Below are 49,137 nucleotides of genomic sequence, written 5' to 3' on the forward strand. Positions count from 1 at the left end.
CCATATATCATCAGAGTGATGATGATAATGTTTTGGTAAGGTTTGACCAGGTTTAATAACCCATACTGAACCACCTGTGGAATCAGTTTGATAAAATGGAGTCTTAACAGCTTTCTCTAGACTTTCAACTTTCACAAGTTCCATGTCAAAAACACGTTGATCATTCATAATGCTCACACCTTTCATCAATTACCAACTAGCGAGTGCCCGATGCATATTCGCCCAAATTAATATCTATAACAGTACGAACAGGTTGAATCAAGGAATCCTCATACTGAACCTTCCACTTAATATCTGGATTCAGATCTCCATTTTCTAAGCCGGCAATCGTTTGCCCGTCGTCAATAGGATTATCATGCTCAAAGATATAGTACAACACACTATACGCATGATTTACGATCTCATCGGGATTCATATCGTGAAAGTGGTACTGCAAATCAGGATAGAATAAGGTGCTCATACCTAACGTATCAACCATCATATCATCTGTGCCTTGAATGCTAAAATAACGCACATTTACAGCATAATAAATAAAACGAGTCACATTTTTATCTGGATGATTTTCAATGGTTTCACGACTTAAAAACTTACGAGATAGACCAAAGACAACGGCCTTGCAAGATGGATATAACTCCAACAGCGCATCTACATATTTTACGAGCATATCAGCTCGTTCGTTAGGCTCTAAACCTGAAGCTAACATATCGGTAGCAAATACTCTATATTGGCATTCATCTAATAACTCATCTACATTTGGACAATCCCACACCTGACTACGTTCAAAATCATCTAGTACAGGTTCATCGATTTTCTCACAATTCATCACCATTAAGGTCGGTGGAATATCGGCATCATTATCTTCATAATGAACCTTATAATTTTGAGGTGCGAAACCAGCAGATTCAGCTCCATAACTAAAGCAATCAACAGGGCCTAAATGCTTTGTAAATACCTCTACCATTGTATCGCGGCTAGGCATATCACACTGCTCAGGCATTAATAACTCAACGAAAAACAATCCGCCAGGACGAACAGAGTTATCTGTTAGATCTTGTTTAAATACTTGGCTCATATTCTCTCTCCTAATTTTTACTATTTTTCTGATGAGTGTATTAGTTTATACCATTTTACAATACCCTCAGGGATTAAAAAGCTATTTTTCTCTATTTTTTCTTTTGCCCAACTATAAAGTTCATCAGATGAAATAATATGTATATTATCTATATAGGTCTCCACTACAACTTTATCCTCGGATGAAAATAAATATACCTCTTTATTAGGTTGATCTTTAATCAGCTCTATATAATCATTAGGCTTTAATTCTTTATTCCCTTTTTTCACCTGAGGATATGCAAGCATACCATTTTCCGGATTTACTAATACACATTCATATAGCTCGGTCGCAATTTTATTCGTAGATGGAATTGCAATATAATTCGCCTTATCATATAAATACAAGCAAACCAAATCCTCACAATCTGATGGAGATAGGCAATTATAAAATAATTGTTTTAAAGATGCATTGGACTCAATATTTACCGCTAAAGGTTTTCCATTATAAATAAAAGAAGCATACTCATACATATAATCTTTTCTTACACGTTGAAGAGTTCTACCTTGAATAAATGCTGTGGCAATAACCCCTGGAACTTGACTCTCATCACCAATTGGTTTCCACTCGACATCTTCTATTTGATTTGCTGCATCATGTTCTAGTGCGTCAATACTAGGATTATATACATACCTTAAATTATTTCCAACATAACCTAAGTAATATATACCATTATCACGCATCCAAATATAGTCCCCCGGCTTCACTCGTTCTAAAGTCTCTACGGCAACTATCTTCTTACCAGCTTTAATATTGAATAAATTATACTCTTCAAGAACCTTATAATAAATATCTTTAGATTTAATACTAGCTCTGATAGATTGAATTTTATCAAAAGCTTCTGCATTATACTTTTTTATTTGATCATCATTGATACTCCACCCAACAGCTGCAATAGATTTTTCTCTACAATAAGTAGATATTTTTTTACCATCGTTACTATCTGTTCTTGTTTGTAATCTCCATACAGTCCCCATTGTGTTAACCTCCTAATTAAATAATACAAACTTCACACAATAAATATATTACCTTCTAATTTATAGTATACAGGATGATATTCAGTACTACAAATCGCCATCCATCGTTTTACAAACTTCTCAAAATCAATGTTATAATTACAATTTAATAGAATTTGCATAGAGTTTTGTAATAGATATACTCGTTCAATTTCTAATCTATCTATTAAAGAATTGCTTATGAGTTCACCCTTTACAACTTGTTTAAATCTTGCATATAAATAATCAATACACTGATTTTTATATCCAAGTTTATAATTGCTAGCCACAAATAAACTACGATATGATAATTCACTCGGAAGAAAAGATTCCCATTCTAGTATTTCATGTCCATCTTCAACCATTCTAATATACATATCATTAATATCGATATAATCTCGAATCCAACATTCAACCATTAAGTAAATATTTAATTCTTGCTCCATTAAGTCATCTATATAAAAGTCCTTTAATCCATCTATATCAAATTCTACATTAGCCCTATATTGATACATAGATATCCCCCCTAATATATAATCACATTCTTTTATATAGATATTATAACTTTATGAATGCCCAAATTTTCACCCATAGCATCATATTTAATATATAAAAATCTCACATTATCCCCTCCCTATGGCCCTACAATTCATAAAAATACAAAGACCCGCTCCATGGTCCTCAGACTCATGGAGCGGGTCTTTGTATTAACTCACTAGCATGGGATGGTGAGATGACAGTGGAACCCAAACGGACTCTACCGGACTCCAACCCCTACTCAATTATAGAGGTTTACGAACCACGTCGATGATAGAGCCATCGCGGTATTCTACGATTGCCACGATATCTTCGTCTTTGTCAGACAAAGGAATATCTTGTGGTTTACCAACTAAGTCAAATGCTAATTGTTGTAATTCTTCAATTGTGAAGATAGGCAAATTGCTATCTTTGAAGCGTTCAATCAAATCAGTGCGAGTTGGGTTGATTGCGATACCATATTCAGTAACAAGTACGTCAATGGAGGAGCCTGGTGTAATTACAGTAGCTACTTTATCACGGATCATTGGCAAGCGGCCACGGATCAATGGGCAAGTAATAACTGTGCATTTAGCACCTGCTGCTGTATCGGAGTGACCGCCAGAAGCGCCCATCAATACGCCATTGGAGTCAGTCATTACGTTTACGTTGAAATCAAGGTCGATTTCAGTAGCCCCAAGGAATACTACGTCTAAGTAGTTAGTAGTACAGTCTGTCCAAGGGTTAGCGTACATGGAAGCGGACATTTCGATATGTGCAGAGTTTTTATCCAAAGATGCTGCTGCAGTAGTATCGAATGTTTGAGTATCGTAAATAGCACGAATCAAACCTTCTTCAAGCATACCAGTCAAGATACCAGTAGCACCACCGATAGCAAAGCCAGCTACTTCACCGCGTTTACGAAGCTTTTCACCGATGAATTTCGCCACAGTCAATGGAGCACCACCAGCGCCCAATTGGAATACGAAACCATCTTTAATGATACCAGCTTGGTCAAGGAATTCACCAGCTAATTCAGCAATTTTGATTTGGATAGGATTTTTAGTGAAACCTACCGCACCAGAAGCGATACCTTCTGGATCACCAATGCTTTCAACCTCTACAACATAATCTACGTCAGTTTGAGGAATTGCATAGTTGTGTACATAGTCAACTAAGTTATCAGTGATGATAACAGTTGTATCTGCATAGTGGGAGTCAACTTTAGCATAGCCAAGTGCGCCACATGCGGATTTGCCTGTACGACCAGTAGCATTACCACGTGGATCAGCTGTAGGAGCGCCCATGAAAGCTACGTCAATATGAACTTCGCCACATTCGATAGCACGAGCACGGCCACCATGGGAACGAATGATTACAGGGCGTTTCATTACGCCTGGGTTTTGTGTTAAGAATTTACCAAGACGATCGCGCAAGCCAGATGTTTCGATAGCTGTTACAGTACCATCTTGAATCATTTCTACTAAGAACTCATGGCATGGGGATAAGGAGGAAGACGCAATTGTAATGTCTTTAATACCTTTCGCTTGAACGCGTTCCATAACCATTTTCATTACATAGTCGCCATTGCGCAAGTGATGGTGGAAAGACAATGTCATACCATCTTTTACGCCGGCTTTTTCGATTGCTTCGTCGATAGAAGCAAGAACTTTATTAGTACCCACACGGCTCATGTGTACAGTTTTACCTGCACGATGAGCTTTTGGTTCGATTGCGAATTCACCTTGGTATACTTCGCGACCTTCTAGTGCTGGGATATTTGTTGGGATATCGCGACCTACTTTATTTAACATCGTATTCTGCTCCTTCCTCTAATTCAACTTTAATACCTGCTGCACGTGCTTTATCAACTACGCGTTGTGCACGAACTACGATAGGACCATCGATCATTTTGCCATCTACAGCGATTACGCCTTTATTGTTGCGCAATGCATCTGCATAGCTGTTCAATACCTTAACGGAATGAGCGATTTCTTTTTCGTCAGGAGTGAATACTTCGTGGATAATTTTAATTTGGCTTGGGTGGATACAAGATTTGCCATCGTAACCCAAAGCTTTAATGAATTCAACTTCTTCGCGGAAACCTTGAGGATCTTTCACGTCGGAGAATACAGTATCGATTACGCGGATACCTGCTTCGCGTGCGGCATGAAGGATTGTTTGACGAGCGAACAACAATTCAACAGCTGGTTTGCTTTTACCAGTGCGAAGGTCAGCACGATAGTCTTCAGCGCCAAGAGCGATAGCAACTACGCGAGGGCCATGGCAGATTTCACGAACATTGTACAAGCCACGAACGGATTCGATAGCTACGATAATGTTGATGGTACCTTCTTCCCAACCGTTAGCTTTTTCTACTTCTTCAATTTTCTTCGCTACGATTTCAACTTCGGAAACGTCCTCAGTTTTAGGTAAACGAATCAAATCAGGTTTAGCAGGAACGATTACATCAAGATCATCATAACCATAAGGAGTTTGTGTAGGATGGTTGATACGAACAACTGTTTCACCCCGGAACTTACGGGATTTCAAAGCTTCTGCAGTTAAAAGACGAGCAGTGTCTTTTTCTGTTACAGCAACGGAATCTTCGATGTCGATCATGATGGAGTCAGCACCGTGAATGTCAGCACTGTTAATCATTTTAGGTGTATTACCAGGTACGAACATCATGGAACGAGACAAGCGTTTTTTAGCAGCCTCTGTTAATGGATTTGTTTTAACTTCTGGGAATGTTTTATCGTTAGCCATTATGCTTTGCTCCCCCTTTCCAATGCGCCTAATACGCGAGCTTTAATTGTATAATCCCAAGCATTTTTATCTTGTACGATTACTTTCACGCCGTCAAAACCAGCTTCTTTTACTGTGTTCAAAATAACGGATTTAATTTGGTCGCCGTATTGACGGATAACTTTGGATGTTAATTCGATTTCGATACCGCTAGCAATCGGTTCAACCGTTACTAATGCATCATTTTTTTCGTCGAAGCCTGCTTGAGCAGCTTTTACTAATTGTGCCATGTTGCATCCTTTCCTTGTGAAACATTTATAAAGTTCAAGTCTGTACAGGCTCGTCGCGAGAGCCCAGTACAGACGATGAATACTAACAATTAAATTCTAACACTCCATAGTGAAAGTTTCATATTACATGAAACCTGTGATTTTCCACCAAGGAATACCAATTACGTAGTTCAATACTAAACATACTACTGCAATCATTAAACCAACTGTCCACCAGTCTTTTACATTGTTGTAACCAGCGGAGAAGATGATTGGACCAGGAGCAGCACCGTAGTGAGTTACGGAACCACCATAGGAGTTTGTACCAATCAGAATGAATGCAAGTAATGTAGGATCGATGCCTGCGTTCATACCAACGATCAAGAATACTGGAAGCATCGCGGAGATGTATGCAGTACCAGATGCGAAGAAGTAACGAACAGCAACGGAAATAATGGAGATAAGGATAAGCATCATGAATGGATCTAAACCGAAGTTCATGTGAGCTTCTAAATATTTAGCCAACCATTCGAAGAATTTACCTTTAGACAATGCGGAGGATAAGCCCAGGATACCACCGAACCAAATCAATGTGTTCCAAGCAGCTTTAGTTTTGAGCAAGTCATCCCAAGTAATAATACCACATATAAATGTAGCAATCATCGCTACGATAGCTACAGCTGTAGCGTCAATTTTGATATCAAATGTTGGAAGAATCCAACCAGTGATTGCAAGAAGCGCGATAGCAATAAGACCTTTTTCAGACGCTTTCATAGGTCCCAATTCAGCTAAGCCATCAGCAGCAATTTTCTTGTTGTCGATTTCTTTTACAGTCGGGCGTTCATACATGTAGCCAATAATAGGAACAAGCATTAACATGATAAAGCCAGGTACGAACATTGCTAATGCCCATTGAGCCCAGTTCAAAGATACTCCTGTCAATTTAGTAATAAAGTCAAGAGCTAAATAGTTTGGCGCCATCGCAGTTGCAAAGAAGAAGGATGTTACCTTTGTAGCAAAGTAACCATTCTGTAAGAGGTAAGCGCCTGCTTTTTTTGCAGATTCGCCAGGATAAGAACCAACTGCTTCAGCGATGGACAAGTTGATTGGATATACGATACCAGCCGCACGAGCTGTGTTGGATGGTGTGGCAGGAGATAAGATTAAGTCAAGGAATGCCGTAACATAACCTAAACGAAGTGTAGTACTACCAAAAGCGCGAACCAAGTAGTACGCAATGCGGTGACCAAGGCCAGTTTTACCAAATGCAACGGATAAACCGAAGGCTGCGAAGATCAACCATAATGCTGTATTGCTGTAACCAGTCAATACTTCTTTTGTATTGCTCAATAAAATAGAAGATGTAGCAACACCTAATAATACTGTAATAGGAACTGGGAATGGTTTTAATACCAAGCCCACGATAGTAGCTAAATAAATACCGAATAATTTCCATACTTGCGGTTTGAGGCCTTCTGGTGTGCCACCGAACCACATAAACGCGACGATGGCAGCCATAATGCCAATACGCCATAATTTGTCTTTCATGTGTGTCGTTACCTTTCTTAACTAACTCAGGCATACATAAAATCATCTAGTCTTGAACAACGTAACAGCTCGCGACGTCTGTTACATCGATTAAGTCTACACTCATTATAAATGTTTAAAAGAATTATGAATAATAGATTACCTTTATAGGGGTTATAAAAACTTTTATATCTATCAATCATACTTTTTATGCATTTTGAGCATAGTTTTGCAGTTCCAAATGAAAAAAATGCATGTATACGTCCCCAAAGGGGGTATACATGCACTTACATGGTACTGCCTTGCTCTTTCGAGATATCTTTATTATGGGCTATTATATCGAAAAAGTCCAATACTGAAATAGCATGGATAAACAGTTATAAAAGCTCATAGATATGCTCTATTGCAAAGATTCTTATGCGTTATATTCTCTAAAAATACTATTATCTACTACGGTATGTTCTTTGTAGTAATTGCGAACATACTCAATAAATGTCTTTACTACTACTAGATTTTCCGCATCCTTTGTGTACACCATATTCGTATCACGTGTGATGCATTCACCGTCTTTATTGCGCAACGGACTTACATAAATATCTTTATCCTTGCAAGATCCAAGGCCCATATAGGTCAAAATCGACCAGCCAAGGCCTGCACGAACAAAGTGACGACAGGTACTCATGGAGTTTACATCCATCGCAACACTCGGTGGCTCTTCAAAATGTTCAGCGCACCATGTTTCGATGATGTTGGCTACCGATACATCTGTTTGGTATTTAATGAATGGCACCTTCTCTAATGACTCAGGTGGTACTAACTCTTTATAAACCAAACAATATGGCTCAGCCAGTAACAATTCAGATTTTCCAGATACATCATAGCCACCACGAGCAAAGGCAACCATACAATCGCCTGTATTGAACATTTTTACTACTTGATGGCTGAAAGCAGTCTTTACTTGAATATGAACATCTGGGTATTGTTCGCGGAAGGCTTTCAATAAGGCAGGTAGCTCATAGTCTGCAAAGTTGATAGATGACGCAATTTTCAAGGTCCCTTGAATCTTACCAGACGCAGAGTTCATAGCATTCTCCAATGCCTCTTGATCTTGCATCATTCTTTTACAGTAATCATAGAAAATTTCGCCTTGTGCCGTGAGGGCAATCCCTTCAGCAGTCCGCAACAATAGAGAATGGCCCAAGGCTTTTTCCATATGACGCAACCGATAGCTCAACGCCGGTTGCGATAAAAATAATTTTTCTGCAGCCCTTGTAATATTGCCTTCATCGACAACGGTTACAAAGGTTTGCCATTCTCTATCGTCCATACTATCTCCTTGTTATCGCTTATTACCAAAGATGCGCAATAAGGATAAGAATAAGTTAATGAAATCTAAGTATAGATTTAACGCACCTGTAATTTCGATGCGGTCTAAGATGCTTTCATCCTCCATCAAAGCTACTTCAGTCACATTGTTTTTAATGCGGTTAACGTCAATAGCTGTAAAAATAGAGAATACAACAACGCCTACATAGCCAAGCACGAGGCTCACTGTATCACTGAAAGCACTGAGTACAGCCCAGTTAAAGTAACGAGCCCCTATCATCACAAAAGATACGATAATCATACCAATTAAGGCAGCCATTACATATGGTGTTAGGGATGACAAGTTACGTTTCGTAGTAGCCCCTACCACGGCAAAGCCAATGAAGAATGCCAGTGTGCCTACTAATGCAGGAATGACCACATCAAACACATTATATCGCAACGATATCAAGGTCAATGTAAGACCATTCAATGCACTGTAGAGGAAGAACATACCGCGCAAAGTCATTACGTTTGCCGTATATGCTCGAGCACTAAATAGAACTATAACACCAAGCTCTACTAATAAAATGATATTGAAATTTTGGTACGCGAATCGCAACCAATTTGGATTTGCTAATGCAGCAAAGCCAACACCGATAGTTGTAAGCAAACCTACAACCATCCACAAGAAAGATCCCTTCAAACGTTGGGATACGATACTTTCAACTTGAGCAACTTGAGAGTTGCTAGGTCCTGTTACATTATATGGATTCATAGTCTCTCCTTATATTAAGCATTTATATTTTGACTAGCCTACACTTCGTCACTTAATTCCATCACGAAATTAGGTAGTCCCTATATTATAAAATTATTATCACTAACTATCGAGCATTGGCAATGCCTGCAAACACCTTGCCGCGTTCGCCATCGATAGTTACCTCTTGACCTTCAAGAAGTACGTCATGAGCATTTTTAGCGCCTAAAATTACAGGAATACCATAGGTAATGCCTGCAATAGCACTGTCAGAAGTATAACCATCTTCAACAGCGATAATGCCGCCTGCACGTTTTGCAATAGCCATTAATTCAGGCTCCATTGTGCCCACCACAAGGATGTCGCCGTCTTTGAAGCTTTCATAATTCCCCTTATGATTAGTAGCAATGAATACAGTGCCTGTAACGGATTTACGCAAAATACCATTACCAGATAAGAGTACTTGGCCTGCAATATGAACTCGAATCATATTTGTAGTACCTGTAGCACCAGATGGTACGCCAGCCGTTACCACAACTAAGTCACCAGACTCAATGGCACCTGTGCCAAGAGCACCTGTAATCGCTTGTTTAACCATTTCATCAGAATTAACGATTTCATGACCTTTAATAGCCTCTACCCCCCAGCATAATTGCATGCGGCGAATTGTTTCGTCATGCGGTGTTACAGCAATAATTTTGCAAGCCGGACGATGTCGAGCTGTGCTAATTGCAGTATGACCAGATTCAGTACATGTCAAAATAGCAGCAGCTCCAAGGTTTTGAGCGATACGCACGCTTGCTAAACATACAGCACTGGTAGTCGTCATATCCACATCTTGACGAGCACGACTTTTGCTATCGTAAATAGCCGCTTGTTCTGTTACCTCAGCAATGCGTGTCATAGTCGTAACCGCTTCTACTGGGTAAGCGCCATTTGCTGTTTCACCAGACAACATGATCGCATCCGTACCATCCAAAATGGCATTGGCTACGTCACTTGCTTCCGCACGTGTTGGACGTGGATTTTGAATCATGGACTCCAACATTTGGGTTGCTGTAATAACTGGTTTCCCTAAGTCATTACATTTTTCAATCATCATTTTTTGAAGTACTGGTACCTCTTCGGCAGGGATTTCTACACCGAGGTCACCGCGAGCAACCATAAGACCGTCCGCTACTTCCAAAATTTCATCAATATTTTTAACACCTTCAGCATTTTCAATTTTTGCGATAATCTTGATATCTTTTTTCTCAGACTCAAGGATGCGGCGGATAGCCACCACATCTTTGCCGCGTTGCATGAAGGATGCGGCCACAAAGTCTACACCTTGTTGACAGCCAAAGCGTAAATCTGCTTCGTCCTGTTCAGATACAGGAGGCAAGCTAAGCGCTACCCCTGGCACAGCTACGCGTTTACGGTTACCAATTTCACCACTGTTTTGAACAGTAGTAATGATGTTATTTCCTTCGATGGCATCGATGTTAAGCGTTACAAGGCCATCAGCCAAGAGGATTTTATCCCCAACGGACACGTCGCCTACAAGGCCTTTGTGGTTCACGGAGCTAAGCTCTTTTGTGCCTTCCACATCATCGGTAGTCAATGTAAACTTTTGACCTTCTTCAAGGAATACTTTACCCTCTTTAAATAGGCCAAGACGAACCTCAGGACCTTTCGTATCGAGCAATAGCGCAATTGGTTTATTAACAATCATCGCCGCATCACGCACCATTTGCATGCGTTCTGCTTGCTCTTCGTGAGATCCATGAGAGAAATTAAAACGAGCCACATTCATGCCCGCTCGCATCATATCTTCTAAAATACCAAATTTATCCGTTCCCGGACCTACAGTACATACGATTTTTGTACGTTTCATCTTTCCTCCTATGAAACTAATCCCTAGACGAGATTTTTCATTTCTTATTATATATCGTGAAAGCTAGCTGTGCTTCACGCAACATAAGTTATTAAGTAGTAAATATATTTATTCGTGCCTTAATATCTACTTATGCATATATTATTGTACCTCTACGGATCCATCACCTAATATAGCTTCAATAGCCTTGATGGATTCATCACTAGGGTCAAAGCACATATTCGGTGGCAAGTTAATACGCTTCCGTTGACGGTGCAAGTATAGTGATGTTGGCACAGAGCCTGCGGTGTTCGTTAATACCCGTTTTAAGGCTTCACTATTTTCTGGCGTGTCATATTGGCTATAAATATGGATGGCCACATGCTTAGCCTGACTATAGTTTACCTTTAATGGCATAATGCGGTCTGCAATAATTTGCACACCCTTTTCATCCGCATCAACGCGGCCTTTTACCTTAACGATCATATCGACAGCAAGGAACTGTTGACTTTGACTAAAGACCTTCGGGAATGCCACTACATTGGCCGCACCAGAGTAATCTTCGATACGAAGAATGGACATAACCTCATTTCGTCTTGTCATACGGTCCGTCTTATTTTCAATCAAACCGCCAAAGGTTATGGTTTGACCGTCATATTGCTCTGGATTTTCTACGAGAGCCCCCAGTTCAAAGAGGCCCTCTAATTCCTTAGCATAGCCTTGCAATGGATGGCCTGTGATGTAAAAGCCTGTATATTCCTTCTCATCCTTCAATTTATCGTCCTCCGATAAATCCTCCACATTAGGTACAGGGATGAAATCTACAGACTCCTCTATATCGCCAAAGAGGCTCATGGTGCCCATAGCGGCATCCTTTTGCTCTTTAGCACCAACGGCTTGGGCGCTTTCATACATATGCAATAATTGGTTTCGGTTTTCCTTGAAACCATCCATGGCACCGCAGCGAATGAGACTTTCAAGAAGTCGTTTATTAACAACCTTGTTGTCCACGCGTTTACAGAAATCTACTATATCTGTATAGCGGCCGTGCTCATTGCGCTCGCGAATCAAGCGATCAATGGCATTATCCCCTACGTTCTTGATGCCCCCAAGGCCGAAGCGAATGGCATCACCTTGCACGGCAAAGCTGCGTTCAGAATAGTTAATATCTGGACCGAGTACCTTAACGTTGTGCTTCTTGCAGGCATTGATGTAGTACGTCAATTTCTGCATGTTTTGCATGAAGCTAGTCATGGTAGCGGCCATGAATTCAGGGAAATAGTGGGCTTTCAGATACGCCGTTTGATACGCAATGTATGCATAAGCCGCACTATGTGATTTATTAAAACCATAGCCTGCGAAGTATACGAGCAAGTCAAATACTTCATTCGCGATGGACTCTTCTATACCATTATTTATGGAACCTTGAATAAAGGACTCGCGCTGAGCCTTTAGAACGGATTCCTTTTTCTTACCCATGGCGCGGCGCATTAAGTCCGCTTGACCAAGGGAGAAGCCGCCCATGGCAGATGCAATCTGCATAACCTGTTCTTGGTACAAGATTACCCCAAAGGTATCTTTCAAAATCGGTTCCAAGATTGGATGTAAATAAGTAACCTCTTTTTTACCGTGACGGCGGTCGATAAAGTCCGCCACCATGCCAGAGCCCAATGGACCTGGACGGTACAAGGCAACCAATGGAATTAAGTCTTCAAAATGCTCAGGCTTAAGGTCCATAACGAGCTTGGTGATACCTTCCGATTCGAGCTGGAATACACCAGAGGTGTCGCCTTTTGTGAGGATATCACAAGCTTCCTTATCATCGAGTGGTATTGCATCTAAATCGAGATCAATACCACGGTTCGCCTTGATGAGCTTTAAGGCATCCCCCATAACCGTTAAGGTACGGAGACCCAAGAAGTCCATCTTTAAGAGGCCTAATTCCTCGATGTTATCCTTGTCGTACTGCGTTACAAAGCCTTCATCATTGGCATTTTGTACTGGTACGTGGTCATCTAGAGGGTCCGCGGAAATTACGACGCCCGCCGCATGAGTGGACGAATTTCGCGCAATCCCTTCTAGCTTTTTACCAAAATCAAATAACTCTTTAACATTTGGATCAGCTTCGTATAACGCTTTTAACTCTTTCCCTTGTAGCGCCTTATCTAAGGTAATCCCAAGCTCATTGGGAATCATCTTAGCAATACGGTTCACTTCCGCCAGTGGTAAGTCTAGCACGCGACCTACGTCTCGAATTACGGCACGCGCGGCCTCAGTACCAAAGGTAATAATCTGAGATACACGCTCCTGACCGTATTTTCGTGTTACATATTCGATGGCTTGGCCACGCTTTTCATAACAGAAGTCAATATCGATATCGGGCATGCTTACCCGCTCAGGATTTAAGAACCGTTCAAAGAGCAAATCGTATTTTAATGGATCAAGGCCTGTAATGCCAAGTAGATAGGCTACTACAGAACCGGCCGCAGAACCACGACCAGGACCTACTAAGATGTCGTGCTCACGGGCATACCGTACATAATCCCATACGATAAGGAAGTAATCCTCAAATCCCATGGTACCAATAACATCTAACTCGTAGTCTAAACGTTTTTGTAATGCTTCAGAGGTCTCCCCATAGAGGCGAGGAATTTCTCGTTCACAAACCTTACGCAAATAGGTCTTAGACGTTTCCCCTTCTGGCACATCAAAGTGCGGCAAGTGATGTTCGTCAAAATTAAACTCTACATTGCAGCGTTCTGCAATTTTTAAGGTATTTTCGATAGCCCCTGGAATATGTCCAAATAACTGTGCCATCTCATCCCCAGATTTCAAGTAGAACTCATCATTAGGGAATTTTAAACGGTCTACCTCAGCACGACGTCGGCCTGTAGAAATACATACCTTAATGTCTTGCGCATCCGCATCCTCTTTTAAAACATAGTGGAAGTCATTAGACGCTACGATGCCAAGACCATATTCCTTGCTGAGCTTAATGAGCTCCTCTTGAGCCTTTGCCTCCTCAGATAAGCCATGATTTTGAATTTCTAAGAAGAAATTATCCTTCCCGTACGTCTCAATATACCATTCAATGGAACGCTTCGCGCCTTCCATATTATCTTGCAAAATATATTGAGGAATTTCCCCTTGAATACATGCACTAAGGGCAATTATCCCTTTGCTGTATTGGCGCAATAAATCACGGTCTGCACGTGGCTTATAATTAAAACCTTCAGTAGAGGCTTTCGACACGATTTTTACAAGATTTCGATACCCTTCCATAGTCTCTGCTAATAGAATGAGATGTTTCAAACGTTCACGGCTACGACCTTCCGGCTTATCAAGACGGCTACCTTCTGTGACATATACTTCACAACCGATGATAGGCTTAACGCCTTGGGCCACACACTCTTTATAGAAATAAATGGCTGCGTACATATTGCCATGATCTGTAATGGCAAGGGCCGGCTGATTTAACTCCTTCGCACGACGTACCATGTCAGGCAAACGACTGATGCCGTCTAGCAAACTAAACTCTGTATGACTATGTAAATGTACAAATGGCTGCATGGTACACCTCCTTTAAGGGCGATGAGCAAAATACACGTTCAATGACTTCTTACGAGCCTTCCAATCTGGCAAAAACTGTGCCACTAGATTGTGAAAGTTCTTAGAATGGTCTAAATATTTAAAATGAGCAAACTCATGAACCATAACGTACTCAATATACGCCTGTGGCCCCTCTAATAGTCGGGTGTTCATCTTAATGAGCTGCTTTGCTGGCGTACAAGAACCCCAACGACTCTTCATGCGCTGCTGTTTTATGGTTGGCATAGGCACATCAACACCTTGCTTGTGAAAGCGCTGATACACGACCTTCGCCCAATGGACGAATACCTTCTCCCCTAAATTACGCCAATAACTTTGCATCAATTTATGCTTTGCTTCATAGGTAGTACCTCGAGGCACCACCATGGTAAGGATGGCCTTTCCGTCAAAGCCGATATGAGGCTTTCCGTCCTGCTCAACTAGGCGCAACGTAACGGGAATGCCGAGGATTGATAAGCTTTCACCATTCACATACTGCAACGCATCGACACGCTTGGCATTCAATGCATCAATCTTGTAACGAGCCCGCTCAATGAAGGGCATATTCTCAATGACAAACTTGTCCACCCTATAATCCGGCACATACGCATTCGCCGACACATGGATCACACCATCCTTTGTAATACGCATGTTCATGTTCTTCACACGCTTGATGGTTAACTCATATTCAATTATGTCGCCATTATAGGTAATAGACCTAGTTGTTGAAGTATTCATACCTTTTATTTTATCATAAAACACTCATAAAATCGTAAAAATCTGGTGATTTTAATAGGAATTATTCGATATAGGTAAAATGATAAAAAACAACAGATAGCTGATTAAAGATAATCAGCTATCTGTTGTTTAATTTAATATTATTACACTCTAAGGTTGACTAATGACTAGCAACTCCCAATTCCCATCATATGGTCCGGTATAGAGTAAATCTCCACTAAATTGTGCAAAGCCAAATTGATAAGAAGTTATCCTTGAATCAGATACTTTACCTATCATCTTATTGCCTGTAATAGCTTGTAATGGAGGAATAATTAACTCTACAGTCTTTTCTTCTGAAAGATTAGATTTAAAGCGGATATGATTTCCCCAACCGCCACCTTTCATACGTCCACCTTCACCTATTTCAGTAATCTCTAGTTGGTCATTCTTTTGTATTAGATCTGTAGCAACCGTAATAAAGTTATTTACTCGTTCACGATGAAATGGTCGTTGCATGGAATCTCTAATATTGATAGTTACAAAAAGAATGGCTACCACTACTAAAAATATTAATAACAATTTTTTTCTCATATAACGCCTTTTTTATATTAAAGTATATATATAAAATAGCCCTTAACAATAAATACTTAAAGACCTAACTATGATGTTAGAACTTGGAATCTTTTATTATACTGCTATTAAAAAGAAATTCGGCTACCTTGTGATTTAAACCTTCCAGGCGCTTCTGACAATTTCTTATATATATCAAATGTTTCAGATGGGTCTAAACTTTCAATTGGTTGTAAAATCATCTTATCACCGTAATACTGTTGTTGTAATCTAGTAAAATTATTTATAGTTTCGACATCTTCTAGATTTAAATAATATACGATAATTGTATTGCTCTCTTGATTGATAATAACATAGACATCATCATTCATTGCATAAATTTTATCATTAATAATATCCATCGAAATACCTTTATTAATGAGATATACACTGTAGGCCTTATCAAAAATTGTATTGTATCTGCTATCAACTACATACCGATACTGTAAATCATGATATAACCACCCCCCACCTATAAAGAGAAATAGACCAAAAGTAATTACCAATACCTTTGATAGCTGCAGTAAACTCTTTAAAAAATCTATTATTTTATTCATATTTATATAATTGTAATATTTCTCCATAAACTCACTATAATATAACAACCTACAAAAGCTTTTATCCCTAATAATGAATTATAAATGCAATATTTCTAGCCAATTGTTACGTGCTAACAGTACAAGATATCCATCCTTCTCTGGATTCTTTGTTACATATACTCTATATGATTCATTTTCATATACATAAAGAGACTTAGTTTGTTCAACTAAAATCCACTCCCCACTTAAGGGCTTTATTGATTCTATATCTTTATGTAGTGAATCTTTCTTTATACTTATTGATACACCTAAAGATAATAGATTTCTTCTGTTCGGATCATATACATCTCCATCAATTATATAGTGTTCCCGTGGAAAAGCTGCATTTAAAGCTTGTGTCAGTTCTATTCTAGACTGCTCAACAGTATCATTAAACAAAAACCTATAGCCTAATCCACAAATTAGCCATACGAAAAAACAGCCTATAAATGTGTACCAAACAACAGAATAAATTGTTTTAAATTTCATCGCTAACCCCTCTATATTGCCTATATACTAGATCTATCGAGCAGAGCAGCTAGAGAATTAAAGATATTCCCAGTTGCCACTTTCAATTAAACGCCGATATCTTATAGGAACATTCTCGTAATTATCTATTATCTTTATTCTTCCAATAAAATCATCATATTGTTTTTCATCCATATCAAATTTAAGATTTACAAACATATAGTGATCTAAATATCCATCATAAATAATATATTTTTGTTGAATATGATCAACTTGACCAATAAAAATTTGATGTTTATAAATTGATTTGTATATATGATAATTATCTGATTCTAAGGAGTTTATTAATTTATATGACTTGATACCAGATCCAATTCTAATCATTTGTCTGTAATCATACAATACGCCTTCATTATTTAACTGAATTAAATAATCTGGCTTTATACCAACCACACTTCCTAATTCGGCATGAAAAAACCAGGAATTCACTAGAAAATAGATACCAATTAAAAACAGTGAAAAAATATTTCCTAATATGCTAATTATTAGCAATCGCTTTTTCCACATCAGCTAATCAACCTCTACTTTCATTCACTCCAAATAATTTTCTAGCCCTATTTTATGCTCAGCTTTTAAGCTCATACTCTTTCTTGCAGTAACTAACTTAACAAATAATTCTTCTATAATTTCCTTATCATCTTTACTAAATTGACTGTAATGATCTAAGACTATAATATTATCTTTTAACTGTTTGTCCTGATTTCGTTCATTTATTAGTTCATTAACCTCATACTCTTTAGATTTACTAGAAATCGTCTCATTAAGAAAATTATAACTTAATAAATTATTAGAATAGTACTTCCATACTTTACCAGTTTCTAAATCTATCTTAGTAATACTACCAAAATCAACATTATAGAATACATTTTTAGAAATTTTATACTTATCAATTTTCGATAATTTAGATCCTGTAGCTAAATTATAAATCCCACGTGTTTCACTAGAGAAAAAGAATGGAAATCTAATTATGTTACCCTCCTCTATAGGAATTCTTTCTTTAAAGTCTTCATAAAATTTGCCTTTCCAAACTTCCTGCTCCGAATCAGAAAACCTACTAAACTCAGGATACACATTGATAATATCATTTGGTCTGATTTCATTATGAGGCTCTTTACGTAATACAAATACATGATTGTTATTCAATTCATTATATACGCCAATACCACTTGTAGTTATATAATATATTTTTCCTCTTACCTCATCGAAACCAAGAACATCCGAGGCAATTATATTAGTCGGTTCTTTGTAATATATCATGCCATTCATACCAACTATCGGTCCCGAATACTTAATGAATGGGTGCATAAAATATGTAGTAAAAAAAAGCCAACCAAAAAAAACTATACCTTCTATTATTAGAAAAATAAGTACACCTCGTTCAAGCCGTTTCTTTAAATTTTTTCCTATGTGCATAAAAGATTATCCAATCAACGTTATTAGCAAACTTAAAATTATTTATCCCCATATGTTAACTCTAAGGATATTTCACCCTTAGAAGTTAGCGTATACACTAATCCCCAAAATGGCTTTTGATTATAGAGCTTAAAAGTCTCAATCATTGATAAACTTTTATTATTCAGATTTCCTCTGCTATGTTTTATTTGTCTCAATTATTTAAAGATTAAAGAAAACCCTAAAACAAAAGTGGCAACAACATATAAAATACCCGCATCTGCAATATTGCCTATAATATAAAGAATTACTCCTATTATAAACAAAACTATTCCAAAATTCATTTTACCCTCTTATTTATCAAATTCATAATAATTAAGCCAACTCTCCTTATTAGTTCTTGTTTGAATATTATAATAGTCAAAAGACCATAACGGTTCTAATAAAAATCCATCCATAATAAATCAATTCCTTCTTTGTAATATTAAAATCACCTTTTTAGAGGCTTTTTCGTTATATAATACTATAGTAACATCAGCTTTAAAATCCTTTCCAACTATATGATTCTTACTTATTTCATTCCATTCTATGTTTTCTTTTGAAAGGATTCTTTTTATATCATCAAATGTAATAGAATCATATATAATTTTAAGATTATTATCTTGATAAGCTCTACCAGACGCATAGTATTCTTCACTTACTTTTTTAAAAGATATATCTTCTAATTTTTGCTCGTATAATTGAAGGCTTTGCATTTGCTCCGGCCTTTTAATATACGCATGTAAAGATACAGATCCTATTAATAAAAACCCAAACAAAACAAACCCAATATAAAATTTAACAGTTAAAGGGGTTCGCTCTAATATAGATTTTACACCGCTCCATACTTTCATAATGTCTCCTTTAAGACTAGTTAATATTCAATTCACTTCTATATTTCAATTATATATTAAACCAACTTATATCACCAACGGATATTTTAATATTGTTATCTTTTATTTATTTTTATAGTGGGCCTAAAAAATACCAAAGTGTTAGCACGGGCATTTACAGTATAGTAATACAAAAGCACCATCTACCTAAGTCCGACTTATGTGTCGTTTCCTATTAGGATAGATGGTGCTTTTAAATCGCTCTAATTCAGTTGTTCAAATAAACATGTTCCACTCACATACAATGTAGTATAGCACTATTTTATATTCCGTCGTGCTGCCAGACTACCAGCACTGCTGGCTAGTCCCGCCCGATTGATATGTGGGTTCCCATGTTTGTACGTTTTTGGCTTGCTACTTTTATCTTCTACCTTTGATTTCTCAAATTTAGTAAATAGATTATCTAGCTCACGCAAGAGGGCACGTTTTTGTGAGTCTTTCAACTCAAATACTTCACCTTTATAGGCGATGTATTTATTTTTGAGTACCGGACTGAGATCATAGATGGGCTCGTGTTGTTCTCCATTTACATCTAGCAGCTCATCCAAGGTCAATCCATAATAGCGAGACAGGGCACAGAGTGTATCTAAATCTGGTTCGCGATACCCTGTTTCGTAATTTGAAAGCGCCGCATTACTGATACCTACGGCCTTTGCTACTTCGATTTGGCTTTTGCCCATGCGCACGCGAGCACGCTTTAAGTTCTTATAAAACTGCATGTTCATCACCTACATCGATACATAAACAACTACAAACTATATATTTTATAATAATGTATCACTGATTTTTATAGTAGTGTATCACTAATCTTTATAGTAGTGTATCACTGATTTTTTTGAAAGCTTCATCAGCTACGGCTAATGTGCGTTCGATTTCACTGCTCTTATGGCAGATAGATACGAAGTTACTTTCATAAGGGCTTGGCGCATAGTAAATACCATGACTCAAGTTATGGTGGAAGAACATTTTAAATTGTTCTTCGTTGCACGCTGATGCATCATCAAAGTTCTTAATTGGTTTATCAGTGAAGAAGATGGTGAACATGGAGCCTACCCGCTGTACTACAACAGGCACATTGTATTGTGCTGCCAAACGTTCAAAGCCTTCACAAAGGGCAATTGTCGTATCTTCTACTTGTTTAAAAACAGTTGGATCTCGTTGCAAAATGGAAAGCGTTGCAAGACCAGATGTAACGGCAATAGGGTTACCGCTCAATGTACCGGCTTGGTAAATAGGACCAGCTGGTGCGATTTGGTTCATAATCTCACGGGAGCCACCGAATACAGCAAGTGGCATACCACCGCCAACGATTTTACCAAGGCATGTAAGGTCAGGTTTAATATTGTAACGTTTTTGTGCACCACCACTGCTAGCGCGGAAGCCACACATAACTTCGTCAAAGATCAACACTGCGCCATGAGCCTTAGTCACTTCTCGCAAGGTTTCAAGGAAGCCTGGTACTGGAGGCACACAGCCCATATTACCTGCTACAGGTTCTACGATAATAGCCGCAATAGTGTCGCCGATGTCGTCGAATAATTTGCGAACTGCATCAGAGTCATTGTACGGCAAAGTTATTGTATTTTCTGCTACGCCTTGTGGAACGCCAGGGCTATCTGGTACACCAAAGGTAGCAAGGCCAGAGCCAGCTTTTACCAAGAGTGCATCGCTATGACCATGGTAACAGCCAACGAATTTCACGATCCGATCGCGACCAGTATAGCCACGAGCTACGCGCAAAGCACTCATAGTTGCCTCTGTACCAGAGTTAACGAGGCGGATAACCTCCATAGATGGCATGAAGGCTTGCACCTTTTTAGCCAATTCTGTTTCTAGTAGTGTAGGTGCACCGTAGCTAGTGCCACGAGGAATTGCCTCTTGTAAGCTAGCGATAACCTCAGGGTTCGCATGACCCAAAATCATAGGGCCCCAGCTCAACACATAGTCGATGTATTCGTTGTTATCGATATCATAAATACGGCTGCCACTAGCACTGCTGATAAACGGAGGGTTAGAACCTACACTGCGGTAGGAACGAACAGGACTGTTTACGCCGCCTGGCATATAACGTTTAGCCTCTTCAAAGGCCTTTTCAGATTTACCGAGTTGGAACATGGTTTCTCCTTACTTGTGTAACCATTTAGCAATATCTATAGCATGGTACGTAATGATAATTTTAGCACCGGCGCGCTTCATAGAAAGCATTGTTTCCATAACGAGGCGTTCTTCGTCGATAAGACCAGCTGCAGCAGCGGATTTAACCATCGCATATTCACCAGATACATTGTATACCGCTACAGGTAATTCATAGCGGTCACGTGTTTCACGAACGATATCCAAATAGGACAAGGCTGGTTTAATCATGATAATATCTGCACCTTCAGCGATATCGAGCTCGATTTCTCTGAAAGCTTCCAAGCGATTAGCTGGGTCCATTTGATAGGATTTGCGGTCCCCAAATTTAGGTGCAGAGTTAACAGCACCACGGAACGGACCATAGTAAGCGGATGCGTATTTTGCAGCATAGCTCATAATAGATACATTAGTATAACCTGCCGCATCAAGGGCTTCACGGATAGCACCTACACGGCCATCCATCATATCGGATGGAGCCACCATATGGGCACCTGCTTCTGCTTGGCTTACCGCTACTTTACAAAGCAATGGCAATGTTTCATCATTTAAGATTTCATGGTCATCAATCATGCCGCAATGGCCTGTTGTTGTGTATTGGCACAAGCAAACATCAGCTACGACCAATAGGTTTGGCACAGCTGCGCGGATGGCTTTAATAGCTTGTTGTACCGGTTGGGACATATCCCATGCAGAGGAACCTTGTTCGTCCTTATATGTAGGAATACCGAAGATTTCTACGCCAAGAATACCAAGATCATATACCTGTTGAGCCATTTTTACAGCTTCATCAACGGATAAGTGGTATTGGCCTGGCAACGTATCGATTTCTTTTTTGATACCTTCACCAGGAACGATAAATAATGGATAAATTAAATCAGTTACGTCGAGTGTCGTTTCCCGTACCAAATCACGCATTTCTGGATTGATACGCAAGCGGCGAGGACGGTATGTTAAATCGTACATGTAATCCTCCTAAATGTCCTTTACAATAGCATTTACCAAGCCATCAGTTGTATATACATCGCTGATGACAGCAGGTTTAAGACCTGCACTCATAGCTGTAGCGGCTGTGATAGGTCCGATGCAAGCAATCTTAGTATTGCCTAATAGTTTCAATGCATCATCGCCCAATAATTGAATTGTATTGGTTACTGTAGAGGAACTTGTAAACGTAATATAGTCTACAGTACCTGCAGTTAATGCATTTACTAATGCTTCTTGTTGAGATGTATCTTGTGTCGTTTCATATAAACGCAAAATATCTACATCTATATCGTGATGACGCAAAGAGCGTGGAATTACGTCGCGCGCTACTTTTGGTTGGATGAGCAATACGGAGTCCCCTGCTTTGAGCTCTTCTTCAAGAGCCTTTACAGCAGATTCAGCTTTATAGTCTACAGGAATAATATCTGGAACAATGCCGTATTTTTGAAGTTCCCGAGCTGTAGCACAGCCGATAGCTGCCACTTTAGAATTACCTAATGCACGTGTATCCTTGCCCTCTTTGTAAAGAGCATCAAAGAAGTAACGAACACCTTCACCAGATGTGAATACGATGCATTGGTATTGTTTTGTATTATTGATGATACGACGATCTTCATCAAACAACTCCAATGGAGATGTTTTAATCGCTGCTGCTTCTACTACATTAGCACCTTGAGCTGCTAATTTTTCGCGGAATGCACTAGCTTGGGAGCGAGCTCGTGTAACTACAATAGTTTTGCCGAATAAAGGTTTGTTATCGAACCATTGTAATTTTTCACGAAGGTTAACTACATCGCCTACTACGATGATAGCTGGCGCTTTTAGTTGTGCCTTTTCTACGTCTTCTACTACATGTTCAAGGGTAGATACGAGAACTTCTTGAACCGTTTTTGTACCCCAACGAACAAGCGCTACAGGTGTAGAAGCTGGGCGTCCATGAGCTATCAATTTTTCTGCAATAGTAGGCAAGTTGCCAACTCCCATTACAAAGCAAAGTGTATCTACTGCTGTAGCAAGGCCTTCCCAATGAATGCCAGATACTTCTTTAGTTGGATCCTCATGACCTGTTACAACCGCAAAGGATGTAGCCATAGCGCGTTGTGTTACAGGAATACCTGCATAAGCAGGGGCTGCAATTGGAGATGTTACGCCTGGTACGAATTCAAATGGTACACCAGCTTCCCCAAGGGCCATCGCCTCTTCACCACCGCGACCGAACACGAGTGGGTCACCGCCCTTTAAGCGTGCAACGATTTTGCCTTCTTTACCTTTTTGAACTAACAGCTCATTAATTTCCCATTGGTGCATTGTGTGATCTTTACATTGTTTACCAGCATAAATCAACTCTGCATCTGGGTGAGCCCATTCTAACAAATGAGCATCTGCTAAATAGTCATATACAATTACATCAGCTTTTTCAATGCATTCGCGACCTTTTACAGTAATGAGTTTAACATCGCCAGGGCCTGCACCGATTAGATATACCATACCTGTCATTTTATGATTCCTTCCTCTATGAGAGCATCCACAATATGTTTGCCACCTTCTTCATATAAGGCTTTTGCAAGATTTTTACCAAGAATTTCAGCTTTTTTTGCTGGCCCAGAAATTTCTCCTTCGTACACAGTTTTACCATCGAGGGATGCGATCATGGCCTTTAAGGTCAATTGACCTTTCTCAATAGTACCATGTACCCCCATCGGCACTTGGCAACCACCATTTAACTGACGCAAGAAGCTGCGTTCCCCTTCAACAGCATAGCGTGTAGCTTCGTTGTTAATAGGAGCTAGCATTTCAAGCATTTCCGTATCGTCAGCACGACACTCGATAGCAAGTGCCCCTTGACCAACAGCAGGAATCATTTCATCGGCTTTAAATACTTGGGTAATTTGATCATCTAAGCCCAACCGTTTAAGACCAGCTTGTGCCAAGATAACGCCATCTAAATTTTCTGTTTCAATCTTGCTCAAACGAGTTTGTACATTACCGCGGATAACCTCGACCTTAAGGTCAGGGCGGACATGTAATAATTGCGCTTGACGACGCAAGCTACTTGTACCGACGCGAGCACCTTGAGGCAATTTATCTAATGTTTTATACACGGGGCTCACAAGCGCATCGTAAGGCACTTCACGAGCAGAGATAGCACCAAGAGTTAGCCCTTCTGGCAACTCTGTAGGCATATCTTTCAAGCTATGTACGGCGATATCAATGTCGCCTTTGTGCATAGCTTCTTCTAATTCAGCTGTAAACAAACCTTTACCACCAACTTGAGCCAGTGGTTTTTCCAAGATACGGTCCCCTTTTGTATTAAAGTGAACTAGCTCGACCGTAATGTTTGGGTACAGACGTTGTAACTCTGCACTAATATGTTCAGCCTGCCATAGGGCAAGGGCACTTTTTCGCGTGCCGATTCGAATATGGTCTCTCATGGCCTTAGCCTTCTTTCTCAAGATTAAACATATCTTTGAATAAATCCCAGTACAAACCTTCTTCCTCTGTACCAGCAATTTCGTTGAAGTGAATCATCGGTTCACGCAACATTTTGCGAATGATCATGCGACTCATAGAGTCCATAATGCGGCGCTCCTTATCAGAAATATCAGGCAATTTCGCTAATGCACGATGTAACTCACGACGGCGAATGCGCTCTGCTTTTTCTGTGAGCAATGCCATCATAGGACGTACCGTCAAATAGCTCAATTTATCTAATAACTCTTCAATGGCGTCGTGAATGATAGGCTCTGCACGACGAGCTTCCTCTTCGCGCTGTGCCTTATTCTCTTCTACTACGCTTTCAAGAGAGTCGATATTAAACAGATAAATGCCATCCATATCTGCTACAGCAGGATCGATATCGCGTGGTACCGCAATATCAATCATAACGATTGGTTCGCCCTTACGAAGAGATGTAATTTTCTTAGCTTCTCGTTCCGTAATAATATAGTGCGGCGCCCCTGTAGATGTGATGAGGATATCCGCATCTTTAGCGTAATCTACAAAGTTATCGAGCTTAACAGCTTTACCATTAAATCGCTCTGCTAGAGCCTCTGCCTTGGTAAAGGTTCTATTGGATACAAAAATCGTTTTTACGCCCTTTGCTTGTAAGTGTGTTGCGGTCAACTCACTCATGGTACCAGCACCTAAGATGAGTACCGTCGCTTCAGATAAAGGTTTATCTAGGCTGTCCTCAGCAAGGTTAACAGCAGTGTAGCTAACAGATACAGGCGTATTAGCAATACCTGTGTTCGTCCGTACCTTTTTACCAACACTAATAGCACGTTGGAATAAGATATTAAAAATTGTGCCCGTACAGCCTGCGCTATAAGCCTGAATATAAGCCCCTTTTAATTGGCTCAAAATTTGACCTTCCCCCAACACAAGGGAATCAAGGCTCGCAGATACGCGGAATAGATGTTCAATGCAATCGCGCTCTTCGTAGAAGAAGAAAGCATCTTCATCGATGTGGTCGGCACCTTTTAAATCCTTTAACACAGCCAGCATATATTCTTTAGGGAATTCTACACCTTCTAAGGCCGCATAGATTTCCGTTCTATTACAGGTAGATAATATAACGCATTCTGCTACACAGTCAAATTCATAGAGGCGGTTCAGTGCAGTAACTACCTCGTCTTTATCAAACGAGAAACGTTCACGCACCTCTACAGCGGCACTTCTATGATTTAGACCTAATACCACTAATTTCATGGTCAAGTTTCTCCTCTATAGTCATCCACTCTCCCTTGAGAATGGCTTCAAATGTTTCTACGGTCAGATGGTCTCGCCAAAATTTCTGTCGAGCCTCTGGGGTAGGAAGTAGTAACTTTACTTCTTCTCTAAATATTTTAAGTCTAGGCATAGCCTTTTGCAACTGACCATAACGATTCATCATATCTTGCCTTACGAGGCGATTGATACGAGGCCCTACGTTATTAGCGCTAATAGCGATGTGAAGATCGCCTAGTTCAAGAGATGAAGGCACAGTAAATCTGCACGCCCTAGGTGCATCACTGCGATTAGTCCAAACGCGGTGTTTTTTCCCCATATCATATAACGTATCATTTAATTCGCCATTATCTGTGCAGATAAAGAACAAACTGCTCGTTATAATGTGGTGTTCATCGTCCATTGTGAAAGCACGGTCGTACCAGGTGATACGATTATCCTTTGCCCATTGGCAAATCCTATCTGTTACAGTGGGCGCAATTACCACAATGTTGCACGGCTCATCAATAAAGAGCTGTATTCGTCGCTCTGCAACCTCCCCGCCGCCTACGAATAGGATTGTATCTTCAGTTGTAGGTTGAAATGTTATGGATACCATGGCTGTCCTACTATATATAAAAAAATCGGCTTGATGGTCAAGCCGATTTTCAATTGCCTACATGAATCGTTTCAGATATACGCCGATACGCCCCTTACGAGATGTACCTGTAATGGCTTCTACCTTCATTCGGCCACGACCACGCATAGAGATCACATCCCCTTCTTTAACCTCTTGGGATGCACCCTTAGCTGGTTGCCAGTTTACTTGCAATAATCCTGCATTAATAGCGCTTACCAATTTAGTACGAGATACGCTAAAACCAGAACTTGCCACCGCATCTAAGCGCAAAGAAGCAACTGTAGTGCGGACTTCTTTAATTTTTTCTTCTTTTGGTGCAATATCTGATAGGTCAATAGCCTCTACAGATACGGAAACCATAGCAATTTTTGTAAAGTTTTGGATTACAAAATCTGCTACACTTTCATCCACCATAATTTGAGCGCCCCCTTGTTGAACGATAACGTCCCCAAATTTGGAGCGATCAATGCCGAGCCCCATCAAGGAGCCAAGCACATCGCGATGGGTAAGCAATCGGAACCGTGGGTCCCAATTTACCTTAAGGGCGCGAATGCCCATATCCACAGTACCGTTAAAGTCGCTATCTACAAAGGCTATGCGGATACGTTCCGCCCCTTCATAGCCACCGTCTGTCTTAACGATAAGCTGTGGGTAGTTAGCCTTGATTGCGTCTGCAATGACAAGACCTGCAGGGCTCGTAAAGTCCGCCACGCGATAGGGGCGACCTTTTACAACCTGCTCAGCCAAGTCAAGCATGCGACGAGCTTCCTCACCGCTGCCACTGGCTTCAAAATATCGAATTAATTTACTAGTATCTGCCAAAATTATTTCCCCAATTCATTCGACCGAGCAAGACATGCTACTACGCCGTCTTGGAGAGCACTGCGAAGTCCACCTTTTTCCATGGCACCAATACCGGCAATGGTCGTGCCACCTGGACTTGTTACTTGATCTCGTAGTACTGCTGGATGATTGCCACTTTCAAGAGCCATCTTACCAGCACCATACATCGTTTGAGCCGCTGCCTTAATTGCCAAGTGACGAGGCAATCCGATGCGAACGCCTGCATCAGCTAAAGCATCAAGAATGACGAACATATAGCCAGGGCCCGCTCCAGATAGTGCGCCTAAGCGATCTAAATCAGCTTCACTTACCACCGCTACCTCGCCAACAGCCTCAAATAATGCTTGAACATCACGACCAAGGTCAGTATGTACATCATCCCCAGCAAGAGCCGTCATGCCCGCACCGATAGAAGCCGGTGTATTTGGCATAGCTCTAAACCAGTTAGCTTGCGGAATCGCTGCATCTAGAGTATCTAAGGTGATACCTGCTGCAACGGAAATCATAACAGTCCCATAAGGTACTTCTTTTAACGTCTCTAATACAGATGGTAACACTTGTGGTTTTACGGCCAACAAAATGGTATTGTACTTGTTTACATCAGGCAATGTAGTAAAACCTACTACACCGAGCTCCTCAGTTAGAGCCTTACATTGTTCTTCGCGACGCACGAGAATGTGTGTATCACTTGCTTTCAACACGCCATGCTGTAATGCACCGCGCAATAGAGCGCCACCCATTGAGCCAACGCCTATACATAGGGTTTTACCTAACATCGTTGTCACCACCATTTATAGAGAAATTATTTATTGTCCCAAGCGTATTCGTTTTGCTCAGTTTTGCTATTGTCATTATCAGAATAATCAATGGAAATGTTTACAGGTACGCACATGAAAATGTCTTTACCTACTTTTTCCAATTTACCATCCAATGCAAAAGTCGCACCAGATACGAAGTCCACAATACGAGCTGCTTCATGAGGATCTGTATTTTCAAAGTTAATCAATACAGGACGCATGTCGCGCAATTGATGTGTAATATTTTCAGAGTCTTCAAATACTTTTGGTTCAATTACAACTACTTTCATAGCTGTTGGACGTTGTGTCATCGTAGATTGGCCTCCTACCTTGCGTGGATGAAATTCAGATGCGCCGGATACTGGAGCTACTGGAGCTACTGGAGTAGGTTCCGCTTCATATTCCTCTTCATCTTCATAGTCATAATCATCATATTCATAGTCATCATCATTTTTGCCTAAGAATAAGTTTTTTGCTTTGTCTAAATAATCTCCCAATGCCATTTGGATTTCCTCCTAATACTTAACGCTATCGATTATCAGGCAACCCAAGCCTTAATCATACACACGTTCCCCAAAAATTGCTGTGCCTACACGAACGATGTTAGCCCCTTCTTCCAAAGCGACTTCAAAGTCGTGAGTCATCCCCATAGATAAATATTGAATCTGCCCCTCTTCAAAATAGCGCTTCATATCCTCATACAAGGCGTTTGCTACCCGGAAGATTGGACGTGCTTCCTCTGGATCGTCGAAAAATGGCGCCATACACATCAAGCCCCGTACACGTACATGAGGCAATGTCTTTGCATAGTCTCGAATCTCTGGAAACTCCTCTACGGACATGCCCGTTTTGGAGGCTTCTCGAGCTACATTGACTTGCAATAATACGTCTTGTACCTTGTCGTGCTTTGTAGCGACCTTTTCGATTTCATCTAATAGTTTACGGCTGTCTACAGAATGAATTAAATCAAACATAGGCACCGCTTGACGCACCTTGTTGACCTGTAAATGGCCAATCAAGTGCCATGTTAATTGTGGGCCCTTATAGGTGAGCTGTTTTTCCTTGGCCTCTTGTACTCGGTTTTCCCCTACATGAGTCACACCGAGACTAGCCGCCTCCTCTACAGCTGACACAGGGTGGTTCTTTGTAACCGCCACTAACAATGCTGTATCTACGCGACCAACGCGCGCCATAGCATCTGCCATGCGCTGCTGTATAGCGTGTAGGGATTCTTCAATCACGTGAATGCCCCCTTCAATCTATATATAGTAATCATCAAATATATTTGTATAGACTATTCTATTATATAGTATTTAGCCTTGAATGTACATGATTTAGAGCTTATAAGCACCATAAATCATTGCATGGATATGCTAACAATCATCTGCTTGATTCTAATTATTGTGAAAGCTAATTATTAGCGGTCTTGTAACATTCCAAAGAGTGCCATACGGCCTGTTGTTCCGGCTTCGCGGCGATAGGAATAGCAGTCGCTTTCAGTTACACTATCGGTACCACCGATAGCAATATGTTCTCTAGGTACACCATTAACTATGAGTCCTTCGGCGATAAAGTTCCATAAATTAATATAGGCCTTATCTAATTTATCACCAGGATAGTTAACCACGTCAGCTGCGTTTCGCTCTGTCATAGCTTGCCAAGCTAATTCAAATCGTTTCCCTAGCTCTACGTCGACTTCAAATGACTCAGGCCCAATACTAGGCCCAAGATATACATAACAATCTTTAAACTCAGTGCCGTAAGTTTCTTTCATAGCCTCAATAGTAAGCACCGGCAAATGACCAATGGCACCACGCCAGCCTGCATGTACTGTAGCGATAGCATGATGTTTAGCGTCGTAAATACCAACGCCTACACAGTCTGCCGTAAACAAGAATAATGGCACATTGGGTAATCTTGTAAATACCGCATCACAGTCAGCAATAGCCGTATCCTCCCCGAGGGCGCCAGCACCAACGAAATCTTCTGTGATTTCTACAGCTTTTAAACCATGTACTTGATTGCCGCAGGAAATACGCTTCGGATCAACACCTAAATAATCCGCCACAATAGCGCGATTAGCGCGTACATTCTGAGCCTCATCCCCTACGTGAAAGGCTAAGTTTAACGATTTATAAGGGGCCTCCGATACTCCACCATGACGATAGGTATCCCCCATAACGATAGGAAATTGATCTGCCCAATTGGGTGCTTCATAGGACCAAGTACCGTGAGGTCCTTTTACATCTATACGTTTTACAGATTCATTCATGAGTATCTCCTATTTACAAACACCACAACGTTTACAGCCTTGTACACATGGCGGTGTATACGCTTCATCAACGGAGCGCTTCCATTCCATTTCAAGATAACCCTCGTCCATACCCATATCTAAGTGGCTCCATGGCAGGAATTCATCAAAGCTGCGTTCACGATAGTTCATTTCGTCCATATCTAGGCCTGCGGCCTTCAATTCAGCCTTGAAGGACTTGCTACCACGATCTGCGGCGCATGCGGCAATGACCGCACCTAAACGGCGGTCACCACGAGCGAGAACGCCTTGAATATACGCCTCTTTTGGAGACTCTACGAGCACCTCGATGCGACGATTCTTTTGCAATGCCTTCTTAATATATTGCAGTTTTTTCTCTACCGTTTTTTGATTGTCCATGGCCATCCATTGGAAGGGTGTAAAAGGCTTTGGAATAAATGGATTAATGCTGAGCGTTAACCGCCCTTTACATCCCACCTCTGCCATATGAGCTTGCGTCCGTTCTGCAAGGCCTACGATAGCTTCGATATCTTCGTCAGTTTCCGTAGGCAACCCAATCATAATATAGAGTCGCATATGTTGAATGCCAGACTTTGCAGATAAGGTAGCTGCATTTTGTAAATGTTCTTCGCTAATGCCCTTATTGATGACGCGGCGCAGCCGGTCACTGCCCGTTTCGGGAGCAATAGTAATCGTCTTTTGACCACTATCTGCCAAGCCATCAACTACGGCTTGCGTTAAGGAGTCCGCCCGCAAGGACGCACAAGAGTAGCGCATATCTTTAGAGCGAATGTAATTAACTAACTCATCGACCTCTGGATAATCAGAAATAGCGGCGCCCATGAGGCCTACTTTTTTGCCTAACTGCTCTGCTCTATCTACACCTTCTTTTAAAATGTCGAGAGGACGCACACGAGGCACACGGAAGCAGTATCCAGCCATACAGAATCGACAATGACGGCCACAACCACGTGCTACCTCGATGATGTACATAGCGCCAAATTCTGTATAGTTTGTTGCTACTACGGTTTCGCCGCCGCTAGTGAGCATTTCAAAGTGGCGTTTAATCGTTTTTGGTGCGCCTTCTGCAATATCATAACCTTTAAATTCGCCGTTGTCGCTGTAAATTGGCACGTACAAGGATGGTACATACACGCCAGATATATTCGCTAATTGACGCAAAATAGCATGTCGATCTAGACCCTCCATTTTGCCATCGCGAATAATATCTAGAACGCGACTGACGATGCCTTCCCCTTCACCAATGATGAAAGCATCAATAAAATCCGCAAAGGGCTCTGGATTGAAGGTAGCACAAGGGCCCCCGGCAATGACGATAGGATCAAATTCAGTGCGGTCTTTCCCCATAATAGGTACGCGTCCATGACGTAACATCAGCGGAATATGGAAATAGTCCATTTCAAAGGTCACATCAAAGGCCACCACATCAAATTGATGCATAGGCCGCTGTGTTTCAACGCTCATTAACGGTGTCTTAGTCTTATCATATGCTTCTAATTCCTTTTTCTCAGGTAAGAAGATACGTTCACATACGCTATCATGGCGTAAGTTGATTTCCTCATAAATGATGTGAAGACCAAGATTACTCATGCCTACAAAATATGTATTAGGATAGACGATAGCTACCTTTTGCCCTGCATGAGGGTTTACCGTTACCCGACTATCTTCGTCTTTATATAATGCTTGTAATCTATCAATTAAATCTTTACGATTCACTAATTTCCTTTCTATATAAGCCCACTACGAATAGTGGGCTTAAAAACATTTTATATATCGTTTGTATGTCTATATTTGTATGTCTATAAGAGTAGTATATAATACTTATCTTAACTATGCTATAAGACCAAGAAACATTACAATTTAGATTTCAATTTATCCTTTGTATGAGAGGTCTTATCTTTAAGTGTTTTTACAATTTGAGGGCGATGTTTTTTTTCATAAGGGTAAATAACAACCTTGCCCCCATTGTATTCCGCAATATATACGTCCTTAATAGAATACCCTTGAGCTTGTACCTCTTGTTCAAGCCACTCTCTATCTTTTTCAATTACATCAAGAGTAAATTGATTAATTTGACCATCATCAATGAGGTCAAAACGAATATTATCTTCCCCAAATTGAACTATATTGAGTTGACCGTTTTGTTCTAATACAGCGCGTTTAACATCTGTTACATATTGAACACCTGCTACTCGAAGCTTTAACTTAAGCTCCGCCGCTTGAATGCCATAACGCATACATTCATCTGTTAGAATATGCCCTTTTTCAATTACGATAACTGGATGTCCATCGAGAATTGTTTTAAAGAAACGAAGATTGCCTTTTAAGAATTTAAGAGTCATTACGAGTATAGTCCACAAAATGAGGACTAACATAAACTGTAAAATACCAATTTGGTCATTATAAATGATGCCACCGATAATACCACCAAGTACATAGTTTTGTAATTGGTCTAAAGCAGAGGTCGGCGCTAAGTTGCCCTTCCCCATTAAGTTGATTTGTAAAATAATCGCCAAGAGACCAATGGCGAGTTTTGCAAAGGCCATCCCATAGACGGCCATAGCTTCTGTCATATGTGGTCCTCCTTATGGTAATACATCCGCTTTATCATGGATTCGATCTGTGGGACTAACCTTATATACCCGTGTAATCGTGTACGTTGAAAATTCTGGGTTAAATTGAACCTCATAATAAGTATCACTTACTTTTAAAATCATGCCATTGCGAATTTTCAAGGAGTTAACTGCTAATTGCTCACTTGGTACAGATCGCTCTGTACTAAAAGAATGTAAAAATTGAGCCATACGAGAAGAATCTTCAGAGTATGTTTTCATACGGTTATATTCTTGATATTCAAGGCCCAAGAAAAACACCACAATCAACGACAAGATAACCATTAAATCCCGATAACGACTCGTCAAGCCATTTCGTAGAACTTGTACGCCCAAAACGAGCAATGCTAATAAAACAGTTACTAAGATAATAAAGCCCCATGTTTGGTCCGCTACAGCTTGACTTTCAACATAGGCTAATGTGTAGAAATCCATATCGTTCTCCTTTCATAGATTATCTTTTATTATACCATACCTTATGCCAATATTTTGATATAACAATGTATAGTACCAAGAAATATCTTATAAAACATAAAAAAGCGACCCCCTTAGGAGTCGCTTTGGTATGCTTTATCTTACAAGAGATTACTATATAATACTCTTATTTTAACCAGCTCATCAAGTTGCGAAGTTCTGCACCAACTGGTTCGATTGGATGAACAGCTGCTGCTTCGCGATGTTCTTTAAGGAATTTTTGACCATTTTTGGAATCAGCCAAGAATTCATCAGCGAATTTACCGGATTGGATATCAGCCAAGATTTGTTCCATCGCTTTTTTAGTATCTGCAGTGATTACGCGAGGACCTGCATGGTAGTCGCCGTATTCAGCAGTGTTGGAGATGGAGTGGCGCATTTTTTGGAAGCCACCTTCGTAGATAAGGTCTACGATCAATTTCATTTCATGTAAGCACTCGAAGTAAGCGTTTACAGGTTCATAACCAGCTTCAGTTAATACTTCGAAACCAGTTTTGATCAATTCAGTAACGCCACCGCACAATACAGCTTGTTCACCGAAGAGGTCAGTTTCAGTTTCGGATTTGAAGTTAGTTTCCAAGATACCGGAACGGCCACCGCCTACACCGGAAGCCCATGCTAATGCAACTTCTTCAGTATCGCCAGATGGATCTTTTTCTACAGCGTACAAGCAAGGAACGCCGGAGCCTTCTTGGTATGTACGACGAACTAAATGACCAGGGCCTTTAGGAGCTACCATGAATACGTTTACGTCTTCACGAGGAACGATTTTGCCGAAGTGAATGTTGAAACCATGAGCGAATGCCAAGTATGCACCTTGTTTCAAGTTTGGCTCAATATCGTTTGCGTAAACGTCAGCTTGTAATTCGTCTGGAATCAATACCATAACGATGTCAGCACCTTTAACTGCTTCTGCAGTTTCTTTTACTGTAAGGCCTGCTTCTTCTGCAGCTTTCCAGCTAGAAGAACCACCACGAAGACCAATTGTTACGTCCATACCATTTTCTTTTAAGTTCAATGCATGCGCATGACCTTGAGAACCGTAACCTAAAACTGTAATTTTTTTGCCTTCTAATTTGCCCAAATTACAATCTGCATCATAATAAACTGTAGTACCTAAAATTTTACCTGCCATATTAGACAACCTCCAAACATATTCAATAGAATATAGACTAATATATACTGTACACAATCCAACAAATTTTTGCAAGATGTGGCGTACATTAATTTAGTATCAGTAAGCTAAATTTCAAGTTACTGATAAAGAAATTTGATTACTACCGAACAATCACCCATGGGCGATCATCTTTCCACACAACTTGTACGGGAATGCCAAACACATCAGACAAATTTTCATCTGTTAATACAGCGTGTTTGGGCCCCGCATGTATCATCTTACCTTCTCGCAAGATGGCTACATGTGTAATCGCTGGTAGTATCTCTTCAATTTGATGTGACACATAGATAATCGGTGTCTGTTGCTCCGCAACCAAGGTGGCTACTGTACGCAAAAATTGTTCTCGCGCCGGTAAGTCTAAGCCAGAGCACGGCTCATCCAAAATCAGTAAATCTGGATTTGCCATGATGGACCGTGCCAATAATACACGTCGCTGTTCTCCAGCGGACAAAGTATGAAAGCGATGTCCTTCTAAGTGGCTTACCCCAAACTCAGCTAATAATTGCATACCACGTTCACGCACATCTGGTGCAACCTCTTGGTATATACCGATGCTACTGAAAGCACCAGAAATGATAACATCCTCTACAACTTGCTTATCCAAGGTAGACTGAAACTGTCCTAGAGCAGAGCTAACAAAGCCTAATCTCGATTTGATTTTAGGCCATGCATATTTCCCAAATTCATGACCAAAGACACGCAAGGTGCCTGTCGTTGGAATTTGGTAGGCTGGTATCATGCTGAGAAGCGTCGATTTACCAGCCCCATTGAGCCCTAAAATGGCCCAATGTTCACCTTCCTCTATATGCCAATTTACATTATCTAGGATATGTCTGCCATCGCGACGAAAGCAGACATTTTCATAATGGAGTAATTCATTCCCCACTCTATCATCTCCTACATTTTTTCTCCACGGCTCATCGCTGTAATACCAGTTTTTGCAATTTCAAGGATACCATACGTTTCCATAATTTGGATGAAACCGCGCAACTTTTCAACACTACCGATGACTTCAATAATCATGGACGTAGGAGAAATATCAAGTACATTACCGCGATATACATCGGCAATTTGTACAATTTGAGAACGTGTTGTAGCGGTCGCTTTTACCTTAATAAGCATCAATTCACGACATACTACATCATGATCTTCAAAGACTTTAACCTTTACAACGTCAATAAGCTTATAAATTTGCTTTTGAACTTGATCTAAGATGCGGTCATCCGCCTCAACAGTGAGGGTAATACGCGCATAACCCGGCTTATTAGTAATGCCAGAGGTCATTTTTGTAACGTTAAAACCACGACGATTAAAGAGTGCCAAAATACGTGTACCAATACCTGGTGTATTTTTTGCAATTACTAAGACTTGATGTTCTTTAGCCATTATAGCACCCCTTTCTTACCCATCATGCCGCTTACAGTGCCGCCTGCTGGAATCATTGGCAATACATTGTCTTCACGCTCAACGCGACAATCTAGGACAATGCTTTCATCAGACGTAATGTAAGATTTGAAATCTTTATTGAAAGTTTCCACATTATCGAGACGCGCCGCCTTTAAATTAAAGGCATCAGCCAATTTCAAGAAGTCTGGGCTCATTTCCAAATCTACATAGGAGTAGCGACGATCGTTAAAGATTTGTTGCCATTGACGAACCATGCCAAGATAACCATTGTTGATGATTACAATTTTGATTGGCAAGTTGTACTGACGAACCATCATGAGCTCTTCGCAAGTCATTTGGAAGCCACCATCACCTACAACAAGAACTACTTGTTTCTTAGGAGCACCTACTTGTGCACCAATAGCCGCCGGTAAACCATAACCCATTGTACCAGCACCACCAGATGTAACGATGGTATGAGGTTTTTTATGTGTTAAGAATTGAGCTGCCCACATTTGATGCTGACCTACATCAGAAACGATGATGGCATCATCTTTCACAATTTTATTAAGTTCAGATAATACATATTGTGGATGTAATTCACCATCAGTAGATTCTGGAACAACAATAGGATACTCCTCTTGCCACTGACGAATTTGCTCAAGCCAGGCTTCATGTTTTGCGGGCTCCACAAGTGCGTTAAGCTCTGTTAATACCCGTTTCAAGTCGCCTACGATTGGCACATCGATTGTGACGTTCTTGTCGATTTCAGCTGGATCGATATCGATGTGAATGATCTTAGCTTTTTTACAGAAGAAATCAGGATGGCCTGTAATGCGGTCGTGGAAGCGAATACCTGCTGCGATAACAAGGTCTGCCTCGTCTGTACTATTATTAGCCGCCACAGAACCGTGCATACCTACCATACCTAGGGCTAATTCGTGGTCCCCAGGGAAGCCGCCAAGGCCTACTAAAGTATTCGTTACAGGAATATGAGCTGTTTCAGCCAATGCTTTAAGCTCATCCACAGCACCGGATTTCAATACGCCTGCACCAGCTATGATAAGAGGGCGCTTAGCATTTTTAATGAGCGTAGCAGCCTTCTTAATTTGACCTTGATGACCTTTATAAGTTGGATCATAGCCTTCAAGTTGAATCGGTACTTCATATAATTTATTGTATTCTGTCATGGATATTTTTTCTGTTTGAATATCCTTTGGAATATCGATAAGTACTGGACCTGGACGGCCTGTACCAGCAATAAAGTACGCTTCTTTAATGATGCGAGGTAAATCATGAATATCTTGTACAAGATAGTTATGCTTTGTAATCGGCATTGTAATACCTTGAATATCCGCCTCTTGGAAGGAGTCCTTACCGATGAAAGGACGACCTACCTGACCAGTAATGGCTACCATTGGTACGGAATCCATGTACGCAGTCATAATGCCTGTTACAAGATTTGTCGCACCAGGACCAGACGTAGCAAGACATACACCTACGCGACCAGATACGCGAGCATAACCGTCTGCTGCATGTGCTGCACCTTGTTCATGACGAACGAAATAATGTTTAATTTCAGGGAAGCTATAAATTTCATCGTAAATTGGAATGACTGCGCCACCTGGGTAGCCGAACATATCGGTTACACCTAGGCGATGCAATGTTTCAAGGACAATGCGTGCCCCATTGATTGTTTCTGCGCTCATAGGAACCCTTTCAACCAGCTATTCAGACAAGGTCTCGCTGGAATTTAAACGTTTAATAATGTAACCATTATTTTTGAAAGTATCAATAATCTGTTGGATGTGTTCTTCACCATTTGTCTCTACTGTTACTTGTAATTCCACTTCATGGAAGCGGTCAAGGTTTTTAAACTGATTGTGATCGAGTTTAATTACGTTTGCATCTGCCTCTGCCAGCATTTGAGAAACAGCCACCAACTGACCTGGTTTATCCGGCAAGTTAACAGAGAAGGTAAAGATACGACCACGTACGACAAGACCTTTATTGATCATAGAGGAAATGGTAAGTACGTCGATATTACCACCGCTGACGATGGCTACAACCTTTTTACCAGTGCAGTTTAATTTTCTAAGACCTGCTAATGGTAAAATACCAGAGTTTTCTGCTACTAATTTATGTTTTTCTACGAGTAACAAGAATGCTTCCATCAACTCGTAGTCAGAAACAGTAATAATTTCATCTACATATTGTTTGATATATTCTAATGTAGTTTCACCGATTTGGCGTACTGCCGTACCATCCGCAATTGTGGCCACTTCATCAAGTGGTACTGGATGGTCAGCCTTTAACGCTGCTAGAGCACTAGCTGCGCCTTCTGGTTCTACACCGATAATCTTAACGCGCGGATTTTTTAATTTAGCAGCCGCTGCGATACCAGAAACAATACCGCCACCACCAACTGGGACTAACAATACATCAGCATCAGGCAATTCCTCTAGAACCTCTAATGCAATTGTACCTTGCCCTTCAATTACATCTTCATCATCAAAAGGATGAACAAACACATAGCCGTGTTCTTGTTGGAGCTCCATCGCCTTTTGGTAAGCTTCATCATAAATCTCACCGTGTAGTACGACCTCTGCGCCGTATTGTTTCGTTGCATTGACCTTAATGAGAGGTGTATGTTTTGGCATTACGATAGTCGCTTTAATGCCGAGGCGTTTTGCGGCAAGGGCCACACCTTGTGCGTGGTTGCCGGCAGACGCGGCGATAACACCGCGCGCCTTTTCCTCTTCCGTCAATTTTGCAATTTTATTATAAGCTCCGCGGACCTTAAAGGAGCCTGTTATTTGTAAGTTTTCTGGCTTGATATATACATCATTGCCACACTCGTCAGAGAACACATCACTATGAAGCAATTTTGTTTTCACCGTGATTGTGCTTAATCGCTCACGAGCCTCCATAAAATCATACAACTTATGCATGTACTCTATCTCCTCTAGTTAGTATTAATGAAAGTCTACTATTAGTCTTCAAATACTTCGATAGCACCTTGTGCTGCAGAGGATACATGAAGAGCATATTTTTTAAGGTAACCAGTTACATTGGATTTGAATGGTTTCAATGCGGCTTTACGACGAGCGATTTCCTCATCGGATACAGCTAATTCTAATTTACCGTTTGGAATGTCGATGTTGATGATATCACCATCTTCAACAACGGCGATTGTACCACCTGCCGCAGCTTCTGGAGATACGTGACCAATGGATGCACCACGAGTAGCACCAGAGAAACGACCGTCAGTCAACAAGGCTACGTCTTTATCAAGCCCCATACCTGCGATCATAGATGTTGGTGTCAACATTTCACGCATGCCAGGACCACCTTTAGGGCCTTCGTAGCGGATAACTACCACGTCGCCTTTTACGATTTTACCGCCTGTAATAGCTTCAACAGCTTCTTCTTCGCTGTTGAATACTTTTGCTGGACCAGAATGAACGAGCATATCCGCATCTACAGCACCCGCTTTTACAACGGAACCGTCTTCAGCAAGGTTGCCTTTAAGTACAGCAATACCACCAGTTTCGTGAACTGGATTATCCCAAGGATGAATTACGTCTTCATCAGCTACATAAGCAGCCTCAGCAATTTCACCTTGTGTTTTAAGTGCTACTGTTTGGCACTCTGTATGGAGACGACCATTTTCTGCTAATCGTTTTAATACTGCAGATACGCCACCTGCTGCATACAAGTCTTCGATGAAGTATACGCCAGATGGGGACAATTTAGATAATTGAGGTGTAATTTGAGCAATGCGATCGAAATCGTCTAAGGATAATGGTACACCTGCTTCGTGAGCAATGGCTGGCAAGTGAAGTGCTGTATTAGAGGAACCACCTAATGCCATATCGAGTGCTACCGCATTTTCAAAGGCTTCACGAGTCATAACATCTTTTGGACGAAGGTTCGCTTTTAATACTTCTACTGCTTGCATACCTGCTAATTTAGCCAAACGTAAACGTTCAGAGTATACAGCAGGGATTGTACCATTACCAGGAAGGCCCATACCAAGAGCCTCTGTTAAGCAGTTCATTGTGTTTGCTGTGTACATACCAGAGCAAGAACCACAAGTAGGACATGCATTATCTTCAATGCTTGCCAATTCTTCGTCGCCCATTTCGCCAGTTTGGTGTTTACCTACTGCTTCAAACACGTCGGACAAACCAATTTTTTTACCTTTGTGTACACCAGCAAGCATTGCGCCACCAGATACGAATACAGATGGAATGTTAAGGCGAGCCGCCGCAATCAACATACCTGGTACTACTTTGTCGCAGTTTGGAATGAATACCATCGCATCGAATGGTGTTGCCATTGCAGTTGCCTCGATGGAGTCAGCAATGATATTGCGTGTAACCAAGGAGTATTTCATGCCGATATGGTTCATTGCGAGGCCATCGCAAATACCGATTGTATTGAACTCGATTGGCACACCACCTGCGTTGCGGATGCCGTCTTTTACGGCTTGTACAATATTTTTCAGGCCTACGTGACCAGGGATAATCTCGTTGAAAGAGTTTGCAATACCAATGACTGGTCTGCCCATTTCTTCGTCAACGAAACCCAGAGCTTTTAGCAAAGATCTGTGTGGTGCACGTGCTACGCCTGTTTTTAAATTGTCACTTCTACAACTCATGTTAATCTCCTCACTTTTGAAAGCATCCACTTGGACGGCTTTCACAACGCATAAAAAAAGACGATTCCAATGAATCGTCTTAAAAGTTTACAAATGATATTCCTTTTGTTTACAGAATTCCTATATACATAAATAAACCCATGTACCCCTTGGAAAATATACACATAAGAAACAAACCATATAGCCAAAATCTTATTGATTGTATATTAACCCATTCGCGGAACTTCTAAGACAAAAACGTGTTAAGTTGTTGTTCATAATTCGAATGTCATTAATAATCACGACTAGCGCAATAATCAATAAGCTAATGACTAAACCTAACATGTTTCCTCCTAAAATAATCTGTAATATTAATCACGGAATAATAATAACACGTTACATTATCCTGTGCAAGATAATTCGCTATAAATTCTATAGATTTACTATAGTTTTTTTATGAAGTTCACCATACAAAAAAACTATAGCAAGCCTAGTTAGGTATAAAAAATGTACATATAACACGAAAAAATCCCCCACCGTAGTGAGGGATTTTTATACTATAGGATACCAAAAATCCACATACCAAGGGCGCCGCCCCAGAAGTGGATGAGGAAGCTTACCACGGAAATAGCAAGCCCAACGCGCCACCACGTACCTTGCGGTACATAACCAGCGCCAAAGAAGATTGGCGTTACACCAGAGCTATAGTGAGTTAATGTACAACCAGGACTGTTCATCAAACCAAAGAGCAATATGGTAAACGGAATTGGTGCGCCCATAGCCACGAGAATGGCCGCAAAGGCGGAGAACAATGCTGTAATACGCGCCGTACCACTAGCGAAGAAATATTGGGAGTATACAAAGGTTGCAGAGATAATAAAGGATGCCCAGAACCAGTCAATACCAGCAAGATGTTGGCTAACAAAGTTTGCAAAGACAGCAACTACACCGAGTTTACCTAGTAAGCCTGCCATGCCAACCAGAGTGCCCATCCAAATGAGGATATCCCAACCAGTGCGCTCACCTAAGATATCATCCCACGTAAGAGAGCCTGTTACTACACATGCAAGAACGCCCATCATAGCCACTACGGTTGGATGAAGCTTAGTCCAAATCGCAGTCGCCCAAAGCAAGATACAAAGCACAAAGATAATGGCTACAGAAATTTCGGCTTTTGTAATAGGCCCAAGAGCATCTAACTCTTTTTGAGCCATCGCCGCGGCTTGTGGGGTTTCTTTAATTTCTGGAGGATAGATTTTATAGATGAACCAAGGCATCAAAATCATACAAATCACACCAGGAATCACACCCGCTTGAAACCATTCCCACCAAGAAATATCATAACCGAATAATTTTGCCCCTAAGGACGTGATGAGCAAGTTACCACTACATGCAGTCAAAAAGATCGTTACAGTAATAGTGTTGATGGTATGAGCCGTCGTCATCAAGTACGCTCCAATGCGACGAGCTGTCTTCCCATATGGTTCAGAATCAAAAGCTAAAGAAATATTTTGCACGATTGGGAATACGATACCACCCCCACGCGCCGTATTAGATGGCGTCGCTGGAGAAATAATCAAATCTGTACAAGCTAATGCATAGGCTAGTTTTAAAGAACTTGTACCAAAAGAGCGAATCAAAGTATAGGCAATGCGCTTACCAAGACCAGAATTAATAATACCTCTAGAAAAGAATACGGCCGCTACGATAAGCCACACATTCGCCTCTGCATAACCACCTAAAGCTTGCACCATTGTAATAGACTTTGTGGCTACTGCTGCAACGATACCAAAGAGCGCCATAATGCCAGTTGGCCAAGGGCGCAAAATAAAGCCTACAATGGTAGCCGTAAAGATAGCTAATAAATGCCACCCTTCAGGCTTAATTGCCTCCGTGTGAGGCAAGAACCAGATTACGAGGCCCACCAGAACGGTAAGGGCCGCTCGTGTAAAAGTATTCATAGAACCTCCCTATCAAACTACACAAATCAACTATTACAGTTACAGTTACAGTTACAGTTACAGTTACAGTTACAGTTGATTATAAAAACTATATGGCGGTCATCACACATAACCGCCATATATTAGCAACTTTCTAAGAATTCTTTAATCTTAGGATTTGCTTGTAATGTCTCCATTTCCTCTGGGGATAATAATTTAACCTTATCCCGTTCTTGATTTACCAAACATAGGAAACCAATATAGTCCCCTTTATTGGCACGGAACTGATGAATTGTCTTGCCTGGAATTTCAATAAAATCACCAGACTCTACATCATGAATTTCGTCACCTAATAAAAGTTGACCTTTGCCGCGGAATATCATAACCATATGCGTATGCTCGTGATATTCTAATGTGGAATAACCACCTGGCAAACATTCAAAATAACGGAATTGGCATGGAATATCATAAGCACCATCGTATAGCACTTGACGTGTTACATCTTTAAAAGGACTACCATCTTGTTTATATACCAAGGTGTCGACGCCATCCCACTTGAAATTTTTAGCATCAAACTTGCGTATCATATATTACCTCTTCATACAAAAAAGTGCTGCACCGAAACAATGTTTCAATACAGCACCAAAGGTTCGATTATTTGAAGAAACGTTTCAAGGTTCCCATTAAACCATGACTATGTTGTTGTACACCATCTGCAACGCCTGTTACTTCAAAGCCAGTTTTTTCAATGGCCATAGAAATAACCTCTACTGCAGATTTAGTAGGATCAAAAGAAATCGTTACAGTTTTATCGTCTAAATTTACTTCTGAGCTCAATACGCCTGGTAGCGCAAGAGATGCCCCTTCTACTGTTTCCTTACAGTTATTGCACATCATACCAGGTACATTAAATACCTTTGTTACAACGCCATTTTCTTCGCCACAACCACAATCTTTGCACATAGTGATACCTCCTATTAATCGTTAACTTCTTTATGTTTGTCGTCGTTCTTAGCCCCTGCTGTTACGTCGATAGTAGTCGCTTTTTTAACGGCTTCTTTCGTTTCATCCACAGCCTTTTTAGGACCAGAAATAGCATCCTTAAACTCATTGATGCCTTTACCAATAGCTTTGCCGACTTCAGGCAATTTACCAGGACCGAAGATAACTAGAGCAATTACTAATATAACTATTAATTCAGGTGTTCCTATAGACCCCATATGTATCTCCTTTATCATTACTAATACTTATACTCTTTAGTGTACATCATTATAGGCGGACTTGTCCACATACCAAGTGGCTTCTTGTGAAAGCACTGCCCCAGGTAGTACGCGACCAATGCGTTTTTCCCAAGGTAAATCCTCATAATCCTCGCGTTGGTACAACACCTTAGTAAGTGCGGTTTTCTTGCTTTCACCCGTCACAGTGAACCAAACAGCATCGGATTTAGCAAGGAAAGAAAAGGTCATAGAAATACGTTCCCATACCTTGCCATCCTCTACGGCCACTACCTCTTGATCTGCCACGCGAAGTGCATGAGAGCCTGCAAACAGCCCTGCTGTATGCCCATCTTCGCCTAGATCGAGCAATGCTAAATCGAGGCCAGATTTCTTGCAAGCCTTGAGCACATTCTTAATCTCTTTCTGATATTCCTCAGCCGCCTCTACAACGGTTCTAGAATCCGTATTAATTGGCAAGAAATGGGCCGCCCCTTTTGCCTTACAGAGCAAATGGGGTTTAACGCGATTAAAATAATTATCCTCGTGAGTTTGCGGCAAGAAACGCTCGTCAGTCCACACAAAGAATATGCGCTCCCAATTGAGGCGCTCAATATATTCAGGGGAATTAAGCAATTCTAACAAACCATTAACAACAGTGCCACCTGTGATACCAACAATGCACGATTCCGTGCGGCTAATCTCTTCATTGGTAAAAGCAATGAAATCCTCCGCTAATGCTTGGACTACATCACTAGGACTGTCATAACATTTAATTGTATTTTGAGCCATGTAATAATGACCTCCTAAACTATTATAATAGTACTATTATATACACTTTTGCATCGCAATGAAAGCAAAAACCGATGTAACTCAATATAGGGAGCCACATCGGTTCGAATTATATTAGTAACTGCTTATAAATTACATGATATTTAGTACAATTACAAGAGGATAATTATTATTTTTGACCAAATTTAGGACGACGACGCTCTGTGAAAGCCAGAACCCCCTCTTTGAAGTCCTCAGAAAGACCTAATTCACATTGTTTTTCTACTTCAAATTTCTTGTATTCTTCCCAGCCAGCTAAGAAACTATTCCACATCATTTCCTTCATAACGCGGTAAGATTGTGCAGGACCTTTAGCTAACTTCTCTACAAGACGTCTTGTGGCCGTTTCTAGATCTTCTAATTCACAAACTTTATATACAAAGCCAAGTTCTTTACCTTTTTCAGCAGATACGGCTTCACCAGTCATAACGATATGCATAGCACGGTTCATACCAATAGCTCGATTCAACAAGAATAAACCACCTGCATCAGGAGCAAGACCGACGTTTACGAAAGCTTGGATAAAGCGTACATTGTTAGCAGCTACAACAAAGTCTGCAGCTAACGCCATGTTAAAGGCCGCACCTGCTGCAGCACCTTGAAGGCTCATGATAACAGGTTTAGGCAAACGTTTCAGAGCCATAGAAATTTGAGCTACAAGCTCAACGATTTCAAACAAAGACTCTGTATCCCCTTCGTTTACAGCGCGTTCCATTTCTGTTAAATCGCCACCAGCAGAGAATACCTTGCCTTCAGCATTAATAAGCAATGCACGAACACTTTCATCGTTGTGTGCTTGAGCTAAAACCTCAAGGATCTCCTTGCACATCTCGATATTAAAACCATTCGCCACTGTAGGGCGATTAAATGTCAACGTACCAATGCCGTTGTCCACTACGTATTGAATTGTATTATAAATCATATGATTTCTCCTATATGAAAATCTATTTTCGAAAAAATTCGATTATTATATATCTATTATAGGAGAATTAAATGTCCCTGTAAATGATAGAAATGCAAAAACACCTGCAGACATTGTCTGCAGGTGTAATAACCTGTATTCCAAATATTAACGTTTGGAGAATTGGCTTGCTTTGCGGGCTTTTTTAAGACCGTATTTTTTACGTTCTTTCATACGTGGGTCACGAGTCAAGAAGCCAGCTTTTTTCAAAGATTGACGAAGTTCGCCATCTACGTCCAATAACGCACGGGAGATACCGTGACGAATTGCACCAGCTTGACCGGAAGGACCGCCACCAGCTACAGTTGCGATAACATCGTATTGTTCAACTGTGTTAGTCAAATTCAAAGGTTGTTTTACGATCAATTCCAAAGTTTGGCGACCGAAATAATCATTAAGTTCACGTTTGTTAACAGTGATTTTACCTGTGCCCGGTACCAGACGAACTCTAGCAACGGAAGATTTTCTACGACCAGTGCCGTAATATTGTGCTACTGCCATTATATGTTCCTCCCTCTAGATTATCGTACGGAAATTTCTAATACTTCTGGTTTTTGAGCTGCATGTGGATGCTCAGGACCAGCGTATACGTTTAATTTACGGTATTGTTGTGCACCCAATTTATTTTTTGGAAGCATACCACGAACTGCCATCTCAACAACACGTTCAGGTTGTTTTTCAAGCATCATAGCCAATTTAGTGAAACGAGCACCACCTGGATAACCAGAATGACGGAAGTATTCCTTTTGCTCTAATTTTTTACCAGTTACGCGAATTTTTTCTGCGTTTACAACGATCACATGGTCACCAGTATCTACGTGTGGTGTGAAAGTTGGTTTATTTTTGCCCCGAAGAACTTTTGCAACTTCGGCAGCAAGGCGTCCTAAAGTTTTACCTTCAGCGTCAACAACATACCATTTCCGTTCGATTGTGTTCGGATTGGCCATAAATGTAGTTTTCATGCTGCATATCCTCCTAATAACGTCATAATTCTACCAAAATCAGCTTGTCCTTTGCTTCCGGGGCTAATGGAAACACGACTAAAGCTTACTCAAAATAGTATACAGATTTTATGGGGTTGTGTCAATTAAAATTTAGTACTTATATGCTGTCATCAAATTATTTTTTTAATATAGAATTACATTGCTGTATTACATCATTCAATACGGTCTGATCAGTATTAAGAAGAAGTTTAACCCAATTATCACGCCAACTGCCTCCTAATTGAGCTTCTACTTTTATATGTCCATATGAATTACATATAATATGGACATAATCATCCGAATCAGCATAAGCAATACGAACTTCTCCATCTAATGTTATATATATTAATTTGAGTTGACTAATTAATTCTCTAAATTCATTTACAGTATAAACAAAGGTACCTCGACCAGAAAAGTCTCCACTTTTGATGTATACACTAAAAGCGATACACTCATCTCGCGGCTCAGCATCAGCGATATATTTTTCTTCTAACTCAACACGGATAATATCCATTAATATCTCCTCTAAATAATAAAAATGAACAGACCTCTTTATTATCCTTTATTAGCAAAAACCTACTTATATTACACATTACTTTATATTGTGCAGGAAATTTAAATATTTATATAGAATTATGAATATATAACATCAAAATTGATAAAAGTTTAATTGAGATTTTGTAAAATAATACATATTATATCAGTACATCTATAATCTAGGAGATGATGGTATGAATCTAGAAAACAAAAACTCATTTCTCTTAAATAGTGCTCTATTCTTTTCAACAATGGGAAGCACCGCAACAACACTAGGTTTTATAACATATATATTCAATACCACCCACAGTCCCTTTAATACAGGGGCAGTTACAATAGCGACATTATTAGTTGGAATGTTATTAGGCCCATTTTTAGGGATACTCGTAAAAGAAAAAGGCTTAATGTGGTCTATGGTGGTTCCTGAAATAGTTTCGAGTTTTATATTATTAATTTTTGTTTTCATAGATAACCTATATCTAGTATATATCATAGCTTTCCTTATAGGTTTTAATAATAAAATTTTAGGAATCGCTAGACTTTCTTTTGTACCTAATATTACAAATGATTTAGTCAAATTCAATGCACTGCTCCGGTCTATTAATCGTTTTGCATTAATAAGTGGTTCCTTATTATTTAGCGTTATAATTAATTACTCTTTAACGCTAGTATTCGTTATTGATGCAGTTACTTATATTCTTTCAGCCTACCTACTTTATCGTTTAAATAAAAATGTAAGAATACAGTCACACTCGACTATCTCCAAAAAAACCATTAGAGAAAGCATATATGATCGCATTCAACTTCTATTAAAAGGATATAAGTTATTATTCCTAAATAAAAAAATCAATTTTATAGTTTATTTGGGTATATTAGCCAGAATATTTTATATGTGTATACCTATTCTACTATTAATATTTATTAAAGATATCTTACATTTAACTGATAGTCAGTATGGATATACGCAAACAATCTCTAGATTGGCATCATTCATTATTTTTGGACTTCTTGCTAAATATTTTACTATTAACTTAGCAACGAGTTTTAAAAAAGTTTTGTTCCCTCTTTTTATACTATATGGAGGAAGTATTTTTTGCATAGGCTATATAGAAACAATAGAACAACTTTATATTCTATATAGTATATCTGAAATATTATTATTTACAGCCGTTGTTTTAGTTCATGCATATATACAATCTATTTTTTCACAGGAAGAGTTAACATTAGCTAGCGGTTCTGTAAGTACAGGCTTCTCTATTGGATCAATATTATCAATAACTATATTTACAAACTTAGCAAATATATTACCGCTACATGATATATTTTTTATATGTGGACTGGGGATAATTATAAGCACAGTTATTATAATAGGCTATACTCGATTAAACCAAGAAAGATAGATTTTATGATAATTATTTGATTTATCCTTTTATAAATAATACACACATAATAGGGTTATAGGACAAAAAGTGTGTGTGACTAATCCCAATAAGTTGGAAAATCTGTAGACATATGTAGCTCATTCCAAACAGGAGCATCACCCCATTGA

50 protein-coding genes and 1 pseudogene are annotated in these 49,137 nt (G+C 40.2%); 1 reads left to right on the top strand and 50 read right to left on the bottom strand.

From position 1 onward, the window contains the following. The 50 genes and pseudogenes from KH364_RS08075 to KH364_RS08320 form a co-directional block, all read right to left on the bottom strand. A pseudogene (locus KH364_RS08075) lies at nt 1-168 on the bottom strand (cupin domain-containing protein); the annotation flags it as partial. A gap of 28 nt (nt 169-196) precedes the next feature. Further along, complete coding sequence (locus KH364_RS08080; RefSeq protein WP_273299283.1) at nt 197-1,072, bottom strand: DUF4261 domain-containing protein; 876 nt, start codon at nt 1,070-1,072, stop codon at nt 197-199. Between the two features lie 20 nt (nt 1,073-1,092). After that, nucleotides 1,093-2,088, bottom strand: coding sequence for a hypothetical protein (locus KH364_RS08085; protein WP_273299284.1), 996 nt, complete (start codon nt 2,086-2,088; stop codon nt 1,093-1,095). Between the two features lie 32 nt (nt 2,089-2,120). Then, nucleotides 2,121-2,621, bottom strand: a complete 501-nt coding sequence (locus KH364_RS08090; RefSeq protein WP_273299285.1) for a hypothetical protein — start codon at nt 2,619-2,621, stop codon at nt 2,121-2,123. Between the two features lie 267 nt (nt 2,622-2,888). Beyond that, complete coding sequence (gene citF, locus KH364_RS08095; RefSeq protein WP_273299286.1) at nt 2,889-4,436, bottom strand: citrate lyase subunit alpha; 1,548 nt, start codon at nt 4,434-4,436, stop codon at nt 2,889-2,891. Beyond that, nucleotides 4,426-5,391: an aldolase/citrate lyase family protein gene (locus tag KH364_RS08100; RefSeq protein WP_105097358.1), complete on the bottom strand. Its 966-nt coding sequence runs from the start codon at nt 5,389-5,391 to the stop codon at nt 4,426-4,428. The genes citF and KH364_RS08100 overlap by 11 nt, the downstream gene beginning before the upstream one ends. Next, nucleotides 5,391-5,660 carry a citrate lyase acyl carrier protein gene (gene citD / locus KH364_RS08105; RefSeq protein ID WP_005385629.1) on the bottom strand — a complete coding sequence of 90 codons (270 nt, stop codon included), beginning with the start codon at nt 5,658-5,660 and terminating at the stop codon, nt 5,391-5,393. The genes KH364_RS08100 and citD overlap by 1 nt, the downstream gene beginning before the upstream one ends. A gap of 123 nt (nt 5,661-5,783) precedes the next feature. Beyond that, entirely contained in the window at nt 5,784-7,187 is a 1,404-nt protein-coding gene (locus tag KH364_RS08110) for an anion permease (protein ID WP_265137697.1), read from the bottom strand. Between the two features lie 394 nt (nt 7,188-7,581). After that, a complete protein-coding gene (locus KH364_RS08115; protein WP_273299287.1) occupies nt 7,582-8,493 on the bottom strand; it encodes a LysR family transcriptional regulator in 912 nt (303 codons plus the stop codon). 12 nt (nt 8,494-8,505) lie between these two features. Continuing rightward, entirely contained in the window at nt 8,506-9,249 is a 744-nt protein-coding gene (locus KH364_RS08120; RefSeq protein ID WP_273299288.1) for a Bax inhibitor-1/YccA family protein, read from the bottom strand. Between the two features lie 106 nt (nt 9,250-9,355). Then, complete coding sequence (pyk, locus tag KH364_RS08125; protein WP_273299289.1) at nt 9,356-11,104, bottom strand: pyruvate kinase; 1,749 nt, start codon at nt 11,102-11,104, stop codon at nt 9,356-9,358. A gap of 141 nt (nt 11,105-11,245) precedes the next feature. Further along, complete coding sequence (locus KH364_RS08130) at nt 11,246-14,653, bottom strand: DNA polymerase III subunit alpha (RefSeq protein ID WP_273299290.1); 3,408 nt, start codon at nt 14,651-14,653, stop codon at nt 11,246-11,248. A 12-nt stretch (nt 14,654-14,665) separates the two neighbouring features. After that, nucleotides 14,666-15,433: a SprT family zinc-dependent metalloprotease gene (locus KH364_RS08135; RefSeq protein WP_337957120.1), complete on the bottom strand. Its 768-nt coding sequence runs from the start codon at nt 15,431-15,433 to the stop codon at nt 14,666-14,668. Nucleotides 15,434-15,559: 126 nt separating this feature from the next. Beyond that, the gene (locus KH364_RS08140) at nt 15,560-15,907 is read right to left on the bottom strand and encodes a hypothetical protein (RefSeq protein WP_273299292.1); all 348 of its coding nucleotides are present in this window, start codon (nt 15,905-15,907) and stop codon (nt 15,560-15,562) included. Between the two features lie 182 nt (nt 15,908-16,089). Next, the gene (locus tag KH364_RS08145; RefSeq protein ID WP_273299293.1) at nt 16,090-16,584 is read right to left on the bottom strand and encodes a hypothetical protein; all 495 of its coding nucleotides are present in this window, start codon (nt 16,582-16,584) and stop codon (nt 16,090-16,092) included. Nucleotides 16,585-16,635: 51 nt separating this feature from the next. Next, entirely contained in the window at nt 16,636-17,067 is a 432-nt protein-coding gene (locus KH364_RS08150; protein WP_273299294.1) for a hypothetical protein, read from the bottom strand. Nucleotides 17,068-17,124: 57 nt separating this feature from the next. Beyond that, the gene (locus KH364_RS08155) at nt 17,125-17,613 is read right to left on the bottom strand and encodes a hypothetical protein (protein WP_273299295.1); all 489 of its coding nucleotides are present in this window, start codon (nt 17,611-17,613) and stop codon (nt 17,125-17,127) included. Nucleotides 17,614-17,637: 24 nt separating this feature from the next. Next, the gene (locus KH364_RS08160) at nt 17,638-18,519 is read right to left on the bottom strand and encodes a hypothetical protein (RefSeq protein ID WP_273299296.1); all 882 of its coding nucleotides are present in this window, start codon (nt 18,517-18,519) and stop codon (nt 17,638-17,640) included. 197 nt (nt 18,520-18,716) lie between these two features. Then, complete coding sequence (locus KH364_RS08165) at nt 18,717-18,842, bottom strand: hypothetical protein (protein ID WP_273299297.1); 126 nt, start codon at nt 18,840-18,842, stop codon at nt 18,717-18,719. Between the two features lie 120 nt (nt 18,843-18,962). Next, a complete protein-coding gene (locus KH364_RS08170) occupies nt 18,963-19,391 on the bottom strand; it encodes a hypothetical protein (protein ID WP_009351195.1) in 429 nt (142 codons plus the stop codon). Nucleotides 19,392-19,687: 296 nt separating this feature from the next. Then, nucleotides 19,688-20,149, bottom strand: a complete 462-nt coding sequence (locus KH364_RS08175; protein WP_005385599.1) for a helix-turn-helix domain-containing protein — start codon at nt 20,147-20,149, stop codon at nt 19,688-19,690. Nucleotides 20,150-20,240: 91 nt separating this feature from the next. Beyond that, nucleotides 20,241-21,545, bottom strand: coding sequence for a glutamate-1-semialdehyde 2,1-aminomutase (hemL, locus tag KH364_RS08180; RefSeq protein WP_273299298.1), 1,305 nt, complete (start codon nt 21,543-21,545; stop codon nt 20,241-20,243). 9 nt (nt 21,546-21,554) lie between these two features. Beyond that, nucleotides 21,555-22,529: a porphobilinogen synthase gene (gene hemB / locus KH364_RS08185; protein WP_273299299.1), complete on the bottom strand. Its 975-nt coding sequence runs from the start codon at nt 22,527-22,529 to the stop codon at nt 21,555-21,557. 9 nt (nt 22,530-22,538) lie between these two features. Next, nucleotides 22,539-24,047: a uroporphyrinogen-III C-methyltransferase gene (cobA, locus tag KH364_RS08190; RefSeq protein ID WP_273299300.1), complete on the bottom strand. Its 1,509-nt coding sequence runs from the start codon at nt 24,045-24,047 to the stop codon at nt 22,539-22,541. Beyond that, nucleotides 24,044-24,982 carry a hydroxymethylbilane synthase gene (hemC, locus tag KH364_RS08195; RefSeq protein ID WP_273299301.1) on the bottom strand — a complete coding sequence of 313 codons (939 nt, stop codon included), beginning with the start codon at nt 24,980-24,982 and terminating at the stop codon, nt 24,044-24,046. Before hemC ends, cobA begins: the two co-directional genes overlap by 4 nt. 4 nt (nt 24,983-24,986) lie before the next feature. Continuing rightward, complete coding sequence (gene hemA, locus KH364_RS08200) at nt 24,987-26,258, bottom strand: glutamyl-tRNA reductase (RefSeq protein WP_273299302.1); 1,272 nt, start codon at nt 26,256-26,258, stop codon at nt 24,987-24,989. Beyond that, complete coding sequence (locus KH364_RS08205; RefSeq protein WP_273299303.1) at nt 26,227-26,874, bottom strand: bifunctional precorrin-2 dehydrogenase/sirohydrochlorin ferrochelatase; 648 nt, start codon at nt 26,872-26,874, stop codon at nt 26,227-26,229. The genes hemA and KH364_RS08205 overlap by 32 nt, the downstream gene beginning before the upstream one ends. Before the next feature lie 57 nt (nt 26,875-26,931). Next, entirely contained in the window at nt 26,932-27,717 is a 786-nt protein-coding gene (locus KH364_RS08210) for a YlmH/Sll1252 family protein (protein WP_105084894.1), read from the bottom strand. Nucleotides 27,718-27,719: 2 nt separating this feature from the next. Beyond that, the gene (gene proC / locus KH364_RS08215; protein ID WP_273299304.1) at nt 27,720-28,514 is read right to left on the bottom strand and encodes a pyrroline-5-carboxylate reductase; all 795 of its coding nucleotides are present in this window, start codon (nt 28,512-28,514) and stop codon (nt 27,720-27,722) included. Between the two features lie 26 nt (nt 28,515-28,540). After that, nucleotides 28,541-29,038: a cell division protein SepF gene (sepF, locus tag KH364_RS08220; RefSeq protein ID WP_213467190.1), complete on the bottom strand. Its 498-nt coding sequence runs from the start codon at nt 29,036-29,038 to the stop codon at nt 28,541-28,543. 51 nt (nt 29,039-29,089) lie between these two features. Continuing rightward, nucleotides 29,090-29,776, bottom strand: coding sequence for a YggS family pyridoxal phosphate-dependent enzyme (locus KH364_RS08225; protein WP_273299305.1), 687 nt, complete (start codon nt 29,774-29,776; stop codon nt 29,090-29,092). A 176-nt stretch (nt 29,777-29,952) separates the two neighbouring features. Then, the gene (locus KH364_RS08230) at nt 29,953-30,807 is read right to left on the bottom strand and encodes a polyphenol oxidase family protein (protein ID WP_273299306.1); all 855 of its coding nucleotides are present in this window, start codon (nt 30,805-30,807) and stop codon (nt 29,953-29,955) included. A gap of 9 nt (nt 30,808-30,816) precedes the next feature. Continuing rightward, a complete protein-coding gene (locus KH364_RS08235) occupies nt 30,817-32,544 on the bottom strand; it encodes a radical SAM protein (protein ID WP_273299307.1) in 1,728 nt (575 codons plus the stop codon). 137 nt (nt 32,545-32,681) lie between these two features. Continuing rightward, complete coding sequence (locus KH364_RS08240; RefSeq protein WP_227068898.1) at nt 32,682-33,401, bottom strand: YetF domain-containing protein; 720 nt, start codon at nt 33,399-33,401, stop codon at nt 32,682-32,684. A gap of 12 nt (nt 33,402-33,413) precedes the next feature. After that, entirely contained in the window at nt 33,414-33,875 is a 462-nt protein-coding gene (locus KH364_RS08245) for a DUF3290 family protein (protein ID WP_009351051.1), read from the bottom strand. Between the two features lie 166 nt (nt 33,876-34,041). Next, the gene (gene ilvC, locus KH364_RS08250) at nt 34,042-35,049 is read right to left on the bottom strand and encodes a ketol-acid reductoisomerase (protein WP_054747920.1); all 1,008 of its coding nucleotides are present in this window, start codon (nt 35,047-35,049) and stop codon (nt 34,042-34,044) included. A gap of 142 nt (nt 35,050-35,191) precedes the next feature. Further along, the gene (locus KH364_RS08255; RefSeq protein ID WP_009351287.1) at nt 35,192-35,977 is read right to left on the bottom strand and encodes an ABC transporter ATP-binding protein; all 786 of its coding nucleotides are present in this window, start codon (nt 35,975-35,977) and stop codon (nt 35,192-35,194) included. Between the two features lie 11 nt (nt 35,978-35,988). Next, nucleotides 35,989-36,477, bottom strand: a complete 489-nt coding sequence (gene ilvN / locus KH364_RS08260) for an acetolactate synthase small subunit (RefSeq protein ID WP_009351165.1) — start codon at nt 36,475-36,477, stop codon at nt 35,989-35,991. Continuing rightward, entirely contained in the window at nt 36,477-38,186 is a 1,710-nt protein-coding gene (gene ilvB / locus KH364_RS08265; protein ID WP_273299308.1) for a biosynthetic-type acetolactate synthase large subunit, read from the bottom strand. The genes ilvN and ilvB overlap by 1 nt, the downstream gene beginning before the upstream one ends. 18 nt (nt 38,187-38,204) lie before the next feature. Next, nucleotides 38,205-39,428: a threonine ammonia-lyase gene (gene ilvA / locus KH364_RS08270; protein ID WP_273299309.1), complete on the bottom strand. Its 1,224-nt coding sequence runs from the start codon at nt 39,426-39,428 to the stop codon at nt 38,205-38,207. A 41-nt stretch (nt 39,429-39,469) separates the two neighbouring features. Further along, on the bottom strand, nt 39,470-41,140 hold the full coding sequence (gene ilvD, locus KH364_RS08275; RefSeq protein ID WP_105081903.1) for a dihydroxy-acid dehydratase: 1,671 nt from the start codon (nt 41,138-41,140) through the stop codon (nt 39,470-39,472). Between the two features lie 536 nt (nt 41,141-41,676). Beyond that, nucleotides 41,677-43,080: a DASS family sodium-coupled anion symporter gene (locus tag KH364_RS08280; RefSeq protein ID WP_105081904.1), complete on the bottom strand. Its 1,404-nt coding sequence runs from the start codon at nt 43,078-43,080 to the stop codon at nt 41,677-41,679. Nucleotides 43,081-43,202: 122 nt separating this feature from the next. Continuing rightward, a complete protein-coding gene (locus KH364_RS08285; RefSeq protein ID WP_265137730.1) occupies nt 43,203-43,646 on the bottom strand; it encodes a cupin domain-containing protein in 444 nt (147 codons plus the stop codon). Between the two features lie 67 nt (nt 43,647-43,713). Continuing rightward, nucleotides 43,714-44,022, bottom strand: a complete 309-nt coding sequence (locus KH364_RS08290; protein ID WP_273299310.1) for a heavy metal-associated domain-containing protein — start codon at nt 44,020-44,022, stop codon at nt 43,714-43,716. Nucleotides 44,023-44,036: 14 nt separating this feature from the next. Next, on the bottom strand, nt 44,037-44,279 hold the full coding sequence (locus KH364_RS08295) for a twin-arginine translocase TatA/TatE family subunit (RefSeq protein ID WP_005385550.1): 243 nt from the start codon (nt 44,277-44,279) through the stop codon (nt 44,037-44,039). Between the two features lie 36 nt (nt 44,280-44,315). After that, entirely contained in the window at nt 44,316-45,068 is a 753-nt protein-coding gene (pgl, locus tag KH364_RS08300) for a 6-phosphogluconolactonase (RefSeq protein WP_273299311.1), read from the bottom strand. A 169-nt stretch (nt 45,069-45,237) separates the two neighbouring features. Further along, on the bottom strand, nt 45,238-46,029 hold the full coding sequence (locus KH364_RS08305) for an enoyl-CoA hydratase (protein ID WP_273299312.1): 792 nt from the start codon (nt 46,027-46,029) through the stop codon (nt 45,238-45,240). Nucleotides 46,030-46,176: 147 nt separating this feature from the next. Further along, nucleotides 46,177-46,569 carry a 30S ribosomal protein S9 gene (gene rpsI, locus KH364_RS08310; protein ID WP_004695188.1) on the bottom strand — a complete coding sequence of 131 codons (393 nt, stop codon included), beginning with the start codon at nt 46,567-46,569 and terminating at the stop codon, nt 46,177-46,179. Between the two features lie 20 nt (nt 46,570-46,589). Next, on the bottom strand, nt 46,590-47,030 hold the full coding sequence (rplM, locus tag KH364_RS08315) for a 50S ribosomal protein L13 (protein WP_009351047.1): 441 nt from the start codon (nt 47,028-47,030) through the stop codon (nt 46,590-46,592). 157 nt (nt 47,031-47,187) lie between these two features. Further along, the gene (locus KH364_RS08320) at nt 47,188-47,565 is read right to left on the bottom strand and encodes a hypothetical protein (RefSeq protein ID WP_054747909.1); all 378 of its coding nucleotides are present in this window, start codon (nt 47,563-47,565) and stop codon (nt 47,188-47,190) included. A gap of 217 nt (nt 47,566-47,782) precedes the next feature. On the opposite strand from KH364_RS08320, the gene KH364_RS08325 reads away from it, so the two are divergent. Continuing rightward, entirely contained in the window at nt 47,783-48,988 is a 1,206-nt protein-coding gene (locus KH364_RS08325; RefSeq protein WP_105081908.1) for an MFS transporter, read from the top strand. Nucleotides 48,989-49,137: the final 149 nt, after the last annotated feature.

It is taken from the genome of Veillonella sp. oral taxon 158 (assembly GCF_018376515.1).
GTDB lineage: Bacteria > Bacillota > Negativicutes > Veillonellales > Veillonellaceae > Veillonella > Veillonella rogosae.

Bases quoted from the DNA above. Each gene is read 5' to 3' on its own strand.
- KH364_RS08320 (WP_054747909.1), bottom strand. From the start codon at position 47,565: ATGGATATTATCCGTGTTGAGTTAGAAGAAAAATATATCGCTGATGCT.
- KH364_RS08130 (WP_273299290.1), bottom strand. From the start codon at position 14,653: ATGCAGCCATTTGTACATTTACATAGTCATACAGAGTTTAGTTTGCTA.
- ilvB (WP_273299308.1), bottom strand. From the start codon at position 38,186: ATGAGCGCAGAAACAATCAATGGGGCACGCATTGTCCTTGAAACATTG.
- ilvA (WP_273299309.1), bottom strand. From the start codon at position 39,428: ATGCATAAGTTGTATGATTTTATGGAGGCTCGTGAGCGATTAAGCACA.
- KH364_RS08100 (WP_105097358.1), bottom strand. From the start codon at position 5,391: ATGGCTAACGATAAAACATTCCCAGAAGTTAAAACAAATCCATTAACA.
- ilvD (WP_105081903.1), bottom strand. From the start codon at position 41,140: ATGAGTTGTAGAAGTGACAATTTAAAAACAGGCGTAGCACGTGCACCA.
- KH364_RS08230 (WP_273299306.1), bottom strand. From the start codon at position 30,807: ATGAATGAATCTGTAAAACGTATAGATGTAAAAGGACCTCACGGTACT.
- KH364_RS08175 (WP_005385599.1), bottom strand. From the start codon at position 20,149: ATGCAGTTTTATAAGAACTTAAAGCGTGCTCGCGTGCGCATGGGCAAA.
- citD (WP_005385629.1), bottom strand. From the start codon at position 5,660: ATGGCACAATTAGTAAAAGCTGCTCAAGCAGGCTTCGACGAAAAAAAT.
- KH364_RS08290 (WP_273299310.1), bottom strand. From the start codon at position 44,022: ATGTGCAAAGATTGTGGTTGTGGCGAAGAAAATGGCGTTGTAACAAAG.
- KH364_RS08205 (WP_273299303.1), bottom strand. From the start codon at position 26,874: ATGGTATCCATAACATTTCAACCTACAACTGAAGATACAATCCTATTC.
- KH364_RS08245 (WP_009351051.1), bottom strand. From the start codon at position 33,875: ATGGATTTCTACACATTAGCCTATGTTGAAAGTCAAGCTGTAGCGGAC.
- KH364_RS08145 (WP_273299293.1), bottom strand. From the start codon at position 16,584: ATGGAGAAATATTACAATTATATAAATATGAATAAAATAATAGATTTT.
- KH364_RS08110 (WP_265137697.1), bottom strand. From the start codon at position 7,187: ATGAAAGACAAATTATGGCGTATTGGCATTATGGCTGCCATCGTCGCG.
- ilvN (WP_009351165.1), bottom strand. From the start codon at position 36,477: ATGGCTAAAGAACATCAAGTCTTAGTAATTGCAAAAAATACACCAGGT.
- KH364_RS08115 (WP_273299287.1), bottom strand. From the start codon at position 8,493: ATGGACGATAGAGAATGGCAAACCTTTGTAACCGTTGTCGATGAAGGC.
- KH364_RS08240 (WP_227068898.1), bottom strand. From the start codon at position 33,401: ATGACAGAAGCTATGGCCGTCTATGGGATGGCCTTTGCAAAACTCGCC.
- KH364_RS08140 (WP_273299292.1), bottom strand. From the start codon at position 15,907: ATGCAACGACCATTTCATCGTGAACGAGTAAATAACTTTATTACGGTT.
- KH364_RS08080 (WP_273299283.1), bottom strand. From the start codon at position 1,072: ATGAGCCAAGTATTTAAACAAGATCTAACAGATAACTCTGTTCGTCCT.
- KH364_RS08170 (WP_009351195.1), bottom strand. From the start codon at position 19,391: ATGAAAGTATGGAGCGGTGTAAAATCTATATTAGAGCGAACCCCTTTA.
- KH364_RS08295 (WP_005385550.1), bottom strand. From the start codon at position 44,279: ATGGGGTCTATAGGAACACCTGAATTAATAGTTATATTAGTAATTGCT.
- hemA (WP_273299302.1), bottom strand. From the start codon at position 26,258: ATGAAATTAGTGGTATTAGGTCTAAATCATAGAAGTGCCGCTGTAGAG.
- hemL (WP_273299298.1), bottom strand. From the start codon at position 21,545: ATGTTCCAACTCGGTAAATCTGAAAAGGCCTTTGAAGAGGCTAAACGT.
- KH364_RS08150 (WP_273299294.1), bottom strand. From the start codon at position 17,067: ATGAAATTTAAAACAATTTATTCTGTTGTTTGGTACACATTTATAGGC.
- KH364_RS08090 (WP_273299285.1), bottom strand. From the start codon at position 2,621: ATGTATCAATATAGGGCTAATGTAGAATTTGATATAGATGGATTAAAG.
- KH364_RS08155 (WP_273299295.1), bottom strand. From the start codon at position 17,613: ATGTGGAAAAAGCGATTGCTAATAATTAGCATATTAGGAAATATTTTT.
- cobA (WP_273299300.1), bottom strand. From the start codon at position 24,047: ATGACAGGTATGGTATATCTAATCGGTGCAGGCCCTGGCGATGTTAAA.
- ilvC (WP_054747920.1), bottom strand. From the start codon at position 35,049: ATGGCAGGTAAAATTTTAGGTACTACAGTTTATTATGATGCAGATTGT.
- hemB (WP_273299299.1), bottom strand. From the start codon at position 22,529: ATGTACGATTTAACATACCGTCCTCGCCGCTTGCGTATCAATCCAGAA.
- KH364_RS08165 (WP_273299297.1), bottom strand. From the start codon at position 18,842: ATGAATTTTGGAATAGTTTTGTTTATAATAGGAGTAATTCTTTATATT.
- sepF (WP_213467190.1), bottom strand. From the start codon at position 29,038: ATGGCATTGGGAGATTATTTAGACAAAGCAAAAAACTTATTCTTAGGC.
- KH364_RS08305 (WP_273299312.1), bottom strand. From the start codon at position 46,029: ATGATTTATAATACAATTCAATACGTAGTGGACAACGGCATTGGTACG.
- pyk (WP_273299289.1), bottom strand. From the start codon at position 11,104: ATGAAACGTACAAAAATCGTATGTACTGTAGGTCCGGGAACGGATAAA.
- KH364_RS08120 (WP_273299288.1), bottom strand. From the start codon at position 9,249: ATGAATCCATATAATGTAACAGGACCTAGCAACTCTCAAGTTGCTCAA.
- KH364_RS08085 (WP_273299284.1), bottom strand. From the start codon at position 2,088: ATGGGGACTGTATGGAGATTACAAACAAGAACAGATAGTAACGATGGT.
- rpsI (WP_004695188.1), bottom strand. From the start codon at position 46,569: ATGGCAGTAGCACAATATTACGGCACTGGTCGTAGAAAATCTTCCGTT.
- proC (WP_273299304.1), bottom strand. From the start codon at position 28,514: ATGTTAGGTAAAACCCTATGTATAGGCGTTGGCTCAATGGGTGGCGCT.
- citF (WP_273299286.1), bottom strand. From the start codon at position 4,436: ATGTTAAATAAAGTAGGTCGCGATATCCCAACAAATATCCCAGCACTA.
- hemC (WP_273299301.1), bottom strand. From the start codon at position 24,982: ATGAGAGACCATATTCGAATCGGCACGCGAAAAAGTGCCCTTGCCCTA.
- rplM (WP_009351047.1), bottom strand. From the start codon at position 47,030: ATGAAAACTACATTTATGGCCAATCCGAACACAATCGAACGGAAATGG.
- KH364_RS08325 (WP_105081908.1), top strand. From the start codon at position 47,783: ATGAATCTAGAAAACAAAAACTCATTTCTCTTAAATAGTGCTCTATTC.
- KH364_RS08280 (WP_105081904.1), bottom strand. From the start codon at position 43,080: ATGAATACTTTTACACGAGCGGCCCTTACCGTTCTGGTGGGCCTCGTA.
- pgl (WP_273299311.1), bottom strand. From the start codon at position 45,068: ATGGCTCAAAATACAATTAAATGTTATGACAGTCCTAGTGATGTAGTC.
- KH364_RS08160 (WP_273299296.1), bottom strand. From the start codon at position 18,519: ATGCACATAGGAAAAAATTTAAAGAAACGGCTTGAACGAGGTGTACTT.
- KH364_RS08285 (WP_265137730.1), bottom strand. From the start codon at position 43,646: ATGATACGCAAGTTTGATGCTAAAAATTTCAAGTGGGATGGCGTCGAC.